Annotated in this window: 51 protein-coding genes (2 of these 51 only partly in view); 28 read left to right on the top strand and 23 right to left on the bottom strand. The window is 53.2% G+C overall.

The genetic code is table 11. The features are described 5' to 3' along the window. The 4 genes from ACYVJQ_RS13895 to ACYVJQ_RS13880 form a co-directional block, all read right to left on the bottom strand. Window positions 1–1,223 carry the 5' portion of a DEAD/DEAH box helicase gene (locus tag ACYVJQ_RS13895; RefSeq protein ID WP_460893706.1) on the bottom strand. It extends 1,717 nt beyond the left edge of the window, so only the first 1,223 of its 2,940 coding nucleotides appear in the window; its start codon is at window positions 1,221–1,223; the stop codon falls past the left edge of the window. Between the two features lie 302 nt (window positions 1,224–1,525). Then, the gene (locus ACYVJQ_RS13890) at window positions 1,526–2,749 is read right to left on the bottom strand and encodes an ABC transporter permease (RefSeq protein ID WP_460893705.1); all 1,224 of its coding nucleotides are present in this window, start codon (window positions 2,747–2,749) and stop codon (window positions 1,526–1,528) included. A 238-nt stretch (window positions 2,750–2,987) separates the two neighbouring features. Next, a complete protein-coding gene (locus ACYVJQ_RS13885) occupies window positions 2,988–3,800 on the bottom strand; it encodes a class I SAM-dependent methyltransferase (protein WP_460893704.1) in 813 nt (270 codons plus the stop codon). Between the two features lie 36 nt (window positions 3,801–3,836). Next, complete coding sequence (locus tag ACYVJQ_RS13880) at window positions 3,837–4,307, bottom strand: ribosome-binding factor A (protein ID WP_460893703.1); 471 nt, start codon at window positions 4,305–4,307, stop codon at window positions 3,837–3,839. A gap of 96 nt (window positions 4,308–4,403) precedes the next feature. Between ACYVJQ_RS13880 and ACYVJQ_RS13875 the strand changes: the two genes are divergently transcribed. Further along, window positions 4,404–5,813 carry a hypothetical protein gene (locus tag ACYVJQ_RS13875; protein WP_460893702.1) on the top strand — a complete coding sequence of 470 codons (1,410 nt, stop codon included), beginning with the start codon at window positions 4,404–4,406 and terminating at the stop codon, window positions 5,811–5,813. Window positions 5,814–6,095: 282 nt separating this feature from the next. Here ACYVJQ_RS13875 and rpiB read toward each other — a convergent pair whose 3' ends face one another. The 8 genes from rpiB to ACYVJQ_RS13835 form a co-directional block, all read right to left on the bottom strand. Then, window positions 6,096–6,527 (bottom strand): ribose 5-phosphate isomerase B, encoded by a 432-nt coding sequence (rpiB, locus tag ACYVJQ_RS13870; RefSeq protein ID WP_460893701.1) that lies wholly within the window; start codon window positions 6,525–6,527, stop codon window positions 6,096–6,098. Between the two features lie 11 nt (window positions 6,528–6,538). Continuing rightward, window positions 6,539–7,393, bottom strand: coding sequence for a twin-arginine translocase subunit TatC (tatC, locus tag ACYVJQ_RS13865; RefSeq protein ID WP_460893700.1), 855 nt, complete (start codon window positions 7,391–7,393; stop codon window positions 6,539–6,541). A 130-nt stretch (window positions 7,394–7,523) separates the two neighbouring features. Further along, entirely contained in the window at window positions 7,524–8,798 is a 1,275-nt protein-coding gene (glyA, locus tag ACYVJQ_RS13860; RefSeq protein WP_460893699.1) for a serine hydroxymethyltransferase, read from the bottom strand. A gap of 176 nt (window positions 8,799–8,974) precedes the next feature. Further along, a complete protein-coding gene (locus tag ACYVJQ_RS13855) occupies window positions 8,975–12,400 on the bottom strand; it encodes a choice-of-anchor D domain-containing protein (protein WP_460893698.1) in 3,426 nt (1,141 codons plus the stop codon). A gap of 402 nt (window positions 12,401–12,802) precedes the next feature. Then, window positions 12,803–13,498: a metallophosphoesterase family protein gene (locus tag ACYVJQ_RS13850; RefSeq protein ID WP_460893697.1), complete on the bottom strand. Its 696-nt coding sequence runs from the start codon at window positions 13,496–13,498 to the stop codon at window positions 12,803–12,805. 286 nt (window positions 13,499–13,784) lie between these two features. Continuing rightward, the gene (locus ACYVJQ_RS13845) at window positions 13,785–14,027 is read right to left on the bottom strand and encodes a hypothetical protein (protein WP_460893696.1); all 243 of its coding nucleotides are present in this window, start codon (window positions 14,025–14,027) and stop codon (window positions 13,785–13,787) included. Window positions 14,028–14,081: 54 nt separating this feature from the next. Beyond that, window positions 14,082–14,369, bottom strand: coding sequence for a hypothetical protein (locus ACYVJQ_RS13840; RefSeq protein ID WP_460893695.1), 288 nt, complete (start codon window positions 14,367–14,369; stop codon window positions 14,082–14,084). 64 nt (window positions 14,370–14,433) lie between these two features. Further along, the gene (locus ACYVJQ_RS13835; RefSeq protein WP_460893694.1) at window positions 14,434–15,291 is read right to left on the bottom strand and encodes an SDR family oxidoreductase; all 858 of its coding nucleotides are present in this window, start codon (window positions 15,289–15,291) and stop codon (window positions 14,434–14,436) included. Between the two features lie 167 nt (window positions 15,292–15,458). Between ACYVJQ_RS13835 and ACYVJQ_RS13830 the strand changes: the two genes are divergently transcribed. The 6 genes from ACYVJQ_RS13830 (at window position 15,459) to ACYVJQ_RS13805 (ending at window position 19,951) form a co-directional block, all read left to right on the top strand. Further along, the gene (locus tag ACYVJQ_RS13830) at window positions 15,459–15,719 is read left to right on the top strand and encodes a 4a-hydroxytetrahydrobiopterin dehydratase (protein ID WP_460893693.1); all 261 of its coding nucleotides are present in this window, start codon (window positions 15,459–15,461) and stop codon (window positions 15,717–15,719) included. A gap of 135 nt (window positions 15,720–15,854) precedes the next feature. Next, window positions 15,855–16,544 (top strand): 16S rRNA (cytidine(1402)-2'-O)-methyltransferase, encoded by a 690-nt coding sequence (rsmI, locus tag ACYVJQ_RS13825; RefSeq protein WP_460893692.1) that lies wholly within the window; start codon window positions 15,855–15,857, stop codon window positions 16,542–16,544. Beyond that, window positions 16,516–18,150: an apolipoprotein N-acyltransferase gene (gene lnt / locus ACYVJQ_RS13820; RefSeq protein ID WP_460893691.1), complete on the top strand. Its 1,635-nt coding sequence runs from the start codon at window positions 16,516–16,518 to the stop codon at window positions 18,148–18,150. Before rsmI ends, lnt begins: the two co-directional genes overlap by 29 nt. Window positions 18,151–18,192: 42 nt before the next feature. After that, entirely contained in the window at window positions 18,193–19,023 is an 831-nt protein-coding gene (locus ACYVJQ_RS13815; RefSeq protein ID WP_460893690.1) for an inositol monophosphatase family protein, read from the top strand. A 150-nt stretch (window positions 19,024–19,173) separates the two neighbouring features. Beyond that, entirely contained in the window at window positions 19,174–19,362 is a 189-nt protein-coding gene (locus ACYVJQ_RS13810) for a FeoB-associated Cys-rich membrane protein (RefSeq protein WP_460893689.1), read from the top strand. Between the two features lie 250 nt (window positions 19,363–19,612). Beyond that, a complete protein-coding gene (locus ACYVJQ_RS13805; RefSeq protein WP_460893688.1) occupies window positions 19,613–19,951 on the top strand; it encodes a hypothetical protein in 339 nt (112 codons plus the stop codon). A gap of 96 nt (window positions 19,952–20,047) precedes the next feature. On the opposite strand, the gene ACYVJQ_RS13800 is transcribed toward ACYVJQ_RS13805, so the two are convergent. From ACYVJQ_RS13800 to radA, 4 genes are all read right to left on the bottom strand, one after another. Next, window positions 20,048–20,965, bottom strand: a complete 918-nt coding sequence (locus ACYVJQ_RS13800; protein WP_460893687.1) for a mechanosensitive ion channel family protein — start codon at window positions 20,963–20,965, stop codon at window positions 20,048–20,050. Between the two features lie 157 nt (window positions 20,966–21,122). Continuing rightward, complete coding sequence (locus ACYVJQ_RS13795) at window positions 21,123–22,148, bottom strand: SPASM domain-containing protein (protein WP_460893686.1); 1,026 nt, start codon at window positions 22,146–22,148, stop codon at window positions 21,123–21,125. Between the two features lie 124 nt (window positions 22,149–22,272). Then, window positions 22,273–23,712, bottom strand: a complete 1,440-nt coding sequence (locus tag ACYVJQ_RS13790; protein ID WP_460893685.1) for a peroxiredoxin family protein — start codon at window positions 23,710–23,712, stop codon at window positions 22,273–22,275. A gap of 83 nt (window positions 23,713–23,795) precedes the next feature. Next, complete coding sequence (radA, locus tag ACYVJQ_RS13785; RefSeq protein WP_460893684.1) at window positions 23,796–25,175, bottom strand: DNA repair protein RadA; 1,380 nt, start codon at window positions 25,173–25,175, stop codon at window positions 23,796–23,798. Between the two features lie 220 nt (window positions 25,176–25,395). On the opposite strand from radA, the gene ACYVJQ_RS13780 reads away from it, so the two are divergent. After that, window positions 25,396–25,845, top strand: a complete 450-nt coding sequence (locus tag ACYVJQ_RS13780) for a hypothetical protein (protein WP_460893683.1) — start codon at window positions 25,396–25,398, stop codon at window positions 25,843–25,845. Window positions 25,846–25,935: 90 nt separating this feature from the next. Next, window positions 25,936–27,348, top strand: a complete 1,413-nt coding sequence (locus ACYVJQ_RS13775) for a methyltransferase RsmF C-terminal domain-like protein (protein WP_460893682.1) — start codon at window positions 25,936–25,938, stop codon at window positions 27,346–27,348. A 434-nt stretch (window positions 27,349–27,782) separates the two neighbouring features. Here ACYVJQ_RS13775 and ACYVJQ_RS13770 read toward each other — a convergent pair whose 3' ends face one another. Next, entirely contained in the window at window positions 27,783–28,970 is a 1,188-nt protein-coding gene (locus ACYVJQ_RS13770) for a class I SAM-dependent rRNA methyltransferase (RefSeq protein WP_460893681.1), read from the bottom strand. 170 nt (window positions 28,971–29,140) lie between these two features. Here ACYVJQ_RS13770 and ACYVJQ_RS13765 point away from each other — a divergent pair, with 170 nt between their 5' ends. From ACYVJQ_RS13765 to ACYVJQ_RS13735, 7 genes are all read left to right on the top strand, one after another. Continuing rightward, window positions 29,141–30,127 (top strand): dipeptidase, encoded by a 987-nt coding sequence (locus ACYVJQ_RS13765; RefSeq protein WP_460893680.1) that lies wholly within the window; start codon window positions 29,141–29,143, stop codon window positions 30,125–30,127. 218 nt (window positions 30,128–30,345) lie between these two features. Beyond that, window positions 30,346–33,120: a TonB-dependent receptor plug domain-containing protein gene (locus ACYVJQ_RS13760; protein ID WP_460893679.1), complete on the top strand. Its 2,775-nt coding sequence runs from the start codon at window positions 30,346–30,348 to the stop codon at window positions 33,118–33,120. Between the two features lie 160 nt (window positions 33,121–33,280). Further along, complete coding sequence (locus ACYVJQ_RS13755; protein WP_460893678.1) at window positions 33,281–35,998, top strand: carboxypeptidase-like regulatory domain-containing protein; 2,718 nt, start codon at window positions 33,281–33,283, stop codon at window positions 35,996–35,998. 91 nt (window positions 35,999–36,089) lie between these two features. Then, window positions 36,090–37,163, top strand: coding sequence for a peptide chain release factor 1 (gene prfA / locus ACYVJQ_RS13750; RefSeq protein WP_460893677.1), 1,074 nt, complete (start codon window positions 36,090–36,092; stop codon window positions 37,161–37,163). A 153-nt stretch (window positions 37,164–37,316) separates the two neighbouring features. Then, window positions 37,317–38,738 (top strand): hypothetical protein, encoded by a 1,422-nt coding sequence (locus ACYVJQ_RS13745; RefSeq protein ID WP_460893676.1) that lies wholly within the window; start codon window positions 37,317–37,319, stop codon window positions 38,736–38,738. Window positions 38,739–38,747: 9 nt separating this feature from the next. Further along, a complete protein-coding gene (locus tag ACYVJQ_RS13740) occupies window positions 38,748–39,170 on the top strand; it encodes a secondary thiamine-phosphate synthase enzyme YjbQ (protein WP_460893675.1) in 423 nt (140 codons plus the stop codon). 204 nt (window positions 39,171–39,374) lie between these two features. Continuing rightward, window positions 39,375–39,674: an antibiotic biosynthesis monooxygenase family protein gene (locus ACYVJQ_RS13735; protein ID WP_460893674.1), complete on the top strand. Its 300-nt coding sequence runs from the start codon at window positions 39,375–39,377 to the stop codon at window positions 39,672–39,674. A 550-nt stretch (window positions 39,675–40,224) separates the two neighbouring features. Here the strand turns inward: ACYVJQ_RS13735 and ACYVJQ_RS13730 are convergent. Together ACYVJQ_RS13730 and gpmI are read right to left on the bottom strand one after the other, a co-directional pair. Beyond that, window positions 40,225–40,815, bottom strand: a complete 591-nt coding sequence (locus tag ACYVJQ_RS13730; protein ID WP_460893673.1) for a hypothetical protein — start codon at window positions 40,813–40,815, stop codon at window positions 40,225–40,227. 162 nt (window positions 40,816–40,977) lie between these two features. Further along, window positions 40,978–42,513, bottom strand: coding sequence for a 2,3-bisphosphoglycerate-independent phosphoglycerate mutase (gene gpmI / locus ACYVJQ_RS13725; RefSeq protein WP_460893672.1), 1,536 nt, complete (start codon window positions 42,511–42,513; stop codon window positions 40,978–40,980). A 143-nt stretch (window positions 42,514–42,656) separates the two neighbouring features. Here gpmI and ACYVJQ_RS13720 point away from each other — a divergent pair, with 143 nt between their 5' ends. From ACYVJQ_RS13720 to ACYVJQ_RS13685, 8 genes are all read left to right on the top strand, one after another. Next, entirely contained in the window at window positions 42,657–43,058 is a 402-nt protein-coding gene (locus ACYVJQ_RS13720) for a DUF4783 domain-containing protein (protein ID WP_460893671.1), read from the top strand. 146 nt (window positions 43,059–43,204) lie between these two features. Then, window positions 43,205–44,062 (top strand): carboxylating nicotinate-nucleotide diphosphorylase, encoded by an 858-nt coding sequence (nadC, locus tag ACYVJQ_RS13715; protein WP_460893670.1) that lies wholly within the window; start codon window positions 43,205–43,207, stop codon window positions 44,060–44,062. A gap of 144 nt (window positions 44,063–44,206) precedes the next feature. Next, window positions 44,207–44,824 (top strand): YcxB family protein, encoded by a 618-nt coding sequence (locus ACYVJQ_RS13710; protein ID WP_460893669.1) that lies wholly within the window; start codon window positions 44,207–44,209, stop codon window positions 44,822–44,824. 27 nt (window positions 44,825–44,851) lie between these two features. Next, window positions 44,852–45,145, top strand: a complete 294-nt coding sequence (locus ACYVJQ_RS13705) for a hypothetical protein (RefSeq protein WP_460893668.1) — start codon at window positions 44,852–44,854, stop codon at window positions 45,143–45,145. Window positions 45,146–45,232: 87 nt separating this feature from the next. Next, the gene (locus ACYVJQ_RS13700) at window positions 45,233–45,517 is read left to right on the top strand and encodes a heavy metal-binding domain-containing protein (protein ID WP_460893667.1); all 285 of its coding nucleotides are present in this window, start codon (window positions 45,233–45,235) and stop codon (window positions 45,515–45,517) included. A gap of 61 nt (window positions 45,518–45,578) precedes the next feature. Then, on the top strand, window positions 45,579–46,313 hold the full coding sequence (locus ACYVJQ_RS13695; RefSeq protein WP_460893666.1) for an SAM-dependent methyltransferase: 735 nt from the start codon (window positions 45,579–45,581) through the stop codon (window positions 46,311–46,313). A gap of 5 nt (window positions 46,314–46,318) precedes the next feature. Next, on the top strand, window positions 46,319–47,104 hold the full coding sequence (locus tag ACYVJQ_RS13690; protein ID WP_460893665.1) for a ZIP family metal transporter: 786 nt from the start codon (window positions 46,319–46,321) through the stop codon (window positions 47,102–47,104). A 213-nt stretch (window positions 47,105–47,317) separates the two neighbouring features. Then, on the top strand, window positions 47,318–47,992 hold the full coding sequence (locus tag ACYVJQ_RS13685) for a DUF2939 domain-containing protein (RefSeq protein ID WP_460893664.1): 675 nt from the start codon (window positions 47,318–47,320) through the stop codon (window positions 47,990–47,992). A gap of 131 nt (window positions 47,993–48,123) precedes the next feature. Here the strand turns inward: ACYVJQ_RS13685 and ACYVJQ_RS13680 are convergent, their stop codons facing one another. The 3 genes from ACYVJQ_RS13680 to ACYVJQ_RS13670 all read right to left on the bottom strand — a co-directional run bounded on the left by ACYVJQ_RS13680 (window position 48,124) and on the right by ACYVJQ_RS13670 (window position 52,713). Beyond that, window positions 48,124–49,491, bottom strand: a complete 1,368-nt coding sequence (locus ACYVJQ_RS13680; protein WP_460893663.1) for a deoxyguanosinetriphosphate triphosphohydrolase — start codon at window positions 49,489–49,491, stop codon at window positions 48,124–48,126. A 123-nt stretch (window positions 49,492–49,614) separates the two neighbouring features. Next, the gene (locus ACYVJQ_RS13675; protein WP_460893662.1) at window positions 49,615–51,762 is read right to left on the bottom strand and encodes a T9SS type A sorting domain-containing protein; all 2,148 of its coding nucleotides are present in this window, start codon (window positions 51,760–51,762) and stop codon (window positions 49,615–49,617) included. A 540-nt stretch (window positions 51,763–52,302) separates the two neighbouring features. Beyond that, window positions 52,303–52,713, bottom strand: coding sequence for a YciI family protein (locus tag ACYVJQ_RS13670; RefSeq protein WP_460893661.1), 411 nt, complete (start codon window positions 52,711–52,713; stop codon window positions 52,303–52,305). A gap of 204 nt (window positions 52,714–52,917) precedes the next feature. Here ACYVJQ_RS13670 and ACYVJQ_RS13665 point away from each other — a divergent pair, with 204 nt between their 5' ends. The 4 genes from ACYVJQ_RS13665 to ACYVJQ_RS13650 all read left to right on the top strand — a co-directional run bounded on the left by ACYVJQ_RS13665 (window position 52,918) and on the right by ACYVJQ_RS13650 (window position 57,398). Further along, window positions 52,918–53,376, top strand: coding sequence for a hypothetical protein (locus ACYVJQ_RS13665; protein WP_460893660.1), 459 nt, complete (start codon window positions 52,918–52,920; stop codon window positions 53,374–53,376). Between the two features lie 4 nt (window positions 53,377–53,380). After that, entirely contained in the window at window positions 53,381–54,520 is a 1,140-nt protein-coding gene (locus ACYVJQ_RS13660; protein WP_460893659.1) for a hypothetical protein, read from the top strand. A gap of 99 nt (window positions 54,521–54,619) precedes the next feature. After that, window positions 54,620–56,812, top strand: a complete 2,193-nt coding sequence (locus ACYVJQ_RS13655) for a prolyl oligopeptidase family serine peptidase (protein WP_460893658.1) — start codon at window positions 54,620–54,622, stop codon at window positions 56,810–56,812. Window positions 56,813–56,921: 109 nt separating this feature from the next. Continuing rightward, entirely contained in the window at window positions 56,922–57,398 is a 477-nt protein-coding gene (locus tag ACYVJQ_RS13650) for a GNAT family N-acetyltransferase (protein WP_460893657.1), read from the top strand. Window positions 57,399–57,499: 101 nt separating this feature from the next. Here the strand turns inward: ACYVJQ_RS13650 and ACYVJQ_RS13645 are convergent, their stop codons facing one another. Then, window positions 57,500–57,671: the 3' portion of a DUF4286 family protein gene (locus ACYVJQ_RS13645; RefSeq protein ID WP_460893656.1), read on the bottom strand. 149 nt of this gene lie beyond the right edge of the window; the window shows 172 of its 321 coding nt (coding positions 150–321); its start codon lies off the right edge, out of view; it ends in the stop codon at window positions 57,500–57,502.

Genomic DNA, 57,671 nt, shown 5'->3' with positions numbered 1-57,671 from the left:
GACTCATTGATGCCCACGTTCACGCTAGTTTCGCCTATGAAATAGTTCTTCTCAGACTGGCTCTGCTTAAGGGTGAAGCCCAGCTCCTCCAGGGCCTTGGCGTAGGTGTTAAGCCACCCGAAGGCCTTGGGCTTGTCCATAACCGCCTTGCCGTTCCTGATTTCCAGGCCACGGCTGGAAAGCTCACGCAAAAAGGCCAATTCTTTCTCCTGGTCCCGGTGCAGCCGATGGAAGATGTAGGACTCCTCGGTCTTCTCCACGTTCACGCTTATGTTGCGGGTTTCCTGGGTGCCCACCAGGTAGCTGCCGTACTTAAAGCTGAGCTGGAACACAATCTTATCGCCGTCTGAGGGCAGCTGGGTCGTTTCCTCCTCCTCTTCCTGACCGGCAGCGGCAAATAGGGCCGGGGCCGGCTCGCCTACGGTCAGCTCAGAGAACTGCAGCTGGGGCTGTGGTACGTAGCGCTCAGACTTAATGTCAAAGCCTTTGGCGTAGACGTCAAACTGCTCTACCAGCGGGGCCACAAACTTGCGGTAATAGCTCTCCTCCACATTGCGGGGTACAACAATGAATTTCTTGTTGAGAAAGGGCAGCAGTTTTTTGCCGTCTACCTGTTTCTCAAAGCTATGCAGCACGTCATTGAGCAGCAGCCAGGCGGGCTCCTTACAGACCAACACGGCGTCCTGGTACTGGAACTCCAGGCGTTCGCCCTTGTATTTGATGGTAGGGAAATAATGGGTGTTTTCCTCGTTGCGCCGGAAATGGAACAGTACGGTGGCTTTTTCGGGGGCCATTTGCACGCGTTTCCAGGTAGGCTCGCCGTCTTTGCCCATGATAAAGACCATCTTCTCCTTAAGCAGATCCAGAATCTTAGACATGCGACTCTGCACGTAATGCTCTATGTTTTCCTGCAGTTGCTTGTCGCCTTTGGCAGGGTCATAGGTTTTGAGGAAGAAATCTGCCAGGGTGGTTTTCTTGACGGCAAACCGCTTGAAAACCGCATCTTGCTGAATCTGATCTATAAGCTCAATCAGCCGGAAATCCGTCTTGTCCAGGCGGGAAGCAAACTCATCTGCGTTCTTGCTGGAGATGTTCTGGTGCTGGAGCGTGAGCTGTCTTTTGGAGTTCACCTGTATCACAAAAGACTCAAACAGATAGCCCAGGTACTCATGCTCAAAAAGAGAATAAATAACTTGAAAAGGCTGCGTGGTGAATACTTTCATGATGGAGGCTTACTATCCCAACTTTGAAAGTACAACAAAAAGTTTTTTCTACCCAGGAGATAGACATAAAATTTAGCAGACTCTAATTTGATTGGCAGCCCATACGCTGGTTTACACCTGTTTCCGGGAAAACGGGCCTAAAACAGGAATATATATATAATGTGCTATGTTTCGCCCAATGAGTTCCCTTATACGCCAACTGCCGGCGCCAGCCTTTGACCGGAAGTAGCAAGAGAAAGGACCAAGCCCAAAGGAGCGCTTTCTGTTTTAAGCCTATTTTTCAGAAAACGGGCTTAAAACGCCTATAGGTTCTCCCGGATGGAAAGGGACGCCGCCCGCTGGGCCGGCCGAATGGAAACCAGGAACGTGATGAAGATAATGGCTACGGCCGTGAAGGCGAAATCCAGGGGACGCATTAAGACCGGATAGGCTTCTACTACTGACGTGCTCATGCCCATGGAAACCCAGCCGTAGGTCTGCTGCAGCCAGCAGATCAATCCGCCGGTGACCAGGCCCACCACGGCGCCGGTAAAGGCCACAATGGCGCCTTCCAGCAAAAAGACTTTTCTGATAGTGCCCGGGTCAGCGCCCAGTGAGGCCAGAATGGCGATGTCTTTCTGCTTGTCCAGCACCAGCATGGACAGGGAGAAGAAAATGTTGATGGAAGCGATGAGCAACACAAAGGTGAAGGTCACAAACACGAACAGCTTCTCCACTTTCACGGCCCGGAGCAAGCTCACATGCTGTTCCTCGCTGTTCTGCACGTTAAAGCCCGGGCCCAGCTGTTCCTGCAAGGCGGCCTTTACGTTGTCAATGTCTTTGGGATCCTTGGTCTTGACCTCCAGAGCCGTACGCTTGTTGCCGTAGCTCAGGAGCTCCTCCGCGAAGGCCAGCGGCACGAACACGTACTGGTCATCATACTGCCGCTCAATGGCAAACACGCCCCCCGCCTGGATGCCCAGCTGCCTAAAGGCGTTCTCGGGGTTGATGACCGTTTTCTTGCCGGCCTTGGGATATAAAAACTGTAGCGGTGAGAACGGGTTCTCCGTCCGGATGGACAGTTGGTACTGCACCCCCCGTCCAATTAAGGCATATTGTGTTTTGCCTTTCTTGAGACGGTAACTGCCCTCTACAATTGCCGAGTCAATCTGGTTCTGAAGGAAGAAGTTGTCGCTTACGCCTTTCACCTTCACTACCATCTGGCGGTCATTGTAGCGCAGCAGTGCGTTGTCTTCAATGACTTCGGTGAGCAAGGCCACCCCCGGCGTTTTGCGTATACGCTCCAGAAACTGGGCATTGGTCTCAAACGACTTTCCTTCTATGGAAGTGATCTTGATCTCGGGGTCAAACTTGCCGTACAGCGACCTTATCAAATCCTCCAGCCCGTTGAACACCGACAGTACCACAATCAAGGCCATGGACCCCACCCCCACACCAATCATGGCAATGATGGAGATGATGTTGATGATGTTGCGCTTCTTCTTGGAGAAGAAGTACCGCCGGGCGATAAAAAGGGCAACGTTCATCTGGTGGGTAATGAGTGATGGATTGGTTGAATGATTGAGAGAATGGCTGCTTTGGCTATTCAGGTCGGTTTACTGTTCTACGGGCAAAGAGTTTTATTTCTTTCTATTTCCTAAGATGTATCTGCTAATATCCTTTAGCGCCTGTTTAGAATAACAGCCACTAAATGATGTCCTGGATTTTGAAGAATGAGTGTTTCCCATTCTCTCAATCACTCATTCACTCAATCACTCAATAAACCTACTTCCAGGCCTTCACGATAAGGCCGGTGCCGGTGGGGTGGTTGCCGTTGGTGTCCAGCCAGTTCAACAAAAGGCAGAATGGGTACACCAGTAGGTAGTAGAACGGCAGAATGATGAAAAACAATTTGGAGGCCCCCAGCATTAAGATAGGGTACTTCATGCTCAGGCGCCAGGAGACCTTGCCCGGTGTGCCGTAAGAATAATGGGCTTGGGTGCGGCTGAAACCGGCGCTCCTCAGCTTGTCCTGAATTTCCTGGATGTTGTAGCCGTCGCGTACGTGCTCCTCAATAAAAGAGCTTTCCTCGTCGCCGTGCACGTCTGAGCCGCCTTGGTCTGAGGGCGTGGAGATGAGCACCATGCCGCCGGGTTTCATGGAGGCGTAGAAGTTCTTGAACACCTCCACGTCTTCCAGAATGTGCTCCATCACGTCTACGCTCAGCACCAGGTCAAAGGTCTCCTGCGGCTCGCGGTACGTGACCAAGTCCTCCTTGCGGAAGTTCACGTTGTTGCGGCCTATCTTCTGGAAGAAGTTGTGGCAGTCTGCGATCTGCTCGTCTTTCACGTCTACGGCCAAAATGCGCCATTTGTCGCTCATGCCTGAGAGGTAGTAGCTGTACTGACCAAAGCCCGAACCAGCATCCAGAATACGGATAGGCTGCTGGCGCTTGCCTTTGGCCCAGGCCCTGAGTTCCTTGTGGATGTGCCAGGTGCGGAGCAGCAACAGGTCTAAAAGGTGGTAAAAGAGTTTGCGCAGGAAAGGCGTCTTGTTGAACGCCTCGCCCAGAACGCGTTTTATGGGATCGTACTGCATGGGTGGGTTTAGTAGCTGGCTTTGGCAAAGGCAGTATTAGCGGCCTCTAGTGTCTTCGTCCTCGGTGTCTTCGTCTTCAAAGTCGTCCTCGTCCTCCTCTTCATCATCCTCGTCTTCAGGGTTGGTGAAAGGGTTGGTGGGGTCTTCCTTAGACTCTGCCGGGATATCCAGCTGCGACAGGGTTTTGTCCATTTTGGCGGCGTACTCGGCGGTGTCATCCAGATAGAAGATGAGCTCTGGGATCACGCGCACCTGGTTCTTGATGCGCTTGGCCAGCTCATGCCTAATAGTCTTGGTGTGAACCTGGATTTCCTTGAGCATCTCGCGGCCGTTGGGGTTGAGCAACAGGCTTAAATGGGCCTTGGCCACCCCCAGGTCCGGGGATACCTGTACCCCGCTTACGGATATATAGGCACCGTGAAACAGGTGGGAGACATCGCGCTGGAAGATATCAGCAAGCTCTTTCTGGATCAGACGGGCGAATTTTTGTTGGCGTTTACTTTCCATGATTCAGCAAATATCGCATTAATTTCACATTTTTACCCCACAAACCGCTGCCCTCTTTGACATAAGGTCCTGGGGGCGGCTCAGCCGCACTAACGCTTGATACGATTCTTCCGCAGTTTGTTTCCCTCTAGGTGGGTGGTGTTGGGGCTGCTGTTTCTTCTTATCCAGCTTCCGCTTTTCCTCCTGGACCTGCCCATGACGCTTTCTGAGCTGCACCATCTGCTGCTGGGCGAGCGGCTGCATGACGGGTTTATGCTCTACCAGGACGTGTATGACACCACTGCGCCCCTGTCGGCACTTATTTACTGGCTACTGGAGTCAATAGCCCCCCGGTCTATCTTGCTGCACCGGTTGCTGGCGACTTTCTTGATAGGCTACCAGGCGTTCCTGCTCAATTATATTTTCAACCGCAACCAGGTACACCCTTTCCGGTCTTACGTGCCGGCGTTATTGTACATGCTCTTTGGCAGCATTTTCTTTGAGCTAGACGTGCTCTCTCCCTTGCTGTTGGGCCATACGTTTGTGCTGCTAGCGGTGTATAGCCTCACGGCCATTTCTAAAGAGGCCTCTAACGGCGGACGGTTGTTCAAGGCCGGTTTCATGTTGGGGTTGGCCGCCCTTTGTTACCTGCCGCTCATGTGGTTTCTGGTATTGGGCTTCTTTGCCATCATCTACTTTGCCTCGGTGGCCTTCAGGAGCACGCTGCTCATGCTCACGGGCTTCGCGTTTCCCTTTAGCGTGGTCATCACCTTCTTTCTATACCAAAATGCGTTGGTGCCGTTCCTGGAGCAGGGCCTGGCGTGGAGCTGGCAGTTCGGGTTTGCCTTTGGCCTGCCCATGAAGCAGGTGCTCACCATTGTGGCCCTGCCCCTGGCCTTTCTGGCGCTCTCTTTCCTGAGCCTTCCCCTTATCACGTTGGGCCCCAACTACCAGGCCCGTTTCCTGCAGTTCATGCTCATCTGGACCATTGTGGTAGTGGTGGTGCTTATCAGCGGGCATGACGGGTCGGCTAAGGGATTGATTGTGGTGCTGCCGCTGATCTCGTATTTTGGAATCTTCCTGTTCTCCTGGTGGGGCAAACGCATTTGGGTGGCCGAGTTGCTGTTTCTAGTGATAGTGGCCGCGGTGGTGATGCTTCGGTACAATCCTTTTGGCATGGTGTATTTGCCCTTAGGCATAGAGGCTGAGTTGGTGCAGGTGCGTGACGCTCCCCGCTACCAGCAGGTGCAGGGTGAGCGCCTATTAGTGCTGGGCCCCGACCTTAACTACTACCAGCACAACCGCCTGGGCTCCCCCTACCTGCGTTGGGACCTGGCGCAGCCCTATTTTGGCCGCCTGGACAATTATCAGTCGCTGTTCACCATCCTGCAAGATCTTCGGCAAAGTCCCCCGGACTACATTGTGGACCAAAAGAATCTTATGCCCGAGCTACAGTACAAACTGCCGCTGGTCTTTCAGCGCTACGAGCGGGTGGAAAATGGGCCGTTCTACAAGCGAGTAAAGTAAAGGCTTTTGGCTGTTTTGAAGGCGTTTTTCAGAAAACAGGCTCAAAACAGGTTTCCGCCTTCCTGCTTCTCACCACCCTTTCTCAGGCTTGTAATTGTAAAGCTTGCATTGCCTAGCTAAAGCAAGAATAATGCAGTTAGCGTAAAAAGGGAGTTTGCGTTTTAGGCCTGTTTTCCCGAAAACGGGCCTAAAACAGCAAGGGCGCCCACAAGAGGCGCCCCTACCATATTAAATATACTTTGTGCCTTAGGACTCAGCACTCAAGACTCAGAACACACGCCGTTAGGCGCAACTAATCTTATCTACGCGGGTTTGGTGCCGGCCTCCTTCAAAGGGCGTGGTCAGGAAGGCGTCTACCATCTCCTGGGCCAACTCTTCGCTCACAAAGCGGGCCGGGATGCAGAGTACGTTAGCGTTGTTGTGGGAACGGGCCAGACGGGCCAGTTCCTTCTCCCAGCACAGGGCCGCCCTAATGCCGGCGTGCTTGTTGGCGGTGATGGCTACCCCGTTGCCGCTGCCGCAGATCAAGATGCCCAGCTCAAACTCCTTGTTCTCCACGGCCGTGGAAAGCGGGTGCACAAAGTCTGGGTAATCTACAGAGGCGTCTGAGAACGGCCCGAAGTCTTTCAATTCATGGCCTTGTTTCTCCAGTTGTTGCTTGAGAACTTCTTTGTATTGGAAACCGGCGTGGTCGCCGCCCAGGGCAATTTTCATAGAGGATAGGATTAAGAGGTCGCTTCTTTGTTTAAACGGGCCAGGTCCTGCTTGCGCACCATCCAGGAGATATGGATACTAACTTCATAGAGGAGAAGCAAGGGAATACCCATCAGGGTCATGCTCAACACGTCTGGTGGCGAGAGAATGGCCGCCACAAAGGCAATCACCACAATGGCGTGCTTTCGGTAGATGCGCATCAATTCCGGGCTTACCAGTCCGGCCTTGGAAAGGAAGAACACAATCATGGGCAACTCAAACATGAGCCCACACGACAAAACAATGGTAATGAGCGTAGACACGTAGGATGACAGGTCAAACTCATTCACAATGCTGGGATCTATCTGGTAAGAGGCCAGGAAGTTGATAGAGAGCGGCGAAACAATGAAATAGCCAAACAAAGACCCCACCAGAAACAGCGCCGACACGAAGAAGACCGCCCCCCTGGAGTTCTTCCGCTCATTGGGGTACAGACCGGGCTTGATGAAACTCCAGATTTCCCAAAACAGGTATGGGAAGCCCAGCAGCAAGCCTATAATAAAGGAACTGGTCAAGTGCATGGTAAACTGCGAAGCCAGTTCCCGGCTTTGCAGCGTGAACGGCAGCTCCTTGATGCAGAGCCCCGGCGAGTTTAAAATCGCCCCTACTTCACAAAGTTTCCGGTACGTAAGAAAGTCTACCCTTGACGGGCCCAGAATGATCTCATGGAAAACAATCTCCGGAAAACTGAAGGCGATGCCGGTAAATACCACCACAGCCACCGCCGACCGGATCAAATGCCACCGTAGAACCTCCAGGTGGTCCAAAAAGGTCATCTCATGCTCTTCTCCACTGTGCGCTGCCACCTCTCCGGAACGTTGTGCCATGTATCAATAAAACTTATTTACAAGCGTTTCAGGTAGAGGGTGCTTTTCCCAGCTGTGGTTGGTTTTCTTGCCAACCTGCTTATGCCGGGAAAAGCGTCTCTCTAATGAAGTGTAGCCTGCGTCTGGTTATTTAGTAGTTAAACAACGGGAACTGTAGCATCCAGTTGTTGATGTCTTTTCTGGTTTGGGCAATGATGGTGTCATTGTCATGGTTCATGAGCACGCGGTCAATGTATTCCACAATGCGGTCCATGTCTTGTTCCTTCAGTCCCCGGGTAGTTACGGCCGCCGAGCCAATTCGGATTCCGGAGGTCACAAAAGGAGATTTGTCATCAAAGGGCACCATGTTCTTGTTGATGGTGATATCGGCTTTGATTAGGGTGTTTTCGGCCAGCTTGCCAGTCAAGTCCTTAGATCTCAAGTCAATTAACATGAGGTGGTTGTCTGTACCGGAAGAGATGAGTTTGTAGCCACGGTTCACCAGGGAATGGGCCAACGCCTGGGCGTTTTTCTGTACCTGGGCGGTATACTCTTTGTAAGAAGGCGTAAGGGCCTCAAAGAACGCCACGGCTTTGGCGGCAATCACGTGCTCCAGTGGTCCGCCCTGCGTGCCTGGGAACACGCCACTGTCCAGCAGGGAGGACATCATGCGTACCTCGCCTTTTGGTGTCTTCAGCCCGAATGGGTTTTCAAAGTCTTTCCGCATCATGATCATGCCACCGCGTGGGCCCCTAAGGGTTTTGTGCGTGGTGGTGGTCACAATGTGGCAATAGTCAAACGGGTCATTCAAAAGACCGGTGGCAATTAGGCCGGCCGGGTGCGAAATGTCAGCCAATAAAAGGGCACCTACCGCATCGGCGGCCTCGCGCAATACTTTGTAGTTCCAGTCACGGGAATAGGCCGAGGCCCCACAGATGATCAACTTTGGTTTCTCGCGCTCGGCTACCTCTCTTACTTTATCCCAGTTGATCTCGCCGGTCTCCGGCTCCACCCCATAGAAGGACGGCTTATAGAGTTTACCCGAGAAGTTCACTGGTGACCCGTGGGTTAAGTGCCCACCGTGTGACAGGTCAAAGCCCAGGATTTTATCTCCGGCGTTTAGCACGGCCAGCATCACGGCGGCATTGGCCTGGGCGCCGGAGTGCGGCTGTACGTTCACCCACTCTACCCCGAAGAGTTGCTTGGCGCGGTCAATAGCCAGCTGTTCTGATTGGTCTACTATCTCACAACCCCCATAATAGCGCTTAGCGGGCAGGCCCTCGGCGTATTTATTGGTCAGCACGCTGCCCATAGCCTCCATTACCTGGTCAGACACAAAGTTTTCTGAGGCAATGAGTTCTAAGCCGTGTAATTGGCGTTGGTGCTCTTTCTGGATAAGGTCGAAGATTTGGGAATCGCGTTGCATGAGAGATTTTGTTAGTAGGTGCCCAAAAGTACAGCCATTGCAGCAAATAACCAATGGTTTAAGGTTGAAGGCACAAGAGAAATGGTGTGTAGCGGTCTTGGGCGGTTCTAGGGGAAAGGGCTAAAAAAAAGCCCCGGGCTTAACCCGGGGCTTTTGTGTTAGGTGTTGGTGGGTGATTACTGCTTCACTACACGGGAAGTAGTTACCTGGCCATTTATTTCTGTAGTCAAGATGTAGATACCTGCGCTTAGAGAAGCATTGCCTAATGGAAGTTCTACTACAGCGGCGCCTTTTTCTACAGAGATTACTTGCTCAAAAGCTTTTTTACCAGTTACGTAGTAAAGAACTACGTTCATCTGGCCTGCTTCAGCAGCTTCAACCTCCAGGTTCAGGTTCTGCACAAATGGATTTGGATATACTTTCACTTGTGCATTTGAAGATCCGGTCAGTGCTCTCTTAACAGCAATTACATTGCTCAGTTCAGAAGCGCCATCCAGGTCAACTTGCTTTAAGCGGTAGTAGGTTACAGGTCCTCTTGGAGCACGGTCCATGAACTCATAAGATTGCACCACTGAGCTGTTAGTTACTTTGCTGTCTACACGGCCAATCGTTACAAAATTTTCTTTGGTAGGATTGGCGCTAGCCTGTACTTCAAAGTAAGCATTGTCTTTTTCAGAGGCCGTTTTCCAGGTAAGGGTAATGCCTTTAGAAGATCCTTTACCAGCGAAGTCCATTAATTCAACTGGAAGCGGAGCAGGTTCAAGTACGGTGAACACTGCATCATCAGTACCTCCTGCTGTTGTCACTTCTAATTTACCATTACCTGCGGGTGCCGCATCAGGTACTACAGTAGTGAAGCCTTCAGCGGTTTCTTTCCAGCTAGCTTTGGTTCCATTAATAGTGACATTAGTGATACCCTTAAGGTCTGCTCCTGTTACCTTAATTACTGTACCAGGAAGTCCTGCATTTGGATCTAACTTGGCAATTACTGGTGCTGGAATAGAAAGTGTGTAGGCAGTTTGTGACTCAACCGTTCCAAATTCTCCTTCTACTGTAAGCAGGCCTGTTGCGGCGTCGGCTGGCACGGTGGCCTTAACCTCAGTGCTACTCACGTACTCATAGAAGCTAGGGTAGGTATTGTTGCCGTTGGCGTCCTTGAAGTAAACCATGCCGTCAACCCAGAAGTTACGTCCTATTATAGTTACTACCGTGCCAACCGGACCTGATTTAGGCGTGAAGTCAGTGATGATTGGCATTGGAACCGTTACAGTAAATTCTGCCTGTGCGGTACCACCAGCTGTTGTCACTACTAATAAGCCTTTTCCAACTGGAGCATCTGCTGGGACTACGGTGGTGAAACCTTGTGTCGTCTCTTTATAAGCAGCTGTTATCCCGTTGATAGTCACTGCTGTAATTCCTTTCAGGTTTGTTCCGGTCACTTGCACTACCGTGCCATCAGGGCCAGAATTAGGGCTCACAGTTGAAATAGCGGGAGCTGGTACAGTAAGTGTAAATACTGTTGCTGATTCTGTTACACCAAATTCTCCTTCTACTGTAAGCAGGCCTGTTGCGGCGTCGGCTGGCACGGTGGCCTTAACCTCAGTGCTACTCACGTACTCATAGAAGCTAGGGTAGGTATTGTTGCCGTTGGCGTCCTTGAAGTAAACCATGCCGTCAACCCAGAAGTTACCCCCTTTAATAGTAACAACTGTACCAACCGGACCTGATTTAGGCGTGAAGTCTGTGATTACTGGCCCTGCTTCAACAGAAAATGATGCTTGGCTAGTTGTTGTCTTGGTAGAATTATCATAGGCAAGTGTTACCGGGCCTGTTATAGAGCCTTCTGGTACTGTTGCCTCAATAGTCTTATCATCAATTATTCTGAACACAGCAGTTTTCCCATTTTGGAAAATAACACCACTTGTGTTAGTAAAGTTGGAACCTAAAATCCTGATGGTAGCTCCAATAGCACCCAGTTCTGGATCAAAGCTGCTGATGGTGGGAGGAAGAATAACGCCCTCGCCGGACAGGTTGATGGTGTAGGGGTTCTCGTTGGGGTCGTTGTTTGCGATGCTGATGGTGGCGAACTTGTCCAGCACGGAAGTCGGCTTGAAGACCACCTCGAAGGTGGAGGTGCCGCCCACAGCGATGGTGGACTCCGGCTGCTTGGTGATCTGGAACTGGTTGGCGTTCGCTCCGCTCAGCTGCAGCGGGGTGGTGATGGAAAGGGGCTGGTCACCTGTGTTCTCGATGGTGAACACCACGGGGGCGCTTTCCACGTTCAGGTTCTGGGCGCTGAACACGTAGGAAGAGGAACCGCCGGTCGCGCTGCTGCCCGGTAATACGTTGATCTCAGGAAATTGTACTGCAAACGTGGCAACGCTTGTAGTAGTACTTCCACCCTTATTATAAGAAATTTTAACGTTCCCAGAAGTTGCACCGGCTGGAACAGTGGCAGTTATAGTATTATCATCCACCACTTTAAATACGGCAGATCTTCCAGTTGAAGTTCCATTTTCGAAAAGAACTAATTCTGTGTTAGTGAGGTTGGAACCCAAAATTTTGATGGTAGCTCCAATAGGGCCTGCACTTGGATCAAAGCTGCTGATGGTGGGAGGAAGAAGAACGCCCTCGCCGGACAGGTTGATGGTGTAGGGGTTCTCGTTGGGGTCGTTGTTTGCGATGCTGATGGTGGCGAACTTGTCCAGCACGGAAGTCGGCTTGAAGACCACCTCGAAGGTGGAGGTGCCGCCCACAGCGATGGTGGACTCCGGCTGCTTGGTGATCTGGAACTGGTTGGCGTTCGCTCCGCTCAGCTGCAGCGGGGTGGTGATGGAAAGGGGCTGGTCACCTGTGTTCTCGATGGTGAACACCACGGGGGCGCTTTCCACGTTCAGGTTCTGGGCGCTGAACACGTAGGAAGAGGAACCGCCGGTCGCGCTGCTGCCCGGTAATACGTTGATCTCAGGAGCTGAAGGTACAACTACTGATTCTGTTAATAAAACTCTATCCACAAGTACTGACCCTGCTGTTAAGCCTGTAGCTTGTTTAAGCCTCACAAACTTTGTGGTGTTTTTTAGCTTTACGGTCTTAGGTTCTCCGTCATTCGTTGGACTTGATTGTCTTGGTAAAGAGTTATAGGTTGCAATGGGTGAATAACTATCAATAGCGTCAGTTTCAGATTCCTCTACTATAAATGTACCATTATAGATAGCAGTTAGATCTGAGCCATTCCTATAAGCAATATGAAATTTTAAATCACCTGGCTTTGTAGTAGATGGTAAACCACTAAGGTCAATTTTGATAAAATCCCCGTTTGAATTAAAATTAGCTACTCTGGATCCCGAGAAATTTTTAGCATCTACGCCCCCTAATTCAGCAGGCGCATCAGTTCCTAGTCCAAAATGGGACCACCCAGGTTTAGGTGCTGGAACATTATTCAAGGTTGACCAAGGACCATAATGTTCTGTCGGCAAGGTGGTCACCTGTGCCTGCGTCTTCAGTGCGGGGGTAGCACTTAGTAAAACCAAGACTAAAAATAGCCAGATTCTGCTTGCCCTACTTTCCCCGGAAGACATTCTTCTGAGTAAATTTTTCTCCATAACGCTACTTTAAAATTGATGAACTGATTTTGGGTTGTAACTATAAATTGTTGGTCAATACCTACTTGTGGGTATTCTAAAAATTAGCCCTCTTATAAAAATAGTAATATTAAATAATATAATTATATTTTAAAGAGTATTCATTTTTGGGGTGGCCCATACGGGTAAAATTACAATAAAGTTTAAGATTCTAAGATATTAATTTATAAATTTTTAAGTATGCGTAGAAGCTTCCTTCAGGACATTCAGAATATAGGGAGTCTGTAATATTTAAGGAAAGGCCCTTCAGTTGCTATTTAAGAGCCTCATAAAGATTAGTGGAGAAAAGGAACATTAGAGGGAAATAGGAGAATAGGAAGGAGTTGGTTGAAGGGGATTAATTGCAGGACAATTTTTAATGTTTTACTTGGTCTTGATGGGGTAAGGCTCCTCTGAATTCTGTAAGAAGAATAATGCTAAAGTGTCTAGGTTGAGGGCGCATAACTGCCCGAACTCCTGATTCTTATAATACACACAGCCAGCATCCAGATTAATAGCTGGCCGCTTTCTGCTGACCGCTTGCTCAATGCTTGCCCTTGGGATGGGAAGGTGCCCGTGCAAGAGCCTTCTCTCGCCTAGTTTGGCCAGCGACGGCTGCATGCGTTTGGTATTGAGCAGAACAAAGTTGTTGGTAAGAAGGGGGTTAGATAAAGAGAAGTCCAGGCCGGCGTGCACCAAAACATAGTCGTCCAATATTGCTAGTAGCGGGAGCGACTTGATAAAGGAAATATACGCCTGGTCTATGTCTTGAAAGGAGGCTACCCCAAAGTTCTGCAAGGTGCTCTGTTTGTCTTCCGGGGTAAGCCAGACGGTATGTTCGCCTTTGTCCAGGGCATCTAAGAGCAACTGGTCATGATTGCCCCGCAGGCAAGTGAGTTGATAACCCTGCCGCTGCAAATAAAAGATATAGTCCATCACCTCTTTGCTGTGGGGACCTTTGTTAATGTAGTCGCCTAAGAGGTACAGGTGGTCCTGGGGCCCAAGTTGAATTACCTGCTCCACCATCTTCTGGAAAGTGACCAGGCACCCGTGGATATCTGAAATGGCATATCGGGCCATAAAATTAAAAGGTAAGAATTGCTGAAATGGAGATGTACGTCTGGTAGGGTCTACTGTTTTAAAACCGAAGGTCGACTCTGGTCTGTAAATCTTTTGTTAAGTGTAAAAACGGAATGAAGGCAGTTGTCTTTTGTAGGTAAGATTTCAGTTTTAAGCCTGTTTTTTGGAAAATGGCCCCGAAACAGTTTTCTGATAAACTAGCTCCCAGAGGCAAAACATGACAGGGCCCAAATGAAAAAGGCACCTCCCAGATGGAAGGTGCCTTTCTATGTATAGCTAAACCTAATCAAGACCCGCCATAGCCTGGCTTGTCAATCTGTGGTTTATTGGTGTTCCGGTTAGGGTGCGTGCGGGCTTCTGGCACTGGGCGTTCCTGGTCATCCAGGTGCTTGGCTACCAGTTCTTCGGCACGGTCAATGGCCTCTGGCCCACCGGTGGTCTTGGCGCCAGCTTTGTCATCGCCTCTGTTGGCGGGGCCGCCTTTCTGAGACTTAGAATCCTGGTTGGTGTTATTGCTCTTATATGGCATGAGTTCCTCCTTTTTTAAGTTAGTTCAACATATCCTTTATCACTCGTCACTAAATCACGTGCCGCGGCCTTCTTCCTCGGTGCGCATGTTGTCTGCCGGATGCTCAGTGCTGTCTGCGTCTTCGTTTACGCTCACAGATGATGGTCCGTCTGAAGAGTCAGAGCCGTAGCCCTCTTTGCCGTCTCGGTTCCCGAAGCCACCGCGCTGGGCCTCATTCTTTGGCGGATCTGCGCCCGGGATAATATGCCCGGCCATCATGTCTTCCATGTTGGTACTGGTGTCATCAATCACCCGTACCGGTCGGTCATGACCGTTGGGGTGCTCTTTATTGTCAGTTGCCATAGGCGTTGGGGTTAAAGTTAAAATTGTCTCCTAGTTTACTGTTTCCACGTGGAAAGGTTAAGGCTTACCCATTGATCATCTCGCCGCCGTTCACGTGAATGGTCTGTCCGGTAATATAAGAACCGTCTTCAGAGGCCAGAAACACATAAGCAGGCGCTACTTCAGAAGGCTGGCCCAAACGCCCCATGGGCTGGTCTTTGCCAAAATCACCTACTTCTTCCAGCGTGGCCGGAATGAGCGGGGTCCAGATAGGGCCGGGGGCCACGGCGTTTACCCGTATGCCTTCCTTGGCCAGGTTCTGCGAGAGCGACCGGGTAAAGGTGGTGATGGCGCCCTTGGTAGCCGAGTAATCCATGAGGTGCTCAGAACCGCGGTAAGACGTGATGGAGGTGGTATTGATAATGCTGTCGCCTTTCTGTAAATGGTCCAGGGCGGCTTGGGCCACAAAGAAGAATGAGAAAATGTTGGTCCGGAAGGTGTCTTCCAGCTGTTGGCCGGAGATCTCGCGCAAGTCCTGCTTTTCGTGCTGCTCAGCGGCATTGTTCACCAGAATGTTCAGGCCGCCCAGTTCTTTCACGGCCCGTTTCACGCTGTCCTTACAGAACTTCTCGTCGCGCAGGTCACCGGCAATCAAGACGCATATACGGCCCTCTTTCTCCACCATCTTCTGGGTGTCTTTGGCGTCTTTGTCCTCGTTGAGGTAGACAATAGCCACATCGGCGCCCTCGCGGGCGAAGTGAACGGCTACCGCGCGCCCAATACCGCTGTCGCCGCCGGTAATCAGGGCTTTCTTGCCCTTGAGTTTATCGCTGCCTTTGTAGCCTTCCCGTATGACGGTAGGCTCTGGGGTCATTTTATGTTCCAGGCCCGGTTGCTGGCTTTGGTGCTGATCTGGGACTTTCTTCGGTTTCTCGGTGGCCATATGTGATTGGTTAAAGTTGAGTACTAGTCAGTGCAGAAGCTTGATAGACGGCTGCCTCCTTTTTACTTAATTGAAACAGAAGAGATACGTTTCATAGCCGTTTTCAAGAAAAGAGAGTAAAAACACGGAGCGGCACTTTTCTTTTCCCTGACCAAAACAAGCCCAATATGTGGACCGAAAAAAACAACCACCTAACCCAGGCCTTCACCTTTAAAGATTTCAAGGAAGCTTTCGCGTTCATAACCCAGGTGGCCCAGGTAGCCGAGGAACTCAATCATCACCCTTGGTGGAGCAACGTCTACAATAAAGTGGAGATCAGGCTCACTACCTATGATGCCGGCACTACCATTACCCAAAAAGACCATGCGCTGGCGCAACGCATCACGGCGCTAGCCGAGAAATACTACGCTAAGTCAGAGAACAACTAAGGCCAGATGCGAGCAAAACCCGTTTTGAGGCCGTTTTTTGAAAAACAGGCTCAAAACGCCCCTCCTGATTCATGAGGTAGAACTCAGGACTCAGAACTCAGGACTCAGAACTCAAAAAAGTCTTATCTTTGAGCTATGGCCGAGCCTGCAGAAGAAACCAGTTTATATTTAGTACCCACGCCCATTGGCAACCTGGAGGACATTACCCTCCGGGCCATCCGTATTCTCAAGGAAGTGGACGTGGTCTTAGCCGAAGATACCCGTACCAGCGGCAAGCTGCTCAACCACTTGGGCATTGACAAGCGCATGCACAGCCACCACCTGCACAATGAGCATAAGGCGGTGGCCCACCTGGTGGAACGCCTGAAGAAGGGTGAGAAAATGGCCATGGTCTCAGACGCCGGCACGCCCGGTATCTCAGACCCCGGTTTCCTGCTGGTAAGGGCCTGCGTGCAGGAAGGTATTAAAATTGAATGCCTGCCTGGGCCCACGGCCTTTGTGCCGGCTTTGGTAAAATCAGGTTTCAGCACAGACCGGTTTACCTTTGAGGGTTTTCTGCCCATTAAAAAAGGACGGCAGACGCGGTTACAGAGTCTGGCCCAGGAAGAACGCACCATGATTTTCTATGAGTCGCCGCACCGGGTGTTAAAGACGCTGGAGCAGTTCAAGGAGGTTTTTGGGCCGGAGCGTATGGTCTCAGTGAGCCGCGAGATCAGTAAATTATTTGAAGAAACGTTGAATGGCACCCTAGCAGAAATGGTGCAGACGTTTACCACTAAAGCTATCAAAGGAGAGTTTGTCATTGTTGTTCAGGGAAACAAATAACCGCTATAATCTTCCGTTGTTGGCGCTGCTGAGCGCACTCTTGCTGTGGCTGGGCTGGCCCGTAAAGCCGCTGGCTATCTTTCTGTTTGTGGGGTGGGTACCGTTCCTGCTCATGGAACAGATCATCTCCAGCCAGAATAAACCCAAGAAAGGGCGACGGTTCTTCCGGCACGCCTACCTCATGCTGCTTCTCTGGAATATCTTCACTACCTACTGGGTAAGTTACTCCACGCTGGGCGGCGGTATTGCGGCTGTGGTGTTCAATGCGCTTTTCATGTCGGTGCCTATCATGGCCTTCTACTGGACCAAGCGCGCCACCGGCAAAACCATAGGCTACCTTAGTCTGCCCGTTTACTGGATTGCCTTTGAGCAGTTTCACCTGAACTGGGATTTGAGCTGGCCCTGGTTGACCCTGGGCAACGGTTTCGCCTCTGTGCCCAGTTGGGTGCAGTGGTATGAGTATACCGGCTTTCTGGGTGGCTCCGTCTGGATCTGGATAGTGAACCTGTTAATCTTCTTTGCGCTGCAGTCCAGAAAGAAATCCATGGCCCGGTGGTGGGCCCCGGTGGCCGCCATTGTCCTACCGTTGGTCATCTCCTTCTGGATTGGCAGCCAGTACCAGGAGAAAGGCGAGGCCGCCGAAGTGGTGGTAGTGCAGCCCAACGTAGACCCCTACCGCGAGAAGTTTGAAGGCGGCGAAGGCTACATTCCCTTTGACCAGCAGCTGGCGCGGTTAATCAAGCTCTCTGAACAGCAGATCACGCCCAATACCAAATTTGTGCTGTGGCCCGAGACCTCCATCAGCAATGGTCTTAACTGGGAGGAGAATTTTCAGTTTAGCCCCGTACGCTTGGTTCTGCAGGACTTTCTGGCGCGGCACCCGGGCATAGAGCTGGTCTCCGGCATCACCTCGGCTATTCAGTATGCAGACTCTTCCAAGAAAAGCGTGACCGCCCGGCAACACCCGGAAGTTGGGTATTATGACGTGTTCAACGCCGGCCTGCACCTGCAGCAAAGCGGTAAGTTTGAGTTCTACCACAAGTCAAAGCTGGTGCCGGGGGTAGAGAAGCTGCCGTATCCGGGGCTGTTCGGGTTTCTGGGGCCTATGGCCATTGACTTGGGCGGCTCGGTGGGCAGCTACGGCATGCAAGAAGAGCGCTCGGTGTTCCGGCATGCGCAGCAGCCAAACCTATCGGGCGCGCCCGTGATCTGCTATGAGTCCATTTACGGCGAGTACGTGAGCGAATACGTGCGTAACGGGGCTAATGCCATCTTCATCATCACCAATGACGCCTGGTGGAGCGATTCACCGGGGTACAAGCAGCACTTGGCCTACGCCAATCTGCGGGCTATTGAAACCAGACGCTCTGTGGCCCGTTCGGCTAATACAGGCATCTCGGGTTTTATCAATCAGAAAGGCCAATTGGTGCAGAAATCGGGGTGGTGGGTACCGGCGGCCCTTAAAGGCGTGATCAGGTTCAACCAAGAACAGACATTCTATACCCGGCACGGCGAATTTATTGGGCATGGTACGCAGTGGCTGGCCCTGGGCTTTGCCTTGTTGGCCGTTGTATGGGGTGTTACTCGCCGCCGGCCCCTGAGATAAGTAGAACGCCTCTCCTGTAAGGGGCATATTTCCTTTAAAGTTATGCAAGACCTTTCCACCATTAGAGACCAGGTAATACAGCTTACCAAAGAGGTAGGCCAGTTTATCCAGACCGAAGCCGCCCGTTTTGACGTGGCCAACCTGGAGCACAAAGGCGTGAATGACCTGGTATCTTACGTAGACAAGGAAGCCGAGAAACGACTGGTAGCCCGCCTGGAGCAACTGCTGCCGGCCGCTGGCTTTATCACCGAGGAAGGCACCAAATCTGAGGAGTCTGACGAATACAACTGGATTGTAGACCCCCTGGACGGCACCACCAACTTCATTCACGGCCTGCCCATCTACGCCATCAGTATTGCGCTGCAACAAAAAGAGGAGCTGGTATTGGGCGTAGTGTATGACATCTGCCGTGATGAGTGTTACCATGCCATTGCCGGAGGAGGCGCCTTCTGCAACCAGAACCGCATCTCGGTATCGCAAACCCCAACTTTAAGTGAGTCGCTTATTGCCACAGGCTTCCCATACTACAGCTTTGACCTGCTGCCCAGTTACCTGAGCGTGATGGGCGCGTTCATGCAGGGCTGCCACGGTTTGCGGCGGTTAGGCTCTGCCGCGCTTGACCTAGCCTACGTGGCCTGCGGAAGGTTTGACGGGTACTTTGAATACAATATCAACTCTTATGACGTAGCCGCTGGCGCCCTGTTGGTGCAGGAGGCCGGCGGTCAGGTAACCGATTTTATGGGAGGCAAGGACTATGTCTTCGGGCGGCAGATCTGCGTGAGCAACGGTCCAGCGGTGCAGAAAGAGATGCTGGCCCTTATTGAACCCTTCTGGAAAGGCCAGGAACCCAGGACTGCCAGCGTAGAGTTGTAAGGCTTACCTTCGGGAAAGCCGTTTTAGGGCCGTTTTCCCAAAAACAGGCTTAAAACAGGTTTTAAGGGGGAAAGGAGTTTAAAGCAATAAGGTGAATTTTAGGGCTTGCCGGCAAACTATTTCTACCTTTGGCAGCGTTATCTTTTTGTTATGGTACAGGAAATCATCATTCTTCTGATTTTTCTTCTGGCCGCGGGCTATGTGCTTCGGTTGGGGTATAAAAGCTTTTTCTCTAAGGACCTGGGCTGTGCTAAAGGCTGCGGCAGCGCCTGCTCTACTATTGACCTGGAGAAAATTGCCCGTGAGATAGAAGCCTCCAAACAAAAGGTGGCCAAGTAATAAGCTTTCAATTCTAGACTTCTAAAGGCGTTCTCTCCCAGAACGCCTTTTTTTTTGCCTTCTGTTTTAAGCCTGCTTTTTGAAAAACAGGCCTAAAACAGCCCTCAGGTTTGGCAGGACTTTGAGGGGCAAGCCATAGGCAAACCGGTTGAATATTATTTTTTTTGAATATAGCTGGCAACCCCACGGGGTTTTTACGTATAGCCAACAAATACCCAATAACGCAAACACAACCCTAATACCTCTGGCTATGCAAGACAAGGAAGAAGAAAGAAGCTTAATCAACGTGGAAGCTCGCCTTAACAAAGAAGGCTATACCAATAACTTCAGAGTGACAGATGATAACCGTCTGTGTGTGCTTAATTCAGACAAATACTACAACGTTGACCAGGTGCGCATTGTAGATTTTTACCGCTTTGAGGGCGAAAGTAACCCAGATGACATGTCTATCCTGTACGCCCTGGAAACCAATGACGGCTTAAAAGGCACCATCTCCAACTCCTACGGCACGTACGCCGACCAAGGAGTAGACGCTTTCCTGAAACAGGTGGAAGACATTGGCAAAAACCTGGACAAGAAAGATAAATAGTCTGCAATACCTGCAGCGCACAAACGCAAAAGCGGCCGGAGGTTCTTTTCCGGCCGCTTTTTTTGCGCCCTGTCTCAGGGGTGAAGTGCCCAAGTCTTAGTCCCGGTCCTGGGCGGGTGGGCCAGGAAGGGCCTCCTTCAAATTAATGGACAGGTTCCGGCAGCCCTTTTCCCCAAAGTTGAGCGTTGTCATCGGGAACGGAATCTCTATGTGGTGGGTGTCAAAGGCCTTCTTGATCTTGATGATGGCATCGCTCTTGGCGTAGACAAAATCGGTTTGGCGCTTGTACTGGATCCAGTAGCGCACCAGGAAATTGACGCTGCTGGGGCCAAACTCCTCAAACACCACCTCCACGTCCTTGCCCTCTATCATATTGGGGATATCCACCATGGCCTCTTTCACCACTTGCTGTACCCGCTCCAGATCCTCTCCATAGGCAACATGGGCCTTAAGGTCTATGCGCCTAATGCCATAATGCGTGAAGTTGGTAAGCGCCGACTCAAAGACCTTTCGGTTGGGCATTTTCACCAGTTCGCCGGTTTGCCTTCTGATGTCTACAGTGCGCAGGTTAATGCGCTCAATGGTCCCAAAATGGTCATTGGTCTCTATCACGTCACCTACCACAAAAGGCTTTCTGAAAGCAATGATCACCCCCGAGATGAAGTTGGCGGCAATGTCCTGAAAGGCGAAACCCAGGGCCAAACCAATGATACCCGCACCCGCCAGTAACGTCGTGACCGTCTTGTCTAGCTTAAGAATGCTAAGGGTGAAGAAAATCCCCAGTACCATGATGCTGGCATAGACCGTGGTGCCTACCAGGTTGTTGAGGGCACTGCTATGGGTAAACCTGATAAGCAGTTTATCTGAGGTGCGGCGCATAAGCCGGGCAGTGATCACCGAAAGGATGAGCACCAGCAAGGCCATAAGCAGGTTAGGCAACATGAGGACCACGGCCTTTAGCCACATGTCCATTTTTTGCCAAAGGAGTTGGAACGCTTTGTTAAGTTCAATCACGGGCGTGCAAATAGAATATCACGTATGGGCACGGTAAAAAAGGCCTTTGCTTTGCAAAAAGCACGTTTTCACCAGCTCAAAAAAGGAGAGAAGAATAAATTTACCCTACATACGAAAGATAGGGAATGCAAGCTACATTAATTGCCAGAGAAACGCTTTATCCCCACACTTTAGTACCTTCTGAGCAGTTGCGGCACATCTCTATTTGAGTACGGCCTTGCAACAGTGAGCCCCTGAACTTTTGGTAGCCCTCGCTTTTCCAAAGCTCCTTGAAGGACTGTTGCTTCAGGTTGCCCAGGCGGTAATGGGCGTCTTTGTCAAAGCAGCAGGGTACCACCAGGCCGTCCCAGGTGATCACGCAGGAATGCCACATTTTCCAGCAGCCGTCAATCAATTTGTTCTTGAGCGAGTACGTACCGTTGGGCTGCGCCTGATACCTGCTATAATAGTCTATGGTAGGGATGAGCGGCGAGCCGTGTTCATGGTCATAGATTTGGGCGGTCTTAAACCAAATGTCATCTACGCCTAAGTCCTGGGCCAGTTGCCGGGCGTCCTCAATCTGGTGCTCATTGGGGCGCACCACCAAAAACTGGAAGATAAGGTACGGCGTCTTGGACTTCAGCTTACGTTTCTGCTCTACCAACCGCTTAGTGCCTTCTAGTACCTTGTCCAATTTCCCGCCTATGCGGTACTGCTTGTAGACTTCTTGCGTGGTGCCGTCCAAAGAAATAATGAGGCGGTCCAGGCCAGACTCCACGGTTTTGCGGGCGTTCTCCTCAGAAAGGTAGTGGGCGTTGGTAGAGGTGGCGGTATAAATGCCTTTTTTAGAGGCGTATTTGACCAGATCCAGGAACGAAGGGTGCAGGTATGGCTCTCCCTGGAAGTAGAACAGCAGGTACAGCAGCCGGTTGTGCAGTTGGTCAATGGTCTCCTTGAACAGGTCATTAGAGAGCATGCCCGTGGGGCGGGTGAACGACCTAAGGCCGCTGGGGCACTCAGGGCAGCGCAGGTTACAGGAGGTGGTGGGCTCAAAGGAGATACTCACCGGGGCCCCCCAGTGCCGGGGCTTTTTGGTAAGGCGGGCCAGGGCATAGCTGCTCACTACCTGCAGCACGTTCCAGGCGCGGCGGGGGGTAAGCTTAGATGCCAGGTTCAATCCATCCTGTAAGGTGCCTCGGGTCAAGGGAATAGAATGCTAGAGGTAAATGGGTTAGGCCGCTGCTGCCCCGAGGGTGAAGAGCGAAAACCCCAGGCGATAAGGCACAAATGCGTTTTAAGCCTGTTTTTCCAAAAGTACGCAAAAAACGCTACTTCCCCTGGCTCTCGCGGTATTTGTCTACGGCGGTGGCCACGTCGCGGGCGCCTTCAGCGTGGCCAGGGCGGCGGGCATTGGTATTAAAAAGGGTACCGTCTGGGGCGATCATAAAGTAGGCCGGAAAGCTTTTTACGTCATAATCCTTGAGAATCTGGGCAGACAGGTCTGGCGCATACAATTGCACGCCCGGGTATTTGTTCTGAGTCACTGATTTTTTCCAGGCCGCCAGGTCCTCACCCACCGATACCTGCAGCAGCACAATATCTTTAGCCGCCAACTGCTGCGCGAAATACTTGTAGGCCTGCTGGTCTACTGTGCAAATGCCGCAGTGGGTGCGCCAAAAGCCCAGGTACACAATTTTGCCTTTGTATTTATCCAGAGAAACGCTGTCACCAGCCGCCGATAGGAGTTTGAACGCGGGAGCCGGGGTTCCCAGTCCCACCCTTCTGAACTGCTTGTATTGGTCTTTCACGTAACTCACGTAGGTAGGCTGTTTTGCCTCCTTTAGAAAGTCCAGGTACATGGCATCGGCATCGGGCACGTAGCCAAACCGGAACGCCTGTGACACCACACGGGACTGCATCATTTCACGGGGAACGCCTTTGAGTTCTTTCTTGGCCATAGCATACAGGGTGGGGTAAAAGTCCCGCCCTAAATTGTTAGGCTGCTCCTTTAAGGCCTTGAACTGGAAGTAGTTGTTGAGGAAATCAAGGTAGGCCTGGCTTCTGGTGGCACCGGGGTCATTCAGGTTCACCTTGGCAAGAAAGTCATAGTACGTGGGCGAAAGCTGTGGCGGCAAATCTCCCACGCGTTTGCGCACGTCTACATAGGTGAGGCGGTCATTGGCGTAGGTAAACTCAATCTGGGCCTTGGCATAGGCCTTGAACTCCTCAGACATCTGCTTGTTTTTCAGGAACTTCTCCAGGAAGGTGTATTGGTCTTCGCGGCGCTCCTCCAGAAACTGCAGGAACTCTTTCTCGCGTTTATGGATGTTGTCTGGCAGCACCTGATAATCTTCCTCCTCCTCAAACTTCTTCTCAAACTGTAGCAGGAAGTTGTTCTCCTCAAAGCCTTTCCCCTTGATCTTGAGGCTGGAAATGAAGTCCTCGGCCTCCACGCGCACGTCCAGGGCATCACCGGGCTGTAGGTACAGCATCACCGACTCCGGCCCGTGCACCAGTTCTCCCAGCATGGCCTCGCCCACGGGCGCCTTAATGGTAAATTCGCCTTTATTTGACAGGGCCACCGTATGTGACACCCCCGAGTAGGAGGCCGGCACGGTATATAACTCTAACAAGACGCTATCGCTTACCGGGTTAGAGACCTTTCCGGTAATGGTGACCGTGCCTTGGGCCTGGGCCAAAGGGCTAGCGCCAAAACCAAGAACCAGGGAGAAAAGAAGGGCGAGGGGGGCTTTGGAAGTAGAAATCATTGCGAAAGAACGTTTACGGGGGATAATTCTTTTTCAATTGGGTTATTTAACGCCAGTTAGGGGCAGAAGGGTTCAGAGGGGCCTTAGCCAAACAACCCACTGAACACCTCTTCTAAACGGCTGGCGGCGTGAATTCTGATATTGAACCGGCTAAAATCCACCCCTTTTTTGTTGTACTTGGAAATATAAATATCCTGGAAACCCAGCTTTTCGGCCTCTGAGATGCGCTGCTCAATGCGGTGCACGGCGCGTACCTCACCGCCCAGACCCACCTCGGCGGCAAAGCAGGAGGTATGCGGAATAGCGATGTCCTCAAAAGAGGAAAGCATGGCGGCGCAGATAGCCAGGTCCAGGGCCGGGTCTTCTACCTTAAGGCCGCCGGCAATGTTCAAAAACACGTCCTGGGTACCCATCTTGAAGCCCCCGCGTTTCTCCAGCACGGCCAGCAGCATGTTCAGGCGTTTCACGTCAAAGCCGGTGGAGCTGCGCTGCGGTGTTCCGTAAGTGGCGGGCGTGACCAGGCTCTGCACCTCAATCAATAAGGGCCGGTTGCCTTCCATGGTGCCACCAATGGTAATTCCACTGAACGCCTCTTCACGCTGCGAGATCAATATCTCTGAGGGGTTGCTCACTTCTCTCAGCCCCGTGCCCAACATCTCATAGATGCCCAGTTCAGAGGTGCTTCCAAAGCGGTTTTTGGTGGTGCGCAGAATGCGGTAGGTCATATGGCGGTCGCCCTCAAACTGAAGCACGGTGTCTACCATGTGCTCCAGAATCTTGGGTCCGGCCAGGCTACCCTCTTTGGTAATGTGGCCAATCAAAAACACGGGCGTGCCGCTTTCCTTCGCGAATTTTAGCAGTTCTGCGGTACACTCGCGCACCTGCGCCACGCTGCCCGCGCCACTCTCAATAAAGGAAGAGTGCAATGTCTGGATGGAGTCCACGATCAGCACATCGGGTTGGAGCTGCTCTACCTGCTTGAAGATGTTCTGGGTGCCGGTCTCGGTTAAGATAAAGCAGTTGGGGTGCTGAGCGCCCAGACGCTCGGCGCGCATCTTGATCTGCTGCTCGCTTTCCTCCCCAGAAATATACAATACCCGTTGGGCGCGCAGGCTCAGGGCAATCTGCAGCATGAGCGTAGACTTGCCTATGCCCGGCTCGCCGCCGATGAGCACCATGGAGCCAGGCACAATGCCGCCGCCCAGCACGCGGTTCAGCTCGGCATCGGTGGTTTCAATGCGGGCCTGCTCTGAGTAGGTGATTTCATTGATGGGCTTGGGTTTACTGGCTACCTGCGTGCTGCTGGTGCCCACTTTCCAGGCGCTGGTAGGGGTAACGTCTTCGCGGGCCAGAACTTCCTCTACGTAGGTATTCCATTCACCACAGGCGGGGCACTTGCCAATCCATTTAGCTGATTGGGCGCCGCAGCTCTGGCAGAAGTATGCTGTTTTGATTTTAGCCATAAAATTAATTTTTCCGTGCCGCCGCTACCAAAAAGAAGCGAAGGGCGAGGGCCGGGTAATGGGAGGGATACTGCTTGAAGTAACAACTTCTCTTGGGGAAACACTCCGTTTTAAGCCCGTTTTTTCAAAAATAACCTAAAAATAGAGTTTGCCCAGATAAATTTTCGGCCATGCCGGTATTGTTCTCGTTTTTAGGATTATAGCCTTACTTTATACGCCCATGAAGATGCCTAAAATAGCCTTGTTTTATATTTTGTCTGGCCTCCTGCCCCTCTGGCTGGTTGGTTGCCAGACCGCTCCCCCAGCTGGGCCAGCCACGGCCGAAAACTCTGTTAAGACATCAGATTCCACCGAAGCTCCTATCCCGAGGATTTCTCCCAAGCGGGTAGACATACGGGGCTACATCACGCAACGGGAATACAGCCAGGGGCAGATGGTTATTTTGGTGGAAGGAACCCTGGACCAGAACTCGCAGTTCAGCCGGGCGGTGGTGTTGGTGACGCCTATCACCCAGGTAATTGGGCCAGACGGCAAAAGCCGCAACCTCAGTGAACTGGCCATGGGCCAATACGTTTCTATCCTGTTTAGGGGCCGTTTCAGGCAAGGGGCAGGGTTCTCGGCGCAAGCCACGGCCCGCAAACTCTGGATTGAGCCCGCTGGAAGCGAGTGATTTCTGTTTTAAGGCCGTTTTTAGAAAAACAGGCCTAAAACAGAAATGGTATCTTTGTGGCGGCCTTTCCTTTTACCTGGCTTTCTATCTATGAGCGTGACCCTTCCGGCTTCCTTTGAGACCCGCATGCAAACCCAGTTAGGCGATGCGTACCCAGACTTCGCCCAGGCGCTAAGCCAGGCCTCACCCATTAGCGTGCGGGTAAACCAGGCCAAACTTCCTTTTCCCACCGGTTTGGTGCCCGTACCTTGGACCCAGACCGGCTTCTACCTACCCACCCGCCCCAGCTTCACCTTGGACCCGCTCCTGCACGGCGGCGCCTATTACGTGCAGGAGGCCAGCTCTATGTTTCTGGAGCAGGCCCTGCGCCAAAGCGTAGATTTAAATGAGCCGCTGGCGGTATTGGACCTGTGTGGCGCGCCCGGCGGAAAATCTACCCACATCGCCTCCTTGATCTCTGAGGAAAGCCTGCTGGTAGCTAATGAGGTGATCAAGGCCCGAGCCAATATCCTGGCCGAGAATATCCAGAAATGGGGCAGCGGCAACGTAGTGGTCACCAACAACGACCCCAGCCACCTGGGGCAACTGGCCGGCTTCTTTGACGTGATGGTGGTAGACGCGCCCTGCTCGGGCGAAGGCATGTTCCGGAAAGACCCAGATGCCATGAATGAGTGGTCTGAGGCCAACGTGAAACTCTGCTGCGAACGCCAGCGCCGTATCTTAATGGATGTCTGGGACGCGCTCAAACCCGGCGGTGTACTCATCTACAGCACCTGTACCTATAACCTGGAAGAAAACGAGGAAAACCTGGCCTGGCTGGCCCGTCAGCAGGAAGCCGAGCCTATCCAACTACAACTCCAACCCGAGTGGGGCGTGACCGAAACCCAACTGGAAGGCATGCACGGGTACCGCTTCTACCCGCACCGCACCCAGGGCGAAGGCTTCTTCCTGGCCGCCGTGCGCAAAACCGGCGGCCAGGAAGCGCGTGCCTTCAAGAAAAGCAAACGCCCCTTCCTGGTACTGGCCTCCAAGCAAGAGAAAACCCTGGTGCAGAATTGGCTGAAAGAATCTGAAGCCTGGGAACTGGTAAAGCACAAAGAAATTCTGCGGGCCTTGCCCAAGGCCTGGATGCTGGAACTGGAACAGCTTTATGAGAACCTACGCGTAGTCTACGGCGGCATTGAACTAGCCGAGGTCATGAAAAACAACGCCAAACCTCTACCCGCCCTTGCCCTTTCCCAGCACTTAAATCCAGACGCTTTCCCACACGCTGAAGTAGACCAAGCCACGGCCCTCAAATACCTCCACCGCGAAGATGTGGTGCTGGAAGACTCGGCCAATGGCTGGGTATTGGTTCAATTCCACGGCGTGGCCTTAGGCTGGGGCAAAAAACTCCAGAACCGCGTCAACAACCACTACCCCAAAGAATGGAGGATTAGAATGAGTTTAGATGAGGCCTTGAAAGGAGAGAATGTGGAAGGGCTGTTTACGTTGGGGAAGTAGTAGCAAGTAGCATGTAGCATATTCATGCTTTTCATTTTGGGCCTGATTTTCAGAAAACCGGCCCAAAACGGGAATAGCCCACAATCTATTTCTTACTCCCACACCTGGCGCGAGTTTGCAACTCGTGCCTACGGATGACGGGTAGTTTGCAACTACCCTCGCTTTGAAGAAGCGACTTTTGTCAGAAGAGGAATTTCGTGCAGAAGTAGGGCAATCCCTTGTGGTTACCCAAATACGGTAGCAAACGTGAAGGGCAACCACAAGGGATTGCCCCTACATTATCATGACAAATTAAACAAGTTGTTTTCTTACAGGCGAATGTTAGGCCCAAAACAGAAATCCCGGCAATTCACAAATTGCCGGGATTTCTGTTTTCTATCAATTATTATAAGTCTTGCTACGTGCTACGCACTACTTGCTACCAAGCGAAGCGCCTACTCCACATACAACACCAACCCCTTCAAATACTCTCCCTCCGGGTGGAAGATACTGATGGGGTGGTCTGCGGGTTGGGAGAGGTGGTGCATGACTTTGACGTTACGGCCGGCTTCAATAGCGGCGGCCATGACAGTGCTCTGGAACAGGTATTTGTCTACCACGCCTGAGCAGGAGAAGGTGAAGATAATGCCGCCGGGTTTGATCTTGGCAATCGCATCGGCGTTGAGGCGTTTGTAGCCCATGAGCGCGTTATGGCGTACTTTCTGGCTTTTGGCAAAGGCTGGTGGGTCCAGCACAATCACGTCATAGAAGTTTTCGCGGCCTTTCAGGAAATCAAAGGTGTCCAGGGCGAAGGCCTCGTGGCGGTCCTGTCCGTTGTTCAGTTCGGCGTTTTGCTCGGTGAGCACGATGGCTTTTTTGGAAACGTCTACGGAGTGCACGGTTTCGGCACCGGCATTCAAAGCGTAGATGGAGAAGCCGCCGGTGTAGCAGAAGGTGTTGAGCACGGTTTTGCCTTTGGAGTAATGCGCCAAAAGCTCGCGGTTCTCCCGCTGGTCAATGAAGAAGCCGGTTTTCTGCCCCGTTACCCAGTCCACCAGGAACTTGTTGCCGTTCTCAGTGACCACGTGTGGCACGGGCGTCTCGCCAATCAAGTATCCGTTTTGGCCGTGTTCGGTGCCTTTGCCCGGAAGGGTCTCGGCGCTTTTGTCGTACACGGCCGTTAATTTGCCGTCATACACTTCTACGAGCGCCTGCGCGATCTGCTGACGCACGTGGAACATGCCCACATTGTGCGCCTGCAGCACGGCGGTGTTGCCGTACACGTCTACAATAAGGCCGGGTAGGCTATCGCCTTCGGCGAAGATAAGGCGGTAAACATCAGTGTCTGGGGTATCCAGGAAGCCTTGCTCGCGGCGGTAGTCCACGGCGCGCTGCACGCGGCTCTTCCAGAAGGCGTAGTCTGGCTCCACTTCCTCAAAAGAGAAAATACGCACGGCAATAGAACCCGGCTGGTAGTGGCCAATGCCCAGGAACTCGCGGCGGTTGGTGTACACGGCCACGATGTCGCCCTCCTGAATGCCTTCCTCTATCTTTTTGATAGCCCCTGAAAAAACCCAGGGGTGGAAGCGTTGGAGGGAAGTTTCTTTGCCTGCGTGCAGTATGATAGAAGGAAGTGTTGCCATAGCCAAGGTTTGCGCCGAAAGGGCAGCGCGTTTTGTATTGTTTCTGCAAAATTCGGCAAAAAATCCGGCTTTGTGGTGAGGGGCATCCTACTTCTTCGTAAACTACCCCAAACTGCAGTCTTACTCTCTTCATTCATTCAATCTCTCAATCATTCAATCCTTCAATTAACATGAGCCTCCCCGTCATAGACCTGCACTGCGACCTCACCGGCTACCTGGCCTGGATACCCAGGGGCACCCCCATGGACGTGGACCTGATTGGCTGCGCTATTCCGCATTTGCAGGCGGGGCGGGTACGGCTGCAGACCATGGCCTTCTTTACGCCCACCGAGCCCGGCAGTGCCGCCTTCACCTTAAAGCAGGCTCAATTGTTCAAAGAGACACTCCTAGGCAATGGAGAGGTATTTGCCCTGGTACAGCCAAAGGGATTAGAAGCGCAGATGATGCACGGAAACCGGGTGGCGGTGGTAGCAGCCATTGAAAACGCCTCTGGCTTGGTGGAAGAAAATGAACCGCTGGAACTGGCCTTCACCCGGCTGGAGCAACTCATAGCGCTGGCCGGGCCGCTGCTCTATATCAGCCTCACGCACGTAGACGAAAACCGTTTCTCAGGGGGCAACTTTACCCCGGGCGTGGGCCTCAAACCAGACGGTAAGGAACTTCTACGGTATCTTAGTGGGAGGCGGATTGCCATTGACCTGGCCCATACCTCAGACGCCGCCGCGTTTGATATCCTGACCTTCATTGACCAGCACAACCTCCATATTCCCGTCATCGCCAGTCACTCCAACTTCCGGGCGGTCTATGACAATGCCCGTAATCTGCCCGCAGAACTGGTGCAGGAAGTAGTGCGCCGCGAAGGCCTGATTGGTATGAACTTCCTTAAAAAGTTTGTGCATCCCACGCAGCCTGCGGTTTTGCTGGAGCACATAAAGTACGGGTTGGAGCATGCGCCCAAGGCTATCTGCTTTGGGGCAGATTTCTTTCAGGAGTCTGGCATCATGGAGGGAGGGGAATCCAATTTCCATCCAGAGCACCGCAACGCCACCCGGTACCAAGAAATCCTTCAGGAACTCCTGCAACAGTACCCGGCAGAGGCAGTGGGCGCAATCAGTTACCGCAATGCGCTGGCGTTTCTGCAGAGGCTTTGGGCGTAATCTGGTAGGGGCACAGAAAAATTTCTAAAACTGTTTTAGGCCTGTTTTCAGAAATATAGGCTCAAAACGATATTTAACTCATAAGTAGGTACAGCAGGTAAAAAATAGGTTACACAGGGCCCGTTAATTTGGTCTGGACTGGCAGCACAATTCTTCAAAGTTTTAATTACATTTAAACACCCAAGTGCTGTCCAATTCTTTTATCCCCTGCTACACCCATGTCCCTTCGCGTGAAATTAAGTTACGGCGCCGCTTTCCTGCTGTTATTGGCCATTAGTGCCTTTGGCCCCAAGGCGTGGCAGGAAGCAGATACCCTTAAGCGCCTGATTGCCAAAGTTGCCCATTTTGAGAGCAATTACCCGCAAGAGAAAGCCTACCTGCACCTAGACAAACCCTACTACGCCGCCGGCGAAGACATCTGGTTTAGTGCCTACCTGGTTAACAGTTCAGACCATGCGCCTAGCCCCTTAAGCAAGGTGCTATACGTGGAATTGATTAACCCCCAGGATTCCATCTTCCAGCGGGTGGTCCTGAACATGCAGGAAGGCAAAGGGGCTGGTGATTTCACCTTGCCTGAAGATATCCCCGAGGGGCTTTACCGGCTGCGGGCTTACACCAGCTGGATGCAGAACTTCCCGGAAACCTATTTCTTCCACCAGAATGTGCAGGTCTGGAACTCCCGGGAAAGCGACCTGGTACCGGCAGCCAATTTCTCTTTCAAGCGCGCCGGCAAAGGAGACTCCGTGACAGTGCAGCTGGAGTTTGTAAACCATAAATCTGAGCCTGCCGGGCAATTGCCGGTTTCTTACGTGGTCAAGCAAGGCAGTAAAAAATCAGGGCCCCGCAAACTCACCACCAATGCCGCCGGAAAAACTAAAGCCACCTTCTTTCTGCCAGACGGTGACACCCGGCAGCACGCTCAACTAGAACTGGCCCTTACCACGGCGGCGGGCAAAACCCCAGTGCTTAAAAGCATGTTAGTGCCCTTGCCCACCAATAAACTAGATGTGCAGTTCTTCCCCGAGGGCGGAGCCTTGATAAGCGGTTTCTGGAACAACATCGGGTTTAAGGCCATAGACGCGCAGGGCTTGGGCAAAGACGTGCAGGGCGCTATTTATGACCAGGCCGGTACCAAAGTCACAGATTTCGCCAGCCTCAAATTTGGTATGGGCCGCCTGGGTTTCTTGCCCGAGAAAGGCAAGCAGTATGAGGCCCGCCTCAAGGCCGCCAATGGCGTAGAGACCCTGTACCCCTTGCCGCAGGCCCAGGAGAAGGGGGTGGTGATGACCGTAGACAATTCCAAGCCAGAGTTGGTGCGGGTGAAATGCTATACCGTGGGCTATGCAGACGGCGCAGGGAAACCTACGGGACTGCACGTGGTGGCCCAATCAAGAGGAGCGGTATTCTTTGGGGCCACCAGCGCCACCGGCCGAGACGTTTTTCAGGTAGACATTCCCAGGGAGAAGTTCCCCACCGGTATCTCTCAGATCACGCTCTTCAACCAGGCTGGCGAGCCCTTGTCTGAGCGCCTGCTTTTTGTAAATCAGAACCAACAGTTGCAAGTCTCCCTAACCTCAGATAAACCCACCTACAAACCCCGCGAGAAAGTAACGCTGCAGCTGCAGGTGAAAGACGCCGCGGGCAACCCGGTGGCCGGTAATTTCTCTTTAGGTGTCACTGATGCCCACTCCGTGTCCCCTAACCCGCATGCGGCCAATCTGGTGTCTTACCTGCAACTGTCCTCAGACTTGCAGGGCCATATAGAAAGCCCCGGCTATTACTTCTCCTCTACCCAACCAGAGGTGCTGCAAGCCTTAGATAACCTTATGCTTACCCAGGGCTGGCGCCGCTTTGTCTGGAAAGAGATTCTGCAGGACAAATACCCCACCATGACCTTCCCGCTGGAGCAGGGGTTGTCAGTGAGTGGTGTGGTGACCCGCTATAATAAGAAACCAGAGCCTAATGCGGTGGTGACATTGTTTGACGTGAATACCTTTAGGAACGCCCTGTTTACCCAGACAGATGCCCAGGGCAAGTTCTCCATTGCGCTGCCGCCGCTCACAGATTCCTCAAGGGTGGTGCTGCAGGGCCGTAACCAGAAAGAGAAAAGCCAGTTGCTGGTGAACATAGAAAAGCCGGAGCCCGCACAAGTATTCCCGCAGGTGCCCTTCGCGCCCGCCCCGGTCACTTTATCAGACCCGCAGTGGGCGTACCTGCGCATGAACCGCGAGCAGCAGAAGGTAGACCAATCAATGGGCAAAGGCATTCTCCTGGACGCCGTGACCATTAGGGGCCGCCGCGACCCAGACGCCAACCGAAGCCTAGCCGACCGCACCACGCTCCATAGCCGCGGTGATGTAAGCTATTCAGTAGGCTCAGACCGGTTTCCGCCGGGCTCAGATATCATTACCAGTTTGCCGGGTAGAACGCCGGGAGTGGCTTTTGTAGGCGGGCAGTTGGTGTTGCGCGGCTCTACTTCTCAAGCCTTTGATTTTGGCGGCGAAGGCGGGGCCAGCACCGGTGGCTCCACAGAGCCCATGTACTTGATTGACGGCGTACGCGCCGATATGGGAATGGTGCAGGCCCTGGACCCCACCGAGGTGAACCGGGTAGACGTGCTAATGCCCGGGGCGCCGTCGGCTATCTATGGGTCAGATGGCATGAATGGGGTGATCTCGGTGATCATGAAAACGCCGGGCACCTATACCAAGAAGCTAGATTCGCGTTGGCAAGGCGTAGCCCTGTACAATGGCCCGCGCTACCAGACTGTACGCCAGTTTTACATGCCGCGCTATGACAAGCCCTCAGAGGTCTACACCCCAGACTGGCGTACCACTATCTTCTGGAACCCTACCGTGAAAACCAATGCTGAAGGCAAAGCCACGCTCTCCTTCTTCGCCGCCGATGCCAAAACCACCTACCGGGCGGTAGTGGAAGGGTTCACGCCCAAAGGACAACTGGGCCAGGCCACGGCTTCTATGCAAGTGAAATAGCGGTACTGTCAGCAAAGGCCTGTTTTCTGTTTTGAGGGTGTTTTACAAAAAACGGCCCCAAAACAGAAAACAGCCCTTCTCCGCAGATACGGTGACTCACGCTTGGCTCCGGCTTCCACCTCTCCCCGCTGAATCCATAACACGCCCTGCTTTCTTTCCAATGTACTTCCAGAGAAAAACGCCTTTTCTGCTTCTTTTGCTGGCCGTAGTGCTGGCAGCGGCTTCTTCGTTTGTGCCTTTTGCCTGGCAAGACAGTGGACTGCTGCAAAAGCTGGCAGCTCGGCTGACAACCTACACCCACAACTATCCGCAGGAGAAGGTGTACCTGCACCTGGACAAGCCTTTCTACGCCGCCGGCGAAGACATTTGGTTTAAGGCCTATGTGGTGGAGGCAGAACAGCACGTGCCCAGCCCTTTGAGCAAGGTGCTGTACGTAGAACTCATCAACCAGGAAGACTCTGTCTACAGCCGGGTGGCGGTAGACGTGCAGGAAGGCATGGGCAAGGGAGACTTCGCGTTGTCAGATACCATCTCACAGGGCTTGTACCGGTTGCGGGCCTATACCAGCTGGATGCAGAATTTTGACGAAGGGTATTTCTTCCACCAGAATGTGAACATCTACAACCCTCGGGTAGAGGACGTGGTGCCCACCGTGGCCTTTGACCTGCAGCGCCACGGCGCGGGAGACTCCGTGCGGGTGCGGCTGTCGCTCAAAAACCACCGCGAGGAGGTGATTCCGCAGACTCCGTTTACCTTCCAAACCCGCCTGGGCCGGAAAACCTCTGGCAAGAAGAAAGGCATGACCAATCTGGGCGGCAAGGCCGAGTTTCGGTTTTTCCTGCCAGACGGCGCGGCGCGGGAGAACGCCCGGCTGGAAGTGACCATTCAGGAAGGCAAGCAGCAGTACCACCGTAACTTCCTGGTGCCGCAGGGCATTGATACCCCAGACGTGCAGTTCTTCCCTGAAGGTGGCGACTTGGTGGCCAATGCCTGGAGTATGGTGGGCTTGAAAGTGGTAGATGCCAACGGTCTGGGCAAAGAAGCCCAAGGCAGCGTTTTTGACCAGGACGGCCAGAAAGTTGCCGATTTTAAGACCCTTGCGTTTGGGATGGGCCGGTTTGGCCTTAAGCCCCTGCTAGGTAAAAAGTACCAGGCCCGCCTGAAAAACGCCCAGGGCACGGAGTTTACCTATCAGTTGCCCGCCGTGAAAGAGCGGGGCCTTACCATGGCCGTTAACCCCTTAAAAGAAGGCAATATAAGTGTAAGAGGGTTCCTGACCGGGTACGCAGACGGGGTGGGCCGGCCTAAAGCAGTGTACGTGATCGGTCAGACCAGGGGCAAAATCTACTTTACCGGCCAGGCCTCTATGAACAAAGACGTATTTGTGATGGAGGTGCCGTTTTCCACCCTTCCCACGGGCGTGTGCCAAATCACTATGTTTTCAGACACCGGTGAGCCCCTGGCCGAGCGCCTGGTATTTGTGGACCGGGCCATGAACCTGCACCTTTCCCTCACGCTTGAGAAGCCCGTCTACAAACCCCGCGAGAAAGTAACCATGCACTTGAAGGCCCTGGACTATTCCGGTAAGCCGGTGGCTGGTCATTTCTCGGTGGCCGTCACAGATGCCCAAAAAGTGGAACAGGAAACAGACGGCCCCACCATCCTTACCCACCTGCTGCTTACTTCAGATCTAAGAGGCCATATAGAACAGCCCGGTTATTATTTTTCCTCCCGGCACCCAGAGGCAGGCCTGGCCCTGGATAACCTCATGCTCACCCAGGGCTGGCGCCGGTTCCTCTGGCAAGATATTCTGCAGGAGAAAACGCCAATCTTGCCTTTCCCGCTGGAGCAGGCTGTGGCCGTAACCGGTAAAGTGCTCAAACTATCGGGCAAGCCCGAACCCAATGCGGCCGTGACGCTCTATGACCTTAGAAACCTGGGTAACATGCAAACCACCGCCACAGACGCCAACGGCAAATTCATGTTCGGGATCAAGGATATCAGTGACAGTTCACGGGTGGTGGTGCAGGCCAGAAGCCCCAAAGGCAAAAGCAGCCTGGAGGTGGTGCTGGAGAAGGGCCTGCCCCTCACGCTGGTAAAGCCCCAGGTACCCTACGCCCAAGCCCCGGCGCCGTATTCCCCGGCCCTGTGGGAGTACCTGCAAGGCAACCGCGAGCAGCTCAAACTAGACCAACTGGCCGGGAAAAGCATCTTGCTGAACACCGTGAACATTAGGGGCAGAAAGGACAGGGAAGAGGAAGATTGGTCGCGCAGCGGTCTCCATAACCAGGCAGACAAAACTTTCAAAGGAACAGACCTTCCCCCGTCTATGGATTTGATTTCCAACTTGCAGGGCCGGGTGGCCGGGCTGCAGGTAAGCGGCGGCACGGTCTCCATGCGGGGTGCCGGTGAACCCTTGTTTTTGGTAGACGGCATGCCCCTGGATGTTGACTACGTGCGATCCATTTCAATGAGTGAGATTGAACGGGTAGATATTTTGAAGCCGGGCCCCTCTGCCGCCATCTATGGGCTGCAGGGCGGAAACGGGGTAATCGCTGTCACCCTTAAGAAAGGAGCGTCAGTAACCAACGTAGACACCCGCTGGAAAGGGATTGCCGCCTACCAAGGGGTGCGGATCCAGCAGGCCCGCGCTTTTTACATGCCCCGCTATGATAAGCCCACTACTCTGGAAATGCCAGACCTGCGCACTACCATTTTCTGGAGCCCTACCGTCACCACAGATGCCAGCGGCCAGGCCAGCTTTTCTTTTTTCGCCGCCGATGCCAAAACCTTTTACCGCGTCCTTCTGGAAGGCGTTACAGCCAAAGGGCAGGCGGGACGCGCCGAGGCGACTCTTCAGGTGAAGGCGGCGTTTTAGGCCCGTTTTCAGAAAAAGAGGCCTAAAACAGGAGCACCTACATCCGCCGGAAATTTCGTATCTTTGCGGCCTGAATTAAGTAAAGGAGAAGATGTTAGATAAACTGGAAGCAATTAAACGGCGGTTTGAAGAGGTAAACGAACAACTCATTCAGCCCGATGTAGTTAGCGACCTCAAGCGATATAAGTCTTTGAACAAGGAGTTTAAGGACCTGGAGAAGATTGTGGCCGAATACGAGCGGTATAAGCTGTTACTGAGTAACATTGATCATACCAAAGAGGTGATCTCTACTGAGAAAGACGAAGATTTCAGGGAGATGGCCAAAGAAGAGCTGGACGAGCTGTTGCCGCAGCGCGAGGAGATGGAGGAGCGTATCAAGGAGATGCTCATCCCCAAAGACCCGGATGACAGCAAAGACATTATCATGGAGATCAGGGCCGGTGCCGGGGGCGATGAAGCCTCTTTGTTTGCCGGTGACCTGTACCGTATGTACAGCCGTTTTGCTGAAAAGCAGGGCTGGAAAATTGAGGTCATTGACGTGATGGAAGGCACCGCCGGGGGCTACAAAGAAGTAATTGTGGGCATCAAGGGCGAAGACGTGTACGGCAAGCTCAAGTTTGAGTCTGGCGTGCACCGCGTACAACGCGTTCCCGCCACTGAGACCGCTGGCCGTATCCACACCTCGGTAGCTTCTGTAGTAGTATTGCCAGAAGTGGAGGAACTGGACATTGAGCTGAACATGAACGATATCCGTAAGGACTTGTTCTGCTCCTCAGGACCAGGTGGCCAGTCGGTGAACACGACCTACTCGGCTGTGCGCCTGACCCACTTACCTACTGGTTTGGTGGCCCAGTGCCAGGACCAGAAATCACAGATGAAGAACTTTGACAAGGCCCTGGCCGTGTTGCGTTCCCGTATCTACGAGCAGGAATTGGCCAAGAAAAACGAAGCCGAAGGCGCCCAGCGGAAGAGCATGGTGGGCGGCGGCGACCGTTCAGACAAGATCAGAACCTACAACTACCCGCAGGGCCGCGTGACCGATCACCGCATTGGCTTGACTGTATACAACCTGCCCAGCGTGATTGACGGTAACATTGACGAGTTTGTAGAGCAGCTTCGTATTGCCGAAAACGCCGAGCGCCTGAAAGAAGGTGCCCAAGCCTAAGTTCTTATTATATAGAAAAGCGCAGCCCACGGGCTGCGCTTTTTTGTTTAAAGCGTTTTAAGCCCGTTTTTTAGAAAACAGCCCTAAACTGGCCTGTCTGGGAGAACGGCATTTGGCTGGCTACGTACATTGAACCTGCAACCTCTTTACATTTTGAGACACCCTCGCCTCCTGCCCTTTTTCTCCTTGAAAGCCCTGCTGCAAAGCCTGGCCCTGGTGTGCCTGGTGGGTTGGGGCCCAGGTGCCTGCACGCCCCGTGATGAGGAATTCACCCCAGATGCCAGCGCCCTACTGCAGTTTGAGGCAGACACGGTCACCTTTGACACCATTTTTACGGAGGCTAGTAGCGTCACCAAACGCCTGAAAGTCTATAACCGCAGTAAAAACGCGGTCCGTATCTCAGAAATAAAAGTAGGGCAGTTAGGTGCTTCCCCGTTTCAGGTGATCGTGAACGGCCAGCCGGGACCACAGCTGCAGAACGTAGAGCTACGGGGCGGCGATAGTTTGCTGGTGCTGGTCACGGCCACGCTTAAACCCACCTCCGCTGAAGGCCCGTTCCTGGTTAATGAATCACTTTTGTTCCTCACCAACGGCAACCAGCAGGAAGTAAAACTCTTGGCTTATGGCCAGAACGCTACCTATTACCGGAGCGCCACCGCGGGCTGCGCCGAGGTCTGGACCGCCGCCAAGGCGCACGTAATTTATGACTCGGTGACGGTGCCGGCGGGCTGTACTCTTACCATTGAAAAGGGAGCACAGGTGTTCCTGCACAGTAAGGCCAAATTAAAGGTGATGGGCACCCTGCACGTAACCGGCGAGCCGGAAAAGCGGGTAGTGTTCCAGCAGGTGCGCCAGGAGGAACGTTACCGCAACGCCCCCGGGCAGTGGCAGGGCCTGGAGTTTATCTCTGGGAGCCAGAACAACCAGATCCGTTACGCGGAAATCAAGAACGCCATGACGGGTGTGTACCTCAAAGCGCAGGGAAACAACGTGCCCCAAGTCACGCTGAAGAACGTGTTCGTGAAGAACATGCTGCAGCACGGTGTACTGAGTCATGGTGGCAACGTGCGGCTGGAGAATACCATCATTGCCAACTGTGCCGAGTATGCCCTGGCCGGGCTGGGCGGCGGCCGGTATGAGGTTATCTACAGCACGCTGGCCAACTACAGCTATGATTTTATCAGGGCCTCGCCCTCTTTCCTATTCCAGGAAAAGCTGGAGGCAGACAGTAAGTTGGTGCGGGAAGCCAAATACGTGGTGGAGGTGGTGAACAGCATTCTCTGGGGGCGGCAGGAAGAGGAACTGCAGTTCGGGGCCATGATCTTGGGCTCTAGTAGAACCGCCCGTTATTCGTTCCTCAGAACCAAGGCATACCAAACTGAGTTCTCCGGGAACGGCAACCAGATCAATGTAGACCCTAAGTTCAGGGATGACCCTAAGCTGGACTTCCAGATCATCAAACTATCGCCGGCCAATAAAGCCGCCACGCCTATTGCCGGTATTACGGTAGACTATGAGAACAAGGCCCGTGATGCGGCCACGCCCGATGTGGGGGCCATTGAAGTACATGATTAACGCTTGCCTATGAAATGGTTTCAGAAATCAATCAGGCTGCCGGCCGTGCCCCGCGGCTTCCATTTAATCACCGACCTACTAGAGGCGCAATTGCCCGAGCTGGAAGAGATAGAGATAGGCTTGGCGCATATTTTCATCCAGCACACCTCGGCCAGTTTGTCTATCAATGAGAACGCAGACCCCTCCGTGCGCCACGACTTTGAGCAGCACTTCAATAAGACCGTGCCCGAGAACGCCCCGTACTACCGGCACACTCTGGAAGGCCCTGATGACATGCCCGCCCACATCAAGGCTTCTCTGTTAGGCGCCTCCGTGACTATTCCCATTACCAAGGGCAGCTTCAACCTGGGCACCTGGCAGGGCGTGTACCTCTGCGAGCACCGTAACCACGGCGGCAAACGCACCGTACTGGTGACCTTGCAAGGAAAGTAACCCGAATCCCTTTAAGAGTAGCATATTACTCCGCACCATTCTGTATTAATGCTGTTTTTCCAAAAAGAGCCCTAAACTGAAGAAGCCTGTATATTTGCCACAAGGTCCTTTAGCTCCTTTATAACAGCGGTGGCTTGTCTCTGCTTCCGCTAAAGCACTCCCTATAACCGAGCCCCTCCCTGAGAAGCTCCCAACCAAGAACCTATGTTTATTGCCGTAAGTACCTTCACCATTGCCAATGACGTGGCCCCCGAAGTAAAAGAAGCCTTCATTAACCGGCCGCACCTGGTAGACAGCGCCCCCGGCTTCCAGCGCATGGAAGTGATGTCGCCGCAGGATAACCCCAATGAGATCTGGCTGCTCACCCACTGGCAAGACGAGGAAAGCTACCAGGTCTGGTACAAAAGCCACCAGTACCAGGACTCGCACAAAGACATCCCGAAGGGCCTGAAGCTGGTGCCCGGCAGTACTAAAGTTAGACTGTTCTCCTTGGTAAGCCGCTAAGCTAGCTTCTCTCCAGTTTTTGAACAGGCACGCCTTCCGTTTTTCCTTTTATTAAGGAGACGGAAGGCGTGCCTGTTTATGTAAGGAAAGAGTAGGCGTTACATTAAAATGCCCGGTGCCTCCTAGAGAGGGAATGATAGTGCGAAGGGAGTGCTTTTCTGTTTTGAGCCTGTTTTCCCAAAAATGGGCTCAAAACGATTCTGCCTAGATTGCCGCTCTTTCGCTAACCGCCTAATCACTCTTTGCTCTGTTTTGCTCTTCCGGAGTTCTACTTTTGCTCTTCCGGAGTTCTATTCTGGAAGTACCCGGCTGCGGAGTTCTACTCCCGAATAGCAAATTGAAGAACTCCCAAACAGCAAAGTACATTAACTCTTTTGTCATCCTGAAAGGATCTCGGTGGCGAACGGTATTGGCCTATAGCCAACGCTTTTCTACCCAGTCCACAAGGTCCTTTCAGGAGGACAAATGGGAATAGTGTAATTCGTCTTTCTTGCTATTTACCGCTTCTAGCCTGTTTTAAGCCTGTTTTCTGAAAACGGCCTTAAAACGTCTAGGGAAGGATAACGCCTTCAACGCCGTACTCGTCTGGTGACATGAACATCAGTTCCTGGGTTTCATCCAGGCGGTAGCGTTTTAGGCGAGGTGTTTGGTTGGGGCGGGCTTCCAGGTGCAGTTTTTTGCGGGTTTTGAACATGAGGTTCTCCTGCAGGATGAGAGCGTCTACCTGTACCAGCTGGCCTTTCGGGTCAAAGGTGTAGGTGGCTTCCTGGAGGTTGGTTTTGGCGTCTTCCTGCGCCCGGTAATGCTTTACGGTTTGCCCGGCGGCGTTAGTGGAGACCTCCTCGGAGTAGAGGCCCATGAGGGCGGGTTTGTTTAGGTCGGCGTCAGAGAATGGGGCCAGTTCATCGGCCCATTTAAGGGTAGAGAGGGTTTTGGTGTCTTTGGCCTTGCCGGTTTCGTAGACCGTTTTGGTTACTTTGGGCTGGGCCTGAGCCAACGCTTTGGCCTCCTGGTTCAGAAATCCTTCCATGTCATAAGCCTGTTTCACCCGGGCGGCCCTGGAAGCCGCGGTGGGCTCTTCCTGGCAACTACCCATTGCCAAGGGGAGGCATAAGCAGATAAGAAAGTAAATGTTCTTCATGGAGACGGGTGGCTGAAAAAATGAGAAGCCCTGAAATTGCCGGGGAACTGCCACCGGCGTTTTGGGCCTGTTTTAAGGAAAACGTGCTGAAAACGAAAACGGATGAAATTCTAGGGAAACGGCTTCTCCCAGGAATTCCATCCGTTCCTTCTGGTTTCTGGCTTACGCCGTGGCCGGGATGAGCAGCGAGGTACCGGTCATCTCTGCGGGCGCGGGCAGGCCTAGCAAGGCCAGCACCGTTGGCGCGATGTCGCCTAGCTTGCCGTCCTGCAATTCGCCTTTGTAGTCATTGTCGGCCAGGATTACCGGCACCAGGTTGGTGGTGTGGGCGGTGTTAGGCGAGCCGTCTGGGTTGCGCATCATGTCGGCGTTGCCGTGGTCTGCAATGATGATAGAGGCGTAGCCATGCGCCAGGGCGGCGGTGACTACGGCGCCCATGCATTGGTCTACGGTCTCTACGGCTTTCACGGCGGCCTCAAACACACCGGTGTGGCCTACCATGTCTGGGTTGGCGAAGTTCAGGCAGATAAAGTCGGCAGTCTCAGCCTCAATTTCTGGTATAATGGCGTCCCTGATGTCAAAGGCGCTCATCTCAGGCTGCAGGTCATAGGTGGCCACCTTAGGCGAGGGGCAAAGCAGGCGTTTCTCTCCTTTGAACGGTTCCTCGCGACCCCCGGAAAAGAAGAAGGTCACGTGCGGGTATTTCTCGGTTTCAGCAATCCTAATCTGGGTTTTGCCGGCTTTCTCCAGCACTTCGCCTAGCGTGTTGGCCAGGTTGTCTTTGTCAAAGATGGGCTGCACGCCTACAAACGTGTCATCATAGTTGGTGAGCGTATAGTAACGCAGGCTCAACGGGTGCATGTCCTGTTCGGGGAAGGCGCGCTGCGTGAGGGCCTGCGTGATCTCGCGGCCACGGTCGGTCCTGAAGTTAAAGCAGATCACTACATCACCTTCCTGGATGTGGGCCAGAGGCTGACCGTTTTCGTCCAGGCACACAATGGGTTGGATAAATTCATCGGTCACGCCTTCGTCATAAGACTCCTGCAGGGCCTCGGTCCAGTTCACGGCCGGCCGGCCTTTGCCATTCACCAGCAGGTCATAGGCCAGCTTCACGCGCTCCCACCGGTTGTCGCGGTCCATGGCGTAGTAGCGGCCAATAATAGAGGCCAACTTTCCGCCTGTGGTATTCAGGTGCTGCTGCAGATCGGTTAGGTAGGCCAGGCCGCCTTTGGGGTCGGTGTCGCGGCCATCAGTGAAGGAGTGCACATAAACGTTAGACAGGCTTTGTTCCTGCGCCAGGCTGCAAAGGGCCTTTAAATGCTCAATGTGGGAGTGTACGCCGCCGTCTGAGACCAGGCCAATAAAGTGCACCGGCTTGTTGTTCTCCCGGGCAAACCGGAAAGCATCTTGCAGAACCGGATTGGTGCCCAGGGTCTTCTCCCGGATGGCTACATTGATCTTGACCAGATCCTGGTAGACGACGCGGCCGGCGCCCAGGTTCATGTGACCCACTTCAGAGTTGCCCATCTGGCCTTCGGGCAGACCAACGGCCTCTCCGGAGGCTTGCAAACGCGCATGCGGGAACTGGTGGCCCAGAGAATCCATGAAAGGGGTATGGGCATGGGCTATCGCCGATACGGAAGGGTCGGTGCCCAGGCCCCAACCGTCTAAGATCATCAAAAGTACCTTCTTACTCATGCGCGTAAAGATACACTTCCGCGTTGAAAAAGCAGGCGTTGCCCTTTGATTCTGTAGATTTCCTGTATCTTTAAGGGGCTGAACTAATCTGTCTTTGGCATAGTTTTGGCATACAGTGAAGAGAACTTGCTTACAATAAAGACATGAAAAATTTAAAGAGATTGGTGGCGATGACCGTGGTGCTGTTGGGAATGCTGGTAGGAGCCGGACAGGTAGCTGCTCAGTCTGACGTGATGGGCGGTATCCAATCTGCTATCAAATCTGGTTCTTCCCGTGACTTGGCCCGGTATTTCAACACCAAGGTAAACGTGATCATTGACGGCGATAACGGCAATTACAGCCAAAGCCAGGCCGAGATGGTGGTGCGCAACTTCTTCAGCAAAAACCCGCCGGCAGATTTCAACTTTGACCACCAGGGTGGCTCAGAAGACGGCCAGCGCTACGCCATTGGTAAATATGCCCACAAAGGCGGCCGCTACAATGTGGTGGTAAAGGTGAAGAAATACGGTGATGCCTATAAGATTGACACTATTGAGTTTAAGTAAGACGGACCGCACTTTAGTAAGACAAAAGACAGAAGAATAGCCTTAGAAGTAGGGCTTTTGTCCTATAGATGAAATATAATGGCCCCGTTTTGGCCTATTCCTGCAAAAGGCACCGATTGTTCGGTGCCTTTTTTTATTTTTGCACCGTGAAAGCTCCCTACCTTACCCAAGATGCTATCAAAGCCTTTATTCGGCAGGCCCTGCAGGAAGACGTAGCCGATGGCGACCATTCGTCGTTGGCCGCTATTCCGGAGAGTGCCAGCAACCAGGCCAAGCTGTTGGTGAAGGATGAAGGCATACTGGCCGGGGTAGAACTGGCCTGGAAGATTTTCCATGAGGTTGACCCCACGCTGCATCTGGAAGTGCTGCTGCAGGACGGCGCCCAGATCCATTACGGAGAGGTGGCCTTTACCGTGCATGGCAAGGCGCAGTCTATCTTGACCGCCGAGCGGCTGGTGCTGAACTGTATGCAGCGGATGAGCGGCATTGCCACCTACACCCGCAGCCTGGCCAAAATGATTGAAGGCACTGGCGCTAAATTGCTGGATACCCGCAAAACCACCCCTAACTTCAGGATGATGGAAAAGTGGGCGGTCTTGATAGGCGGCGGCACCAATCACCGGTTTGGGTTGTTTGATATGATCATGCTCAAAGACAACCACGTGGATTACGCCGGGGGTATCACCCAAGCCATTGACGCCACGCACAGATATTTGGAGAAACTGGGCAAACCGCTCAAGATTGAGATAGAGACCCGTAACCTGGACGAAGTGCAGCAGGTGCTGGAGACCGGCGGCGTGGACCGCATCATGCTAGACAACTTCAAGGTAGACCAACTGCGCGAAGCGGTAGCCTTGATTGGCGGTAAGTTTGAGACCGAGGCCTCTGGCGGCATCACCGAGGAAACCATCCGGGCCGTGGCCGAGACGGGCGTGAACTATATCTCTGTAGGCGCACTCACCCACTCCAACCGCAGCCTGGACCTTAGTTTAAAAGCGTTTTAATTGATATAAGATTTAAGACGCAAGACATAAGACAAAGAATAAAAACAAAGGATTGGGCAAAAGAGAGAAGGAGAAGTTGGTGGAGCAGAAGTCTTACATCTTGTGTCCTGAGTCTTATGTCCTTTTTATTAAGTAGAGTAAATTATGCAACAACCAAATCAACGAGGAGGACAACGGGTTACCCAACAGCAACCATTCAACCCGCTGGCTATCCGGACCAAGAAGAACCAGGTAGATAAAAACGACTACGCCAAGATAGCTTTGCTGCAGGTCTGGAAGAAAGAGTGGTGGCGGGCCCTTATTCCGTTGGTGCTTTTCTCTTTGCCGGCGGCTTTTGCCTTCTCCTGGTGGTGGGTAGCGGGTGCTGTGTTGGTGACCGTGCTCTATGTGCTGGTGCGTTCTGCCCAGGTGATGGGGGTTACCCAGATGGAACAGAGCAGCGTGCTGTTTGAGCGGGTGAACTATGAGATTGACCAGCGCCAGATCCTCATCAAACGCAATGACCGCGAGGGCATGGCCCTGCAGTGGGACATGATTGAGCGCGTGACCCAGAACAAAGACTCGTACTTCCTGTACCTCAAAGGCCCCTCCGCTGACCAGTTACCGGGTGGCTTTAAAGGGTGGCTGGCTAAGAACTTCAACGTGCCAGTGTTTCTGCACCTGCCGTTCCGTATCTTTAACAGCCCCAATGACCTCAAGCTCATGGACTCGCTGTTGCGCCGTAAGAACTTTATTCCCACAGAAGCGTCTAAAGTAGCTTAATTTGTTTTTGATATAACTTCCTTGAAAATGATAAAAAATACCCTATCCGTTTTAGCCGTGGCCGGTACTCTTCTGCTGGCTTCCTGCAGCAGCAACCCGTCTGACTTGCGCCCTGGTGTAAAAGTGTCTGTTGATACCGTGCCTCCTGGCATGCGTAACAACACGTCTAACATTGACAATAGCAGTAATGACGAAGAGGTAACCCGCCCAGACACACAGGTGAACCATGACGAGCACGAGAAAAAAACCAAGCCGGGCAGCGATAAGGAAATAGACCCTTCTCAGAAAGCTACCCAGAAAGAAGCGGTAGAGAACCACTAATCGTCCATTCAGCGTGAAGCCCGTTTCTGGCCTGTTTTTCGGTAAACAGGCCAGAAACGGGCTTCGGCGTACCTTTTGCTTTTAGACATGAAAAAGACCTTTTTATCCTGGGCTTTTGCCCTTACGGCCCTTGTAACCGTTTCTTCCTGCTCTTCTTCCACCAAGGAGCAACCTGCCGCTGAGGCTACCGCCCCCGCCCAGACAGAAGCCGCCGCAGACACTTCTGCCGCTACCCAGACCGGACAGATGGCCTATATCTGCCCTATGGAGTGCGAAGGCAGTGCCAGCATGAACCCCGGTAAATGCCCGGTATGTGGCATGGACCTGGTAAAGAACCCGGCCGCCACCGCAGGCCCTAACGGAGCTCAGTAAGCCCGGGCGTGGCCACTGGCCGGTAGCCACGCGCTTACGCTTTACTTCTTACCCCATTGGCATGACATCACCCATTGATTGGTTCAGTACTTGGTTTGATTCTCCCTATTACCACCTGTTATACAAAAACCGTGACGCCAATGAGGCCCAACGGTTTATGGACAACCTGTTGGATCACCTCAAGCCCAAGCCGAACTGCAAATTAATGGACCTGGCCTGTGGCAAAGGGCGCCATGCCATCTACCTCAATGAGAAAGGCTATGACGTGACCGGCCTTGACCTTTCTGAGCAGAGCATTGCCTTTGCCAAACAGTTTGAGAATGAGCGGCTGCGCTTCTTTGTGCATGACATGCGCGAGGTGTTCCAGCCAGACACGTTTGACTTTGTGCTGAACCTGTTCACCAGCTTTGGCTATTTTCAGGCGGATGCTGAGAACGTGGTGGCCTTGCGGGCTACGGCGGCTTCTTTGAAGGTAGGCGGCAAGCTAGTGATAGATTTCATGAACACCCGCCGGGTGATTAACCGCCTGGTGGCGCATGAGGTGAAAGAAGTAGAGAACATCACCTTTCACATTACCCGTAAACTGGAGGCTGGCTTTATCATCAAGACCATTAGGTTTGAGGACCGGGGGCAGCCTTTTGAGTTCATAGAGAAAGTACGCGCGCTGGAGTACGAGGAGTTTCTGGAGTACTTCCAGATGGCCCAGCTGCGGGTAGGCGAGGTGTTCGGGGATTACCACCTGAAGCCCTTTGACCCTGAGAAAAGCGAGCGTATGATTTTCATCCTGAAGCGATAACCCACATGATAGTAGCGGTTTCCGTTCTATTCTTTACCGTTCTGCTGGCCGGTTGGCTGGTCCGTTTTCTGCCCCAGCAAAACCAACGCTGGCTTAAGATGCTGCTGGCGTTCAGTGGGGCCTACCTTTTCGCGCTCACCATTCTGCACATTCTGCCAGACGTGCTGCTCAGCACAGATGACCCGCACCGCGTGGGGTTTTATGTGCTGGCCGGCTTTTTCCTGCAATTGGTCTTAGAGGTGTTTTCCCATGGGGTAGAACACGGGCACATTCACGCGCACCCAGCCCGCGAAGGCCACCAGCACCGCCACGTAAGTACGGTGCCCATCCTATTGCTGGTGTCATTGATCATCCACTCGTTTCTGGAGGGCAGTATTATGGTACAGAGCCGCATGGCCGCCCAACAGGCGCATGAGCACCTGCATCACTCTCACGTAGGCGACAATTTCTATACCATTCTGGCAGGTATTGCACTGCACCACATTCCGGCGGCCATTGCCTTAATGTCTGTGCTGGTGGCCCGGCTGCATAGTTTCAAGAAGGCATTTGCGTACCTGCTGCTGTTTGCGGCGGCGGCTCCGGCAGGACTGTTGTTCAGCAACTACATTGCCCTGGAGAAGCTGCTTTCCGGCGAGGCCTATACCGTTCTTTCAGGGTTAGTGGTGGGTAACTTCCTTCATATTTCCACCACCATCTTGTTTGAGTCCAGCCCAGAGCACCGATTTAACCAAGGCAAACTGTTGGCCACCCTGGCCGGTGCGCTGTTGGCGGTTGGGGCCGGAATGTTATAAACATAGAAAAGGAGCCTGGGTGTTTTAAGGCTGTTTTTAGAAAAACAGGCCCAAAACGCCCAAGCTCCTTTTGGCTTAGCCCATTCTTTAATCCCCACTTTCAGGTTCTTTCTGGGGGCTACAACATTTCCTGTAAAAGCAAGTATCTAAAGCAGACCCAAACTGGCGAGGAGTTTCTTGCCGGACTATTAAGAGGCGTCTAACAGGTTTCCTATGAAGAGAATAATGGCGTTGCTCTCCGTGCTGGTAGTCATTGGGGCGGTAGGGTTCTGGCTCTATAAACGGTATGCCCAAGGGCCGGAGTACTCCCTGTACCAGATCAAGCAGGCGGTAGATAACCGAGACATGGCGGCCCTGGAGAAATACGTTGACGTAGACCGTACCACGGCCAGTTTCCTGGACCAGGCCATGCAGGCGGGTATGGCCGAGCTTCCCCAGAAGCAGCAGGCCGTGGCGGCCATTGTGCTGGGCATGGCCATGGCCTCTAAAAAAGAGCAGGTCTTGCAGGCGCTGCGCGAAGGCATTGAACAGTATGTAGAGAAAGGAAGCACTGGGCAGCAGGCCCCCAAAGGCGTGAATACGCAGGAATGGGAACAGTTGCAGTCAGTATTGCCCTTGCAAAAACTGCTGGAAGAGAACCCGCTTATCAACAGTAAGCTAGAGGGAATTACCTACGTGAACCGGCAAGACTCCCTGGCCGTGGTAGGTCTTGACCTGCGCATGCCCTCCCAACCCAAACCGGTTATTGTGGAAGTACAGATGGTGGACAAAGGCACCTATTGGCAAGTCATTGGTTTACCCAACGCTGGCCCCGTCCTGAAGCAACTGGGTTTGCTGGAAACCATGAAACAATTGCAGAATATGCCCCAGTTAAAGCTGAAGTTGTAGGAGAAGACCGCTTGATGTGTGAAGCACCAATCTGCTTTCTGTTGTTTTAAGCCTGATTTCATGAAAACGGGTCAGAAACGCAATCTGCCCAAAATGCTTGGCAGCGTCTAACCTTCCATTCCCCGTAAACCCTAATACATCTTAGGCAAATCAATCCCCCTTATCTTCCTGAACAGGCTGATGGCGCTGCTGTCTGTGAGGCCCGAGATGAAGTCTGTGATGTTGAGGATCTTCTCATATTTATCTGAAGAAAGCTGGCGCTGCGGCCCCAGGAACTGATCGGGCACCAAGTCCAGGTACTTACGGTGGCGGCCGGCGTTGGGGTCAAACACGGCCTGCAGGAACGCATCCAGAAGGCCGCCTAGTACCTCAAAGCCCGCGGCTTCAATCTCCAGCACTGGCCGGTGGCGGTAAATGCGGTCAATAGACACTTTCTTGATCTCGTCCAGGGCCGGTTTCTGCGCCACCAGATTAATCAATGATTGGTCAAAGGTGCCGTTCAGGATGGCCTCTTCATGGTCCAGGAAAATACCGGCGCACTCATAGATAAGGTTGCTGATAATACGGGCCCGCCAGAGGCCCAGCTGTTCGCGCTCATCATGGAACGTGATGCTGGAAGGTTTACCAGCGGTCTCTTTCAGAAGAGGCTGTAACAGCGCCTGCGCCTGCTCAAATGGGATGAGGCCCAGGCGGCAACCGTCTTCAAAGTCAATGATGCGGTAACAGATATCATCGGCGGCTTCCACCAGAAAGGCCATGGGGTGCCGATGAAACGCGTTCTGGCCCGCGGGTAGCATGCCCAGTTCCTGCGCTATCTTGGTGAAATGGGCCTGCTCGGCCTGGAAGAAACCGTACTTTTTCTCGCTGGCATTTTTGGTGCCTTTAATTACCTGGTCAGCGGGGCGGGGGTATTTGGTGAACGTGGCCAGGGTGCTGTACGTGAGGCGCATGCCGCAGGAACCGCTGCTCTGGCCGGGGTGCGTGTGGGTAAGAATCCTGAAACCGGCGGCGTTGCCCTCAAAATTGCGCAGATCTTCGGCCTGGGCCGAGGTAAGGTCCTGCAGAAAGCCGAGGGCTTCCGGACTTCTGAAATAGGCAGAGATAGCGTCTTCCCCGGAATGCCCGAAGGGAGGGTTTCCAATGTCATGCGCCAGGCAGGCGGCCGCCACCATATCCCCGAAGTCAGACTCCAGCATGCTGGGATGCGCTTGCAGAATGGCGGGGTGGCGCTCTAGAATAGTTTTGCCTACCAGACGGCCCAAGGAGCGCCCAACGCAAGAAGTCTCCAGGCTATGGGTAAGCCGGTTGTGCACAAAGTCACTCTCGGGCATGGGCAGCACCTGGGTTTTGTTCTGCAGGCGCCGGAAAGGCGTGGAGAACACCAGGCGGTCATAGTCGCGCTGGAACTCCCCGCGCACGTCCTCATCAGTGGCGTATTGCGGGGTTTGGGCATCAAAGCGTTTCTTGGAGATCAGGCGCTCCCAGGTCATTTGTGGCATGGCTCAAGGCAAAGCCCTAAACTACGGCCGTCCTGCGTCCAAAGCAAGCAGAAAGTATACCCAAGGCAAGCCCATCCTGTTTTACGCCTGTTTTACCAAAAACGGCCTCAAAATAGGAGGGCGCTATTCCTCCTGCTTGTCTATTTTAACGTACCGTACCGTTCCTTTCTCGCGTCTGGATTGCCACCTGATAAGGTACAGCCCCTGACCAGCCACTGGTAGGGTGAGTTCATAGCGGTTAGACTGCGGCACCACGTTCACCGTGACTTCGCCAAAGAGGCGGCCGCTGAGGTCATAGATGGTCAGTTTTACAACATCTGCCTCTGTGGTATTGAAATACAGGAAGGTTTTGCCGCCACCGGGGTTAGGGGCCAGTTGCCGCACAAAAGACGGACCAGTAATCTGTATCACCTCAGAATACTCCAGCGTGCCGTTGGTCCTAATCAGCCGCAGGCGGTAATAGGTAAGGGCTGGGAACGGATTAGGATCAATGAACTGGTAAGATCGCGGCGAGGTGGAATTTCCGCTGGCTGGCACCGTGCCAATAGGCGTGTAGGTGACGCCGTCTTCACTTCTCTCCACCACAAACTCGGTGAGGCCGGTCTCGGTTTCGGTGCTCCATTTCAATAGCACCTGGTTGTTGGTGAACTCGCCGGTTAGTTTAAGCTGCTCTACGGGTATGGCACAGGCATTGGCGGGCTTGGGTACCATCTTGGCAATGTTGCAGGGCGAGGCCGTGGCGCTCAGGGCCATCACGTAGTTTCCGCCGGCAATGTCATTCTCTGGGTTAAGGGTACGGGAAGACTGGCCCCTGGCAACCGCATAGTGCATGACCGCCCGGGGCAGGATAAGGTGACTCAATTGGTGCCCGTGGCCCAACTCATGTACCACCACACTCTGGAAATCAAATTGAATGTTGGTAGAAATGGCCGGTCCATATTGCCAGTCGCTGCGCTGGGCAAACTCCATGTCAATTTCATCTACCCAGAAGTTAACCGTGGTGCCCAGGATACAGCCCCGGTACCGGCTAATGGTACGCCCCAGCACGTTGGCGGGCAACTCCCCGGAAGAGGCGAAGCGCACGGCGTTCACGTTATCATCGGCGGTGGTGGCAATAGGCGAATTAGAGGCGGTCACCCAGTTGATAAAGGTGGAGCAGGACCACTCGTTCATGGCGCGCTTAAAGGCATGCAGGGCCGGCGTATTGCTCTCAAAGCTGGCCCCAAACCTGAACGTGTAGCCACCCAGCCCGTTCTGCGAGATAAGCCGCGGCTGGAAGCTCTGCGAGGGAATGTTGCGGGCATTGTCTTCAAACTCTACGTTAGAAACCGCATAGATAATATTGATGGGCGCAGCCGAGGTGGCGGTGTTGGGGTCACTGTTCACTACCCTGAACGTGCCGGTGCCGGCGGTGCCTCCGTTCAGGCCCTGGCTGGGTACTTTCACCTTAATCTCGCTATCTGTCCAGCTAATGTAGTCTGTAGCCAATGGCTTGATAAACGAGGTACCCCCTTCATCTGCGTTACGGAACTCTACGTAGCCGCTTCCGCGCGTAGTCCCGAAGTTGGTGCCGGTGATGGTGAGCACATCGCCGGTGCCAGCCCTTAGGCTCAGGGGGCTAAAGCTGGTGATCAACGGAATAAGGCGGCGTTGGTTAGCGCTGGCGGGCTTAGGGGCCAAGGCTTCCTCCAGGTCTGGGTTGGCCTGCACGGTGCGGGGCGCGGTGCCAGAGAGGCGGGTCAGGGCTCCGTAGACTTCCAGGGGGATGGAGGCATATTTCTGGAACGGGTCACGCGCGGTGCCTTGCTCCAGTTCATAGCGTATAAAGCCCTGCATGCTCCCTGTCACGGTATAAGGCACGGTGTTTTTGCTTTTGGGCTTCTGCAGGAAAAAAACGCCCTGTTGCTGGGGTTTAAGCTGAAGCGTGGCCGAGTACACGTGCATGTCCAGGTCTACGCGGCCCCCTTCAGTAATGATCTCCACCTGGCTCCCCGCCGGAGTTCCCTTAAAGACTTTATAGACTTCCACCTGGTGGGCGGTGTAGATGTTCTCGTGCTTCTCGTCCCAGAAAGAACGCTGGCTGATTACCTTTCCCTCCACCACTACCTCAGAGGTTTGCACGCGCTCCTCCAAAGACAGGGGCAATAGCAGGCAGACTTCCTGCGCAAACGCTGAAGCGAGCGATATTATCCAGAGACCAGCTGCCAGCAGGCAGGCAGTGGCCGGATGTTTGGGAAAACGAAAAAATTGGTGGGTAAACCGGTGTTTCATGGTGACCGCTGGTTAACTGAATCCTGATATTTCTAAGGGGGGCAATTGTTCTTCCAACCTGGGAAACTACCGGTTAGATTCTGGGATTGCAATATAGCTACGGATTATATTACCTGTATGGATGGGAGAAGTAGGGTTTGGCTAAAAAAAGTTAAGGCACCCACCCCTAAAGGTACGTGCCTTGACCAAGCTAAACAGAAACTACTTCAAGGGGTAGAACGCTGGCAGAGGGCGGGGTATTGCCTTCACTTTGTGAAAATAGCGCTGTTTTAAGGCCATTTTCTGAAAAACAGGGGTAAAACAGGTCTATCTGTAAATACCTAAATTAAAACAGGCAGCTTCTGTAAAACTCTTACTTAGCACCTTTTACCTAACCCCATAAAAACGCAAAGGGATCTGACCGTTCTGGCCAAATCCCTTTAGTACTTTCACAACAACTATTTTGCCCCTAAAACGCAGGCAATAGGTGGTATATTGTGCAGGTATAAAAATTTATTTTCGTTTTGGGCCCGTTTTTCAAAAAATAGCCTCAAAACAGACTTATTGCAACTTAGCGCCCTTCTGGGAAAACCAGGGGTGCAGTTCCATGATAAGGCGGCCTGCCTTCACGGCTGGGTCTGCCTCGGTGAGCGCTTTGGCCTCTTCCATGGTTTTTACATTGAAAATGAAGATGCCACGCAGATCACCGTCATCCAGAAAGGGACCGGCCATGGTCAGCTTGCCATCGGCGGCCATTTTGTTGATATGGGCCATGTGCGCCGCCTGAATGTTGGCGGCGGTGAGGGAGTCATGGCTTCGGTTAGGTCCCTTTTTCAGGAAGGCCATGTAATAGGTTTTCATCTGGCCGTCCTGGGGTTCCTGCACAGTGGCGGCAGGCTTGGTTTGGGCATTGGCCGTTCCCGCAAAAGCCAGGAGCAAGAGGAGTAGAAGTAAATTACGGGTGGGTTTCATGGAGCGGGCTTGTAAAAAGTAAACCAATTAAAGGCCATTGGGCAAATATGCCAGTAGCTTCAAGCCAAAAAGGAACACATTTAACAGAATAGTTTCTAACCGGGCTTAATCCAATGTCGGCGCAAATGGCCCGGGCTGTTTAGTGGTATTGGGAAAATACCCCGCTTTTCTTTAATATGGGTGCAGAAAGCCTTTGTGATGCGTATGCCTTCCCGTTCCCGGCGCCTTCTTTGTCTGCAAGTATTAGTGGTGGTCAGCATCCTGGGGTCCTTATTTTCTTCTTTCACCCTGATTAAGGGCTGGGGCGAACTCTACCCCTTTGCCAACTGGAAACTCTTCACGCAGCCCCGCGGCAGCGACAACCACTACAGCACCTATCGTATCTACACCCGTCAGCCAGGCCAGGCTACCTTTCAGCGGCAGGCGGTGCGGGCCACCCGTACGTTTGACCAGGATGATTACGTGTATACCCTTGACTACTGGGTAAACCGGACCCTGGCAGACAGCGCCCACGCTACCCAAAGCCGGACAAAACTGCATGCCCTGGTCAAGTACCTGCACCCGCAGGCCCAGGAATACCGCGTGGTAAAGGAAAGCGCCACAGTGCAGGACTTGCTACAGCACCCGCAAATCTTTAAAGCTTATACCGTTGTCCGTTTTTAAGGTCATGATGCCACCCACCTCTCAGGCCGAAGGAAAACAGACTCAGGGCAGTCTGCACAACCGGTATTGGCGGGCCGCTTTTGATTTCTATTACGCAGAGCAGGCGCTAAGGCTTTTCACGTTTGTGTGGCTGTATTGGGCCCTGGAGAAATATGCCATGTACCTGCAACGGCCAACTGACCTTTATGAACCTTTGACTTGGGTGGGGAGGTTAGTGGCCCCTGAGTTGCCGGGCAAAGAGCTTTTCTGGCTGGTAGCGGCCATCTGTGCCGTAATAAACCTGGTAAAGCTGGTTCATAAAAAAAGCCTGTGGCTGCAGGCATTTTTGGCGGCGGGCTTGCTGTGGATCAATCTGGTGCTGTGGAGTTATGGGTACCTGCCGCACGTGAACCACCTGTTTCTGCTGGCGCACCTTTTTCTGGTGTTCGTGCAAGTGCACCATCCCGCCAGAAATACACCTGATCGGGTACAATACACTATTATCAATTGGTTCTACTTCGGGTTGCTATTTGTGTACACGCTGTCGGGGATTTGGAAAATAGCGGCGCTGGGCAAGAAAATGCTCTCTGCGGGTACAGACGTGCATTGGCTTCGGCCCGAGGCCGCGCTCTATAACGCAGTGGTCAGTTTCCGGGACTATGACCAGCCCTTTGCCATGGCACAGCTTTATGCAGATTGGCCGTGGGTGTGGCAACTAGGGTTCGTGTTGGTGCTGTACATGCTCACTTCGGCGGTAGCCGCGGCCTGGCACCCACCGTTACGGCCCTGGGTAGGCGGGTTTCTGGTGCTGTTTCACCTTATCAACCAGTTTGCCTTCCTTATTTTCTTTGTGGTAGCCTGCCTCACGCTGGTTTGCCTGTTTTTCCCGTATGGATTAGTGCTCAGGCAGTACCGGCAGAAGCTGGCGGTGCCTACTCAGGTACTCTTTGAAGGGAAAGGAAACCTCGCCCGCTACCGGCGGCGGTACCAAGACTGGGAGGGCCAAGAAGAGGTGTTTAGAGGATTTGAGGCCTACCGGCAGCGGCTCCTGGACACGCATTATTACCGGGCGGGGCTGCTGTACCTGCCCGGGGTGAAGGCCGTTACCCGGCTTTGGTGGCAGATACTGCCGGGGGCTAACGGAAAAGAAACGCCGGCTGCGTAACTTTGGAATAACCGAGTTACTTAAAGCCGCCCTAACAGGAGCGGCCATCACTTTTTGCATCTTTCTTTCGTCTATATAAGTACATTAAGACCAACCTCTATGAACAAAACCGCTGTATATGTTTGTATTGCTGCGTTGGCGGCAATGACCGGCTGTAAAACCAGCCCGGCTCCCACCTCAGGGGCCACCGCTCCTACAGCCCCAACGGCCGAAGCGCCCGCCGTGGCTACCAAATCTTCGCTTATGTACCCCAAAACCGAGAAAATAAACCACGTTGACACCTACCATGGCACCCAGGTCCCCGATCCTTACCGCTGGCTGGAAGCCGACACCGCCCAGAACGTGGCCGAATGGGTAAGGGCCCAAAACAAGGTCACCTTTGATTACTTGGCTAAAATCCCGTTCCGGGAGCAGATCAAACAGCGCCTCACCAAACTCTGGAACTACCCTAAATACGGGGCTCCCTTCCGTGAAGGCGCCTATTACTATTTCACTAAGAACGATGGTCTCCAGAACCAGGCCGTGATTTACCGCCAGAAAGGCCTGGACGGCACCCCGGAACTGTTCCTGGACCCCAACAAACTGTCCGCTGACGGCACCACGTCTTTGGGTAGCCTGGACTTCAGCAAAGACGCCAAGTACGCGGTGTATACCACCTCTACGGGCGGTTCAGACTGGCGTGACGCCTATGTGCTGGATGTTGCCACCGGCAAGAAGCTGTCTGATGAGCTTCACTGGATCAAGTTCTCGGGTACCAGCTGGTACAAAGACGGGTTCTTCTACAGCCGCTACGCAGAGCCTACCAAGGGCTCCAAGATGGCTAACAAGAACGAGAACCACCAGGTGTATTACCACAAGGTAGGAACGCCCCAAAGCCAGGATAAACTCATCTGGGAAGCCAAAGGCCACCCGCTGCGCCTGCTGTTCGCCAGTACCACTGAAGACGAGAAATACCTTATCCTCACTGCTTCTGAGGGAACCAGCAACAACTCTTTGTACGTGAAGGACCTCAGCAAACCCAACAGCCCCATTGTGCCGCTGGTAGAGACCTTTGACAAAGAGTACGGCGTGGTAGAGAACGTAGGTGACAAGCTGATTGTGCTTACCAACCAGGGCGCCCCCAAATACAAGCTCATCCAGATTGACCTCAAGAAGCCGCAGCAAGCCAACTGGAAAACCCTGGTAGCAGAGACCGACAATGTGCTGGGAGGCGTAGATTTAGTTGGGGGCAAGCTTATCCTCAACTACATGAAAGACGCCGCCACGCTGGTACGCGTGCATGACACCAACGGCAAATGGCTGCATGACGTGCAACTGCCTACCCTGGGTTCGGCGGGGGGCTTTGGTGGCAAGAAGGAAGACAAGACCGTGTTCTACACCTTCAACTCCTTCACCTACCCCAGCGCCGTGTACCAGTATGACGTAGCCGCCAATAAATCTACCCTGTACCGCAAAGCCGAGGTAGACGTGGACATGGAGGCTTATGAAACCAAGCAGGTCTTTTACCCCAGCAAGGACGGCACCAAGATTCCTATGTTCATTGTGCACAAAAAAGGCCTGGCCCTGAACAGCAATAACCCCACTTACCTATACGCCTACGGCGGATTCAATTCCTCTACCACCCCGGGCTTCAGTATCTCACGCATGCTGTGGCTGGAAAACGGCGGCGTGCTGGCCATTGCCAACATACGCGGCGGGGGCGAGTACGGCGAGGCCTGGCACAAAGCCGGCATGACCCCTAACAAGCAGAACGTATTTGATGACTTCATTGCCGCCGCCGAGTACCTGGTGGGACAGAAATACACTTCATCCCAGAAACTGGCCATTGCCGGGGGCTCTAACGGCGGTCTGCTCATTGGTGCCGTAGCCAACCAGAGGCCAGAATTATTCAAGGTAGCCCTGCCGGCCGTAGGGGTAATGGACATGCTACGCTTCCACAAGTTCACCATTGGCTGGGCTTGGGTACCGGAGTACGGTTCCTCAGATGACGCCGCGCAGTTCCAGAACCTGCTGGCGTTCTCGCCTATCCACAACATCAAGGAAGGCGTGAGCTACCCGGCCACACTGGTCACCACCGCAGATCATGACGACCGCGTGGTGCCGGCCCACTCCTTCAAGTACATTGCCACGCTGCAGGAGAAAGGCGCCGGGCCCAACCCCTACCTAATCAGGGTAGACGTGAAAGCCGGTCACGGCGCCGGGAAGTCTACCACGGCCCAGATCGCTGAGGCCGCTGATGTCTGGTCATTTGTCTTTTATAACATGGGTGTGAATCCCTACGCAGGGAAGTAACACTTCCTGATAAAGGAAAAGCCGGGGCCCACGCTCCGGCTTTTTTTATTGAATGGCGGGTATTGTAACTTGCGCCTCGCCCGCCGGGCGCTCTAACCAAAGAAAGACCATGAGTGTAACCGTAACCATAAGAAAAGGAACTGAGGCCGATTTGCCCGGTGTGCATGCCCTGATTGTAGAACTGGCCGTGTTTGAGAAAGCCCCCAATGAAGTGACCAACACCCTGGAAGACATGCGCCGCGACGGGTTTGGCCAGGAGCCTATCTTTGAGTTCTACGTGGCAGATTCTGTGGAGAAAGGAATTGTGGGCATTGCCCTTTATTACACCGCCTATTCCACCTGGAAAGGCAAGATGCTGTTCCTGGAGGATATTGTGGTGACAGAGAGCCTGAGAAGGCAAGGCATAGGCCGGCTGCTGTTCAACGCCGTGGTTGAGGCTGCCAAAGCAGGCCGCTACAAGCGCATGAAATGGCAGGTACTGGACTGGAACGAGCCGGCCATCAATTTCTACCGCAGCATTGGCGCCGACCTGGACGGGGAATGGATTAACTGTAACCTAAGCGAGCAGCAACTGCAGCAGTTCTAATCTTATTTTGCCAACCAAAAAAACGGCCTGGAGACGAATGCGTTTCCAGGCCGTTTTTGTAAAAGTAAGGCCAAAACAAAAATGCGCCCTGGCTGAAATTGTTATGGCTTGGCGGGGTTCTCTACTACCTCCAATACCGTCCGGAAGGCCACGTACTGTCCGGGGTATTTGGCCTGCATTCTGGATTGCATGTCCTGGTCATGCTCGCGGTGGTATTCCAGCAGGTCATCCATGTGGCGGGCGTAGTATTGGATGGCGTAGGTAGAACCACCG

This window comes from Rufibacter soli, assembly GCF_054781795.1.
This window is presented reverse-complemented; position numbering and strand designations above follow the sequence as displayed.

Bases quoted from the DNA above. Each gene is read 5' to 3' on its own strand.
- ACYVJQ_RS13890 (WP_460893705.1), bottom strand. From the start codon at position 2,749: ATGAACGTTGCCCTTTTTATCGCCCGGCGGTACTTCTTCTCCAAGAAG.
- ACYVJQ_RS13885 (WP_460893704.1), bottom strand. From the start codon at position 3,800: ATGCAGTACGATCCCATAAAACGCGTTCTGGGCGAGGCGTTCAACAAG.
- ACYVJQ_RS13880 (WP_460893703.1), bottom strand. From the start codon at position 4,307: ATGGAAAGTAAACGCCAACAAAAATTCGCCCGTCTGATCCAGAAAGAG.
- rpiB (WP_460893701.1), bottom strand. From the start codon at position 6,527: ATGAAAATTGCCCTGGGCGGCGACCACGCCGGTTTCCAATACAAAGAA.
- tatC (WP_460893700.1), bottom strand. From the start codon at position 7,393: ATGGCACAACGTTCCGGAGAGGTGGCAGCGCACAGTGGAGAAGAGCAT.
- glyA (WP_460893699.1), bottom strand. From the start codon at position 8,798: ATGCAACGCGATTCCCAAATCTTCGACCTTATCCAGAAAGAGCACCAA.
- ACYVJQ_RS13855 (WP_460893698.1), bottom strand. From the start codon at position 12,400: ATGGAGAAAAATTTACTCAGAAGAATGTCTTCCGGGGAAAGTAGGGCA.
- ACYVJQ_RS13850 (WP_460893697.1), bottom strand. From the start codon at position 13,498: ATGGCCCGATATGCCATTTCAGATATCCACGGGTGCCTGGTCACTTTC.
- ACYVJQ_RS13845 (WP_460893696.1), bottom strand. From the start codon at position 14,027: ATGCCATATAAGAGCAATAACACCAACCAGGATTCTAAGTCTCAGAAA.
- ACYVJQ_RS13840 (WP_460893695.1), bottom strand. From the start codon at position 14,369: ATGGCAACTGACAATAAAGAGCACCCCAACGGTCATGACCGACCGGTA.
- ACYVJQ_RS13835 (WP_460893694.1), bottom strand. From the start codon at position 15,291: ATGGCCACCGAGAAACCGAAGAAAGTCCCAGATCAGCACCAAAGCCAG.
- ACYVJQ_RS13830 (WP_460893693.1), top strand. From the start codon at position 15,459: ATGTGGACCGAAAAAAACAACCACCTAACCCAGGCCTTCACCTTTAAA.
- rsmI (WP_460893692.1), top strand. From the start codon at position 15,855: ATGGCCGAGCCTGCAGAAGAAACCAGTTTATATTTAGTACCCACGCCC.
- ACYVJQ_RS13815 (WP_460893690.1), top strand. From the start codon at position 18,193: ATGCAAGACCTTTCCACCATTAGAGACCAGGTAATACAGCTTACCAAA.
- ACYVJQ_RS13810 (WP_460893689.1), top strand. From the start codon at position 19,174: ATGGTACAGGAAATCATCATTCTTCTGATTTTTCTTCTGGCCGCGGGC.
- ACYVJQ_RS13805 (WP_460893688.1), top strand. From the start codon at position 19,613: ATGCAAGACAAGGAAGAAGAAAGAAGCTTAATCAACGTGGAAGCTCGC.
- ACYVJQ_RS13790 (WP_460893685.1), bottom strand. From the start codon at position 23,712: ATGATTTCTACTTCCAAAGCCCCCCTCGCCCTTCTTTTCTCCCTGGTT.
- radA (WP_460893684.1), bottom strand. From the start codon at position 25,175: ATGGCTAAAATCAAAACAGCATACTTCTGCCAGAGCTGCGGCGCCCAA.
- ACYVJQ_RS13780 (WP_460893683.1), top strand. From the start codon at position 25,396: ATGAAGATGCCTAAAATAGCCTTGTTTTATATTTTGTCTGGCCTCCTG.
- ACYVJQ_RS13775 (WP_460893682.1), top strand. From the start codon at position 25,936: ATGAGCGTGACCCTTCCGGCTTCCTTTGAGACCCGCATGCAAACCCAG.
- ACYVJQ_RS13770 (WP_460893681.1), bottom strand. From the start codon at position 28,970: ATGGCAACACTTCCTTCTATCATACTGCACGCAGGCAAAGAAACTTCC.
- ACYVJQ_RS13765 (WP_460893680.1), top strand. From the start codon at position 29,141: ATGAGCCTCCCCGTCATAGACCTGCACTGCGACCTCACCGGCTACCTG.
- ACYVJQ_RS13760 (WP_460893679.1), top strand. From the start codon at position 30,346: ATGTCCCTTCGCGTGAAATTAAGTTACGGCGCCGCTTTCCTGCTGTTA.
- ACYVJQ_RS13755 (WP_460893678.1), top strand. From the start codon at position 33,281: ATGTACTTCCAGAGAAAAACGCCTTTTCTGCTTCTTTTGCTGGCCGTA.
- prfA (WP_460893677.1), top strand. From the start codon at position 36,090: ATGTTAGATAAACTGGAAGCAATTAAACGGCGGTTTGAAGAGGTAAAC.
- ACYVJQ_RS13740 (WP_460893675.1), top strand. From the start codon at position 38,748: ATGAAATGGTTTCAGAAATCAATCAGGCTGCCGGCCGTGCCCCGCGGC.
- ACYVJQ_RS13735 (WP_460893674.1), top strand. From the start codon at position 39,375: ATGTTTATTGCCGTAAGTACCTTCACCATTGCCAATGACGTGGCCCCC.
- ACYVJQ_RS13730 (WP_460893673.1), bottom strand. From the start codon at position 40,815: ATGAAGAACATTTACTTTCTTATCTGCTTATGCCTCCCCTTGGCAATG.
- gpmI (WP_460893672.1), bottom strand. From the start codon at position 42,513: ATGAGTAAGAAGGTACTTTTGATGATCTTAGACGGTTGGGGCCTGGGC.
- ACYVJQ_RS13720 (WP_460893671.1), top strand. From the start codon at position 42,657: ATGAAAAATTTAAAGAGATTGGTGGCGATGACCGTGGTGCTGTTGGGA.
- ACYVJQ_RS13710 (WP_460893669.1), top strand. From the start codon at position 44,207: ATGCAACAACCAAATCAACGAGGAGGACAACGGGTTACCCAACAGCAA.
- ACYVJQ_RS13705 (WP_460893668.1), top strand. From the start codon at position 44,852: ATGATAAAAAATACCCTATCCGTTTTAGCCGTGGCCGGTACTCTTCTG.
- ACYVJQ_RS13700 (WP_460893667.1), top strand. From the start codon at position 45,233: ATGAAAAAGACCTTTTTATCCTGGGCTTTTGCCCTTACGGCCCTTGTA.
- ACYVJQ_RS13695 (WP_460893666.1), top strand. From the start codon at position 45,579: ATGACATCACCCATTGATTGGTTCAGTACTTGGTTTGATTCTCCCTAT.
- ACYVJQ_RS13690 (WP_460893665.1), top strand. From the start codon at position 46,319: ATGATAGTAGCGGTTTCCGTTCTATTCTTTACCGTTCTGCTGGCCGGT.
- ACYVJQ_RS13685 (WP_460893664.1), top strand. From the start codon at position 47,318: ATGAAGAGAATAATGGCGTTGCTCTCCGTGCTGGTAGTCATTGGGGCG.
- ACYVJQ_RS13680 (WP_460893663.1), bottom strand. From the start codon at position 49,491: ATGCCACAAATGACCTGGGAGCGCCTGATCTCCAAGAAACGCTTTGAT.
- ACYVJQ_RS13675 (WP_460893662.1), bottom strand. From the start codon at position 51,762: ATGAAACACCGGTTTACCCACCAATTTTTTCGTTTTCCCAAACATCCG.
- ACYVJQ_RS13670 (WP_460893661.1), bottom strand. From the start codon at position 52,713: ATGAAACCCACCCGTAATTTACTTCTACTCCTCTTGCTCCTGGCTTTT.
- ACYVJQ_RS13665 (WP_460893660.1), top strand. From the start codon at position 52,918: ATGCCTTCCCGTTCCCGGCGCCTTCTTTGTCTGCAAGTATTAGTGGTG.
- ACYVJQ_RS13660 (WP_460893659.1), top strand. From the start codon at position 53,381: ATGATGCCACCCACCTCTCAGGCCGAAGGAAAACAGACTCAGGGCAGT.
- ACYVJQ_RS13655 (WP_460893658.1), top strand. From the start codon at position 54,620: ATGAACAAAACCGCTGTATATGTTTGTATTGCTGCGTTGGCGGCAATG.
- ACYVJQ_RS13650 (WP_460893657.1), top strand. From the start codon at position 56,922: ATGAGTGTAACCGTAACCATAAGAAAAGGAACTGAGGCCGATTTGCCC.